Below are 57671 nucleotides of genomic sequence, written 5' to 3'. Positions count from 1 at the left end.
CGAAGTGGCCATGCGGGCCGGAAGCTATAACCTATACAAGCCCATGGCAGACGTGTACGGACCAATTACTCAGAACCTGGCGTTCAGGGTGGTAGGTGCTTTTGAGACGGCAGAAAGCTATCGCAACAGCGTAGAATCAAAGAAATACTACGTGAATCCATCTCTCCTGTATAAATTGGGTTCTAGAACTACCATCTTGGTACAAGGTGATTACCTGAGCCACGACTTTACCCCGGACTTTGGAATTGGATCCTTGGATGGTAAAATCCCGACGAATATTGACCGTTCTACCTTCTTTAATACTCCTTGGGCCTACAATGAGGTCCGCCAGAACACAGCCTCTGCCAGCGTTGACCATCAGTTGAATGATATCTGGAAGGTAAACTTCATTGGTTCTCAGCAGAAGTTCACCAGAGACTATTTCTCTACCGAGCGCATCCAGGCAGACGCTGACGGCGACTGGGGCCGCAAACTAACCCGTTCTGATATTTCTGAAGACTACTACACCGGGCAGGTAAACCTGAATGGGGAGTTTAAGACATTCGGTATTGGCCATACGCTGTTGGTGGGTGCTGACGCAGAACGTTATCTAAACACGTCACACACTTTTAAAATATCTTCATTGGGGAAAGGTGATGTGTATGACTCCATCAATCTCCTTACTCCTGCCAAGTTTGAGGCCAGAACCGACGAGCCATTGGCCACCGCCACCCTGCGCACTGAAACGCCTACTTACCGCTTTGGAACCTACTTCCAGGATTTGATCAGTATCTCAAATAAATTTAAAGTGTTGGCAGGTTTAAGATGGTCTTACCAGAAAGTAGAAGTGGCTAAACTCTATGACTTGGTAAAGAATGAAGTGAAGAACAGCACCACCGCCACTACCAAAGTGGATAAGGCATTCTCCCCGCGTTTGGGACTTGTTTACCAGCCTACGTCTACTACTTCTCTTTTTGCCAGCTACTCCAACAACTTTGTCCCCAATACAGGTAAAGACGTATTTCAACAAAACCTAAAGCCTTCTATTGTGGACCAATATGAAGTGGGCGTTAAGAATGACCTGGTAAAAGACATGCTTTCTGTGAACGTCACGTTCTACCGTATCATCAACAATGACCTGGCACTGCAAGCACAATTCTTAGCGGATGGCACTACCGTCAACACAGACGCCACCATCAAGGAGTTCACAGGACAGACCACCAGTGACGGAGCCGAAGTGGACCTGTCAGGAACGCTTTCCCCAGGGCTTACCTTTTTGGCCGGCTACAGTTACAACCACATGCGGTACACAGATACTCCGGGTTCTAAAGGAAGCTACATTGAAGGAGAGCGCTTAGTGAGCAACCCATCGCATACAGCTAATGCCTCTATCTTCTATACGCTACAGACGTCTGCTCTAAAAGGCTTGAAAGTTGGGGCCTCTGGTTTCTATACCGGAGAGCGCAACGCCGGCTGGAACAACCAGGTGGGCCAGGTTCAGCAGTTCAACCGCCTCATCCCGGTAGACGGGTTTACAACCTTCGATCTGTCCTTAGGCTATTCCATCAGCAAATTCTCCATCTTAGGTAAGCTTTCTAACATTACCAACGAGTTGAATTACCTGGTGCATGAGAACTATAGTGTGAACCCTATCCCACCTCGTCAGTTCGTGACGACTGTTTCTTACCGGTTTTAGTATCTGCCGATTAAGGACTGGGCAAATTAAACCCCTGGGATGGTTTTCATGAAAACCATCCCAGGGGTTTAATTTGCCCGAATGCAAGAATGAATTACTTTTGAGTTACTTTTCAGCAAAAGTCTTCACAGCATGGATTCTTTCGATAAAATCATCCGCCGCTTGCGAAAAGCGCAGAAGTTGACCCAGGCGGAACTGGCAAAAGAGGCAGGGCTAACTCCAAACCAATTAAGTAGATTGGAGGCGGGCGAGGCTTTACCCAAGGAGATTGACCTATTCCGGTTAGCTGAGGTTTTGGATACTGACTTGGAGGACCTGAAAAGACAGTATTTCAGTGATAAAATCTCCAAAGAAATGCACAGGAACGGGTGTTCCTTGGAAACATTTGATTTGGCCAGGGAGAAACTTCTCCGTATACGGAACTTCATCTAATCTACTAAGTGGAATTTTGACGCTGTTACAAAGCAGATTATTATAAGTAAGTGACTTAAAGAGGGAAGGGAATTTATTCTTTCGATTTCAAGTGTATAAAATTAGTTAAAATGTCACGAAAGCAAAGGAAGTCTAATCCTAAGATAGCTTTATTGATCCTGTACTATGTCTTGGCAGCCTTACTCCTCGCCGTTGCGGTCTTCCGTATATGGCACTTTTACTCATCCCACACAAAATAAACTCCTGAGACCATTTAATGGGCATTAAGCGTTTTTCTACGGCAGTAATCAAAGAAGGCTGAAATCATCTTTATCTCGGCCAACGTTCCATTACATGGATCCGGGAAACCACAAGACCTTTCTAACTGAAGCATGTTGTAAAGGTAAAAGCATTTCAAACCGACCATTGATAGTTTTTTGTTGCAACTGGCTGATTATACTATACCCACTTACACCTTAAATTTTATACCTAGGGCAACATTTGCGGAACGTTTTAGGATAAACACAGTATAAGCAAAAGTCTCCCTCAGAGTTTATTAACACTGAATGTTTTATTTGAGAAAGCATACCGTATTTTTGCCCCAATGAAGTGGACCAACCTTCTTCTTGCTGTCTTCATGACCTTTGTGGCCTGTATGCCGTGCAGCGACACGTATGGTTACTCTGAAACGGCGGTTAAGGCTTCTATGGCCTCGGCACCCACTGAAAACCATCAGGGGTCGGCTGACCTATGCACACCGCTCTGCATCTGCAGCTGCTGTGCGGGTTTCTCCCAGCCGATCCCAGCCCCACTTCAAATAGAGGCGAAGGCTGTCTTCCACAGGACGCCCCTTCTTTCCAGTTATCAGGAACGGCACCTGACCGTCCATGCCTCCATCTGGCAGCCCCCCAAAGTTTAAGCCTAATATGTTGACCGCTGGGAATAGGTGAAGCACCTGCTCCCGGCCATTTTCGCCTGGATTCATAGAGATCCCAGGCTGTCTATTTATTGGCTTAAACATAGTTTCATGATTGACAATCTGATAGCTTTTTCCATCCGGAACAAGCTGATCATCGGGCTATTTACCCTTGCCCTGGTGGTCTGGGGGCTTTTCTCCCTGAGTCGGCTTCCCATCGACGCCGTTCCGGACATCACCAACAACCAAGTGCAGATCATCACGACCTCACCCACCCTGGCGGCGCAGGAGGTCGAGCAGTTCATCACCTACCCCATAGAGATTGAGATGGCCAACGTGCCGGATCTGGTGGAGGTCCGCTCCATCTCCCGGTTCGGCCTTTCGGTGGTCACCGTGGTCTTTGAGGATGACGTGGACGTCTACCTTGCCCGCCAGATAGTGGGTGAGAAGCTCAAAAGCGCCCAGGAGCAGCTCCCTAACGGGCTGGGCACCCCTGAGATGGGCCCCGTCTCAACCGGTTTGGGCGAGATTTACCAGTATGTGCTGCACACCACCCCCAACTCCCCTAAGAAATACACACCCACGGAACTAAGGACGCTCCAGGACTGGATCGTGAAGAGGCAGTTGGCCGGCACGCCCGGGGTGGCAGAGGTCAGCAGCTTCGGCGGGATGTTGAAGCAGTACCAGGTTTCGGTGGACCCGGAGAGGCTCCGGGCGTTCGACCTTTCCATCTCGGATATCTTCGGGGCGCTGGAGAAAAACAACCAGAACACCGGTGGGGCCTTTATAGAGAAGGGACCGAACGCTTATTTCATACGGGGCATCGGCCTGCTGACGAACTTTGAGGACATCAGGCAGATTATTGTCAGGAACACAGACGGAGTCCCGTTGCTGATCCGGGACGTCGCCACCGTGGAGGAGGGAAGCGCCGTCCGTTACGGCGCTTTGACCCGAAACGGCGAGGGGGAGGTGGTAGGCGGCATCGTCATGATGCTCAAAGGCCAGAACTCCGCGCAAGTGATTGAACAGGTGAAGGCGAAGGTGGAGGGAATCCAGAAGACCCTGCCACCGGGGGTGGTACTGGAACCGTTCCTGGACCGCACCCGGCTGGTGGACCGCGCAATCAACACCGTCAGCACAAACCTCATAGAAGGGGGGCTTATCGTGGTATTCGTGCTGGTGCTCCTGTTGGGCAACCTGCGGGCCGGCCTGGTGGTTGCCTCGGTTATTCCCCTGGCCATGCTTTTCGCCGTTTCCATGATGCAACTCTTCGGCGTGTCGGGGAACCTGATGAGCCTGGGGGCGATCGATTTCGGTTTGATCGTGGACGGCGCGGTCATCATCGTGGAGAGTATCGTGCACCGGATAGGGACCAACCGGAAATTCGCAGACATTGACCGGCTCAACCAAGGGCAGATGGATGATATTGTCCTGGATGCCACCGTCAAAATCCGCCAGTCGGCCGCTTTCGGGGAGATCATCATCCTCATCGTCTACCTGCCCATACTGGCGCTGGTGGGAATCGAGGGTAAGATGTTCAGGCCGATGGCCCAGACCGTGGGGTTTGCCATCCTGGGCGCCCTGATCCTTTCCCTGACCTACGTGCCTATGGCCTCAGCCCTCTTCCTGAGCAAGAAAACCAAGCATAAAGTTAACTTCGCCGACAGGATAATGGGCAGGCTGGAAGTGTCTTACAGGAAGCTCTTAGAGAAGGCGTTTAAGGTACGGGGCCTTTTGGTGGTGGTGACCCTTGGGCTGTTTCTTTTCACACTCCTATTATTCTCCAGAATGGGAGGTGAGTTCATTCCTACGCTCGACGAGGGGGATTTTGCCATTGAGTCCTCTATCAGTTCTGGCTCCTCGCTGACCCAGAGCGTCAAGACATTCTCCCAGGCGGAGAAAATCCTGCTCACGCAATTCCCAGAGGTAAAGGAGGTGGTCAGCAAAATCGGGTCCTCAGAAATACCGACGGACCCCATGCCCGTGGAAGCGGCCGATATGACCGTTATCCTGAAGGATCGTGACGAGTGGGAGTCCGCCGACAGCAGGGAGGAGCTTATGGAGAAGATGGAAGAGGCGCTTTCCATCATTCCCGGTCTGAACGCAGAGTTCTCACAGCCTATTCAGTTGAGAAGCAACGAGCTGATGACCGGGGTGAAACAGGACATCGCGGTGAAGATCTACGGTGAGGACTTGGACGTTTTGGCCCAGAAAGCCGAGGAGGCGGCAAACCTTATCCGTCCAATAGCAGGGGTGGGGGATCTGAAAGTAGAGCAGACCAAGGGTTTGCCGCAGATCCTGGTGAAATACAACCGGGGCCAGATGGCCCAGATGGGATTGAACATAGAGGACGTGAACCAAGCTCTCCGCTCCGGTTTCGCCGGCGGCGAGGCTGGGGTTATCTTTGAGGGTGAGAAGCGGTTTGACCTGGTGGTTCGATTGGGCCTGGCGAACCGGCAGAATTTCTCTGACGTGGAGAACCTGCTCATCAACCTTCCTTCAGGAGCCCAGATTCCGCTTAGACAGGTGGCTCAGGTAACGCTGGAGCAAGGGCCAAGCCAAATATCGAGGGATGACACCAAACGCCGCATCACCATCGGCATCAATGCCCGGGAGCGTGACGTGGAGAACTTGGTCAATGAAATACAGTCAACATTAGAAGCCAAGTTTAAACTACCCGTAGGCTACTATATAAGCTACGGAGGACAGTTTGAGAACCTGCAGGCGGCTGAGGCGCGTCTTTCGGTGGCGGTGCCACTGTCACTGGCGATTATCCTGATACTGTTGTTTCTCACCTTCGGCTCCTTCAGGCAGAGCCTGCTCATCTTCACGGCCATTCCCCTGGCGGCCATAGGCGGGGTGTTCGCCCTGCTGTTGCGGGGCATGCCCTTCAGTATCTCCGCCGGTATCGGGTTCATCGCCCTTTTTGGGGTGGCGGTATTGAATGGGATCGTTCTGATCGGGTATTTCAATCAGTTGAAAAAGGAGGGATGGGATGACCCATATGCCCGCATCATGGAAGGGACGAAGGTGCGGCTGCGGCCGGTGATCATGACGGCGGCGGTCGCCTCCCTGGGATTCCTTCCCATGGCGCTTTCCGGCTCGGCCGGAGCCGAGGTGCAGAAACCGTTGGCCACCGTGGTGATCGGGGGCCTTATCACCTCCACACTGCTTACCCTTTTCCTGCTACCAATCCTTTACAGTTTCGTAGAAAAAATGAAAAAGCCAGGTCTACCCTCTAGTTTGGGTGGTAAAACACTGTTATTACTGTGCACTCTATTATTTGGAGGCGGTATTTTTTCTGCCAACGCCCAAACTACCCCTTCCATTGGAGGCACCACCACGGTGAACCAAGTGGTAGATCTAGCCCTTCGGAATAGTCCCGCAGTGAGGGCAGGCGCTTTGGCAGTTGAACGGCAGCAGGCGCTGCGTAATACAGGTTTTGATCTGCCCAAAACAGCCGTCACTGGCGGTTTTGGGCAGATGAACAGTGCCGCCAACGACAACTCACTGACGCTATCACAGGGCTTTTCCCTACCAGGGGTCTACCGAAGCCAGGCCCGACTGGCGGCGCAACAGGTCCTTAGCGCTGAGATGCAATTGAAACAGACCAGACGGGCGGTGGTACGGGATGTTAAACTGACCTTCAGTGATTGGGCCATCCTCACCCAAAGGCAGGTTTACCTGGCCTCGCAGGACACACTTGCCCGGCAGTTCGCCAGGGCCGCAGACGTGCGCTACCGCACCGGGGAGGCCAACTACCTGGAGAAGATCGCCGCCGAGGCCCAGGCCATGGAGGCGCGTACCGCCCTGGAGGCAACTCAAGCTGAAATAATAACTGTACGACAGCGGTTGGCACGTTTCCTATTCATTGATGACACGCTTCAAATCCAGCCAGAGCTGAGGCCGATAGAAGTCATTCTCCCCTCAGATACCTCGTGGGTAAGCCGCCATCCAGAGATAGGTTTTTTCCAAAATGAGGTAGCCCTAAGCGAGGCCCAGACTAGGGTAGAAAAAAACCGGCTGCTGCCTGAGTTTTCCATCGGGGTGACGAGCCAGACCATCCAGGGATTCCAGAACACCTCCGGCACGGAACAGTACTTCGGGCCGAGCAGGCGTTTCCAATCGGTGGAGGCGGGGGTGGGTATCCCTCTCGTTTCCCGAGCACAAAGGGCTCGAGTGCAGGCTTCGGCTCTGCAGACCCAGGTTGCAAACGCCCAACTTCAGAATCAGCGTTTGGTTTTGGAGACAGAGTTCCAGCGACTGAGCCAGGAATATAACCGCCATCGGCAAATGCTCCGGTACTATGAGGAGAAGGCCCTTCCCCAGGCAAACCTACTCATTGAATATGCGACCAAGGGCTTCCGGGCAGGGGAGACGGAGTATACTGAATATATCCAGAACATCGCCCAGGCCCAGCGGATCAGGCTGCAGTACCTGGACACGCTGTCACAGTTCAACCAAGCCGCAATTCAGCTTGAATATCACTTAAAGGACAATTAGAAATGTATAGATATATCAGATCAACCACTACCCTATTGCTGCTGGCCCTTTGCATTGGCGGCAGTGCCTGTCAGAAGGAAGCGAAACCGGCAGAAGAGCCTGAGGAAGCCCATGCCGAAGGCGGGGCAGAAGAGGCCGTTGGGCTCACCCAAGCGCAAATGAACGCGGTAGGCATCCAATTAGGAAAGTTAGAGAACCGCCCGCTGAAAAGCGGGATACAGGCCAACGGAATGCTGGACCTGCCCCCTCAGAACAAAGCCACCATCTCTAGCCTGACGGAGGGGATTGTGCGGGAGATTTTCGTCACCCAAGGCCAGTTCGTAAAGAAAGGACAGCGGCTGGTGAGCCTGGAGCACCCCAGTATCATCCAGTTGCAGGAAGAGTATCTGCAGGCCCGCAGCGCCCTGAACTATGCGCAGAAGGATTATGAGCGGCAGAAAGAACTGTTGCGGGAGAACGTCATTGCCGCCAAGAAATATCAACTTGCAGAGGCCGAATACCGAGCCAGACAAACAGAAGTAGCGTCTTTGGCCAGTCGTCTTAGTCAGATGGGCATCGCGCCCAGTCGGGTTAGGGTAGGATCACTTATCCGTTCAATCGCCGTAATATCGCCTATGCACGGCTATGTGCACCAGATCAAGGTAAACATCGGGGCTTTGGTGGAACCGGCCAGGGAATTGTTCCAAGTGGTGGACAACCACCATATCCAGATCGAACTGCAGGTTTTTGAAAAGGACATCACCCAAGTCAAGAACGGGCAGAAAGTTCTCTTCTCCCTGACCTCCAATCCCTCCAAGACATATGAAGCCACCATCTTCTCCGTGGGCAAGTCCTTCGAGAACGATACCAAATCAGTGGGGGTGCACGCCCAAATCGAGGATAACCAAGAGGCCAATCTGCTTCCCGGCATGTTTGTGAGCGGCCGCATCCTGACCACTGAAGAGGCAGTGCCGGCCCTTCCGGATGAGGCCATCATCACCGAGGGGGAGTTAAAGTTTGTCTTTATTGCCACGCGCGCCACCCACCCACCAGAGTCTAAAGCTGAAAGCGCAGAGGAAGGACACGAGGGAGAGCTCGCCCCGGACTGGGTCTTTACCAAGATTGGGGTTCAGACGGGGGCCTCAGATGCCGGCTACACGGAAGTGAAGCTCCTGGAACCTCTACCGTCCGGCGCGCAACTTGTCACGAAAGGAGCCTACTACGTCGCGGCGCAGGCCAACAAAGGAGAGGGCGGACATGACGAGTAAGGTATAGGGAAGTCTAAATCTACAGGTAATTGGTATGGTCCACGTTCTGCTGGATAGTTTTTTGATCAGCCTGATCCACGCCCTGATCCCCAGCCACTGGATGGCCCTGGTGGCCATAGGGCGCTCAGAGGGTTGGCCGCTGGCCACCACGCTCCGGGCCACCCTTTTGGCGGGCCTGGCCCACATCACGGGCACCCTCCTGTTGGGCGGCCTGGTCGGGTACCTCGGGATTAGGCTGTCGGAGAAGTTCACGTCCTTTGCCCAGAACTTCACCCCCTTGGGCCTGGTCCTGATAGGCATCTTTCTGCTGGGGATAGCCTACTCCCATTCCGACCGGGTACCGGGGGACCTGCCACCCGGCAGGAAAGCGCCCTCCGTCCGTAGCTGGTTCGCCACCATGACGGTGGCCCTGTTTTTTTCGCCCTGTTTTGAGATAAGCTCCTATTTCCTGACAGCCGCCACCCACGGGTGGCGGGGAATCCTCCTGGTGGCGATGGTTTTCGTTTTTGTGACGCTACCGTTGATGCTGGGGCTAGTCGCGTTGGGTTACCGGGGCATCGGCCGCCTCAAAGGAGTGGTGCTGGAGAGACACGGGCACGCTATCATGGGTGGCGTGCTGATCGTCTTGGGATTGGCCACCTTTTTTTATGAATAGATAACCTATAATCGAACTCACATGTCACAGGAATTTTCCAGCGGCGAAGACCGCAAATCAACTTATAATACAGTTCCCCCAACGACCCAGATTATACCAATGGAGGAAGACAGAGACCCCAAAGCAGTCAATCATGACAGCGTAGAAAAACACAGTGACCATGACGGCCATGACCATGGAGGGGAGGAATCCTCAGGGTGGAGAAGCCATTGGGCGCTTCTGCTGTCCCTGGCCGTCCTGGTGGCTATGCTCACGTTGGAATACGGCTTCGGCTATGTCCCATCCGCTCCGCTGGGCCTTGCCATTTACGGCGTCGCCTACCTGCTTGCGGGCTATAAAGTGCTGGACCTCGCCTTCCGCAAGGCTATTCGCTTCGACTTCTTCAATGAGTTCTTCCTGATGAGCGTTGCCACCTTGGGTGCCTTTGCCATCGGATCCTACAGTGAGGGTGTGGCCGTCATGGTGTTCTACTCCATAGGGGAGTGGTTTCAGGACGCTGCTGTGAACCGTGCGAAGCGCAGTATAAAGGCATTGCTGGATATCCGCCCCGATGAGGTTTCTGTCATCAGGAACGGAACTGCCATAGTGGTCGACCCCAAAGAGGTGCAGCTAGGGGAGACCATCCAGATGAAATCCGGGGAGAAAGTGGCCTTGGACGGCGACCTGCTCTCGGACAAAGCATCCTTCAACACCGCCGCCCTGACCGGTGAGAGCAAGCCCGACACAAAGGCGAGGGGAGAGAAAGTATACGCCGGGATGATCAACCTCAATACCGTGACCGAGGTCCAAGTAACTTCCCTGTTCCAGGACAGCAAGCTGAGCAGGATCTTGGAGATGGTACAGGATGCGACGGCCAGGAAGTCGCAGACCCAGCTCTTCATCTCCCGTTTCGCCAAAGTCTACACACCCATCGTCTTCTTTCTGGCCTTGGCCGTGTGCGCGTTGCCATATTTTATCATGGATGACTATAACTTCAATGTCTGGTTTTACCGCGCGCTCGTCTTCCTGGTGATAAGCTGCCCCTGCGCGCTGGTGGTATCCATTCCCCTGGGCTATTTCGGGGGAATCGGGCTGGCCTCACGGAACGGGATACTTTTCAAGGGGTCCAACTTCCTGGATGTGATGACCAGGGTAAACGCGGTGGTGATGGACAAGACAGGAACTTTGACGCACGGTGTTTTCAAGGTGCAGCAGGTGGTGGCCCACGGCCTGGAGGAGAAAGAGCTTATCAGTCTGACAGCCGCCATCGAGACCCAGTCCACTCACCCGATCGCCAAAGCCATAGCCGAATTCGCTGGGACCCAAGACAGCCAGGCGCCCAAAATCGAGCAGGTGGAGGAGATATCGGGCCACGGGCTCAAAGGCACGATTGATGGGAAGCAGGTCCTGGCGGGAAACACCAAACTCCTGAAGAAATTCAACATACCCTACCCAGCGGAGATCGAGGGCATCGTCAACACCATTGTGTTGGTGGCGGTGAATGGGCAGTACGCCGGGTATATCACCATTGCCGATGAGATAAAGGAGGACGCAGCGCAGGCCATCAGGGAGCTGCATGCCTTGGGCATCCAGACCGTGATGCTCTCCGGTGACAAACAGACGGTGGTGGATGAGGTGGCCAAGAAACTGGGCATTGACACTGCGTTCGGGAACCTCCTGCCGGAGGATAAAGTGGCCAAGGTGCAGGCGTTGAAGGACCAGGGCAGGCACATCGCCTTTGTGGGTGACGGCGTGAACGACGCGCCGGTGGTGGCCCTGGCTGATGCCGGGATCGCTATGGGGGGGCTGGGCAGTGATGCCACCATAGAGACCGCCGATGTGGTGATCCAGAACGATCAGCCGTCCAAGATCGTGTCAGCCATAAAGGTGGGGAAGATAACCCGCAGTATCGTCTGGCAGAACATCATCCTGGCGATGACTGTCAAGGTAATCGTGCTGGCCCTGGGTGCCGGGGGAATCGCCACCCTGTGGGAGGCCGTTATCGCCGATGTGGGCGTCGCCCTGCTAGCCATCTTGAATGCGGTGCGGATACAGCGCATGAAAGTATAGGATATCCAAAACATCTGTTTAGAATTTTAAGCCTTTCTGTACAGGGTCAAGGAGTCTATCAAGATTTTGTCATGGGATAATGGCTGTCGTTACTGTTTGGAGCGGCAGCCATTCTTGCGCTGATTCGAATAGAAACAACTTAAACAGAAAGGCGCCTAGGAATAGCATAGCCTTAACCAGATACATATTATTTATGGGTAAGACTATCTATGCTTTAGCAGGTGTTTTACCATACTAAAGCTTTTGACCTTGCAGAATAGCCCTGCTCTCATTGTGGAATATGTCCTAACAATGAAACTTACCAGCTAATAGACCATTAAAATGCTGATTACAAATAAAATCCCATTCGGCTTGCTGCTTAGCAAGATTAAGTTTGAGCTTGTCGCAATAATAGCCTATTCATCCGCAGTTGGCATCCTGGACCATCATTCTTATTTAGAGGAAACCATTGTCCCCTTGACAATCCCTACACTCTTAGGCACTTCTCTCTCTCTGCTGCTAGCTTTTAGAATCAATCAATCATACGACCGTTGGTGGGAGGCAAGGATTATATGGGGAGCGATTGTAAATGACTCAAGGTCCCTCATTAGACAGGTGAAGACCTTTGTAAGTGATCCTCAGGATGAGACCGCCATCTCTTTTGCCAGAAGACAGGCAGCCTGGTGCCATGCGCTTGGTGAAAGCCTAAGAAGACTCCCCCACTCGGCAAAGGTTAAAGAGTACTCAAGTGACTTTGAGCATCAATCGAACATTCCCAACGCCCTACTACTTAAACATTCTGAGGAAGTGAGGCAGCTTTATCAAACAGGATGGATCAACCCATTCCAGCAAATCCAAATAGACAGTACCATTACCAGACTTGTTGAGTCTATGGGAAAATGCGAACGGATAAAGAATACAATATTCCCGGGTAATTACAGCACACTGCTTCATTTCCTGATTCTGATTTTCGTCACTTTGCTACCCCTCGGCTTGACAGACTATTCTATCCTTATGGAGGTAGCCCTTACAACTCTCTTCGCAGGGATTTTCTTTTTGATTGAGAAAACCGCCATTTTCATGCAGGACCCCTTTGAGAATATGCCCACTGATACCCCAATGACTACGCTGGCTAACAACATAGAGGTTAACCTGATGCAAATGGTGTCTTGCCCGCCTCCCACCCTTACACCGCCTACCAGTTACTACCAGCTATAGCGTTGGCAAGGCTTGGGTTCCTTCATACTCTACAAGGTAGTATAAACTCTTAACGCTTTATTTGACATGGATAAATTTGATGTTACGATTATAGGCTCTGGCCCAGGTGGCTATGTGGCGGCTATACGCTGTGCCCAGCTTGGTTTCAAAACAGCCTTGGTCGAAAAGTATGACACCTTGGGCGGCACCTGCCTGAATGTGGGCTGTATCCCCTCTAAGGCCGTCCTGGACAGCTCTGAGCATTTTTATAATGCCAAGCATAAATTCCAAAGCCACGGCATCAGATTGGAAAACCTGCAACTGGATTTCCCGCAGATGCTAGCCCACAAAGATGACGTGGTGCAGAATACCGTGGCTGGGGTTGACTTCCTGATGAGGAAAAACAAGATAGAGGTAATCCAGGGCGTGGCCACCCTGCTGAGCCCAGGAAGCATCGGCGTCCATGGTACTGACGGAGTCTCCACTACCATTGAGACTAAGTATACTATCTTGGCCACAGGTTCAAAGCCCGGTTCTCTGCCCGATATTGTAATAGACAAGAAGAGAATCATCTCCTCGACCGAGGCGCTTGTCTTACCCGAAATCCCCAAACATCTTATTGTTATAGGGGGTGGGGTGATTGGCATGGAGATTGGGTCCGTGTATGCCCGCATTGGATCAAAGGTCAGCGTGATGGAATACACAGATGCCATCATCCCTAGCATGGACAGAACTATGGGCAAAGAGCTCCAAAAGTCACTGAAGAAGCTGGGCATGGACTTCTATCTCAGCCATAAGGTCACCGGTGCCCAAAGTACGGACGTAGGGGTGACCGTGACGGCCGAGGATACTGCCGGCAAAGTGACTGCTCTGGAAGGCGACTATTGCCTGATGGCCGTGGGCCGGAAGCCCTATACTGAGGGTTTGGGACTGGAAAATGTGGGTATAAAAACCGATAAAGGCGGGCGGATTGAGGTAAATGAGTTTTTGGAGACCAGTGTGCCCGGTATCTATGCGATTGGCGATGTGGTCAAGGGGGCAATGCTTGCGCACAAGGCCTCAGAGGAAGGGGTGTTTGTAGCCGAAGTCCTGGCCGGGCAAAAACCGCACATGGACTACATGCTCATCCCAGGCATCGTCTACACCTGGCCCGAAGTGGCCAGCGTAGGGTATACTGAAGAACAGCTAAAAGCCAGTGGAAGAGCATACCGCACGGGGTCTTTCCCATTCCGGGCCAATGCCCGCGCCCGGATGAACGATGACCTGGAGGGCCAGATAAAAGTGCTGGCCGATGACCAGACCGACGAAATCCTGGGCATTCACATGATCGGCCCTCGGGTAAGTGACATCATTGGGGAAGCGGTAACAGCCATGAGCTACCGAGCCTCGGCAGAGGATATATCCCGGATGTCCCATGGGCACCCCACCTTTTATGAATCTCTTAAAGAGGCTTGCCTTGCCGTGGCTAACCGCGCCATTCATATTTGATACGTATTGAAAATTTAAACCGAAAAACGTATAAATAACAGGTTTATAGTCGTGGTGCTTTCATGGTTAGAGGATGATCCACACATCTCAAAACTAATGAAAGCACCACTTTTGTTTTATTATAATAGCCTCATGTTTTTAGCATAGCCCTGCAAGAGTTGGACCTCCGTCGTGAGGATGAACTATCCCACTTTTATCAACTTAATATCAAAGGTGCGTTTCCTGCTCTTGGTAGTCCGGAGTTTCTAATTGAATAGTAGTATGGCTAATCTTAAAGGACTTCTTAACTTGATCGTCGATGGATTTTAATACTTCATTAGCCGCCGCTGTTTCCTGCAGAACCACATGTGCACTCATAGCATTCACGCCGGAAGTCAGCGACCAGACATGCAAGTCATGCACATCGGCTACCCCTGGCAACTTTACCATTGCTTCGCGCAAGGAGCCCAGGTTGACATCGGCCGGAGTTCCCTCCAGTAAAATGCTGACTGCGTCTTTCAGGAGAATCCAAGTGCGGGGTAGTATGAACAATCCAATTCCGGCAGATAGGATAGGATCAGCATAGTACCATCCGGTGGTCCACATTATCACCCCGGCTACAATGACGCCTATTGAAGTCAGCATGTCTGAGAGAACCTCAAAGTAGGCACCTTTCATGTTCAAGCTGTCATTGGAGCCTTTCCTGAGGATATACATGCCCACCAGATTAATCACCAGTCCTATGCTGGCAATGACCAGCATAGACTTGCTTTCCACTTCGGGTGGGTTCCTGAAGCGTAGGTATGCCTCATACAAAATGTAGAGCGAGATGCCAATCAATATCACCGCATTGGCCAAAGCCGCCAGGATTTCGGCCCGGTAGTACCCGAACGTTTTCTCCGGTGTTGCTTTACGCTCGGCTAGCTTTATGGCAATCAAGGCGAAAGCCAGGCCTCCCACATCCGTTAGCATGTGGCCGGCATCCGCCAGCAAGGCCAGGCTCTTGGTCCAGATACCGCCGATGACTTCAGCAATTAAGTATAGTAAGGTAAGACCCAAAACCCATTTTAGACGGGATTTATTCTGACTACCTGGGGAAACTGCGTGGCCTTTCGACATAGACGGAAGAAGATTCAATTTATAGCGTTGGCGGTGCCCTATATAAAATAAAGCACCGCCACCTCTCCCTGTTCCAGGGGAGTAGGTCAAAAGCGCAAGGATATTGGGTTTATTTCTGGGTTATCTGCTCATGATGCGCATGACAGGCCTCAGCGCATTCTCGGCAAGCCTGTGCACACCGTTGGCAATGCTCATCCTGGTGCTTGCCGCATTCCTCAGCGCACAGGCGACAGATTTCTTCGCACAAGACCAGGTACTGATGGCCGATTGCCGATTGGCTTTGCAACAGCGCTATGGCGTGGCGGCAAGAGTCTGCGCAAGCCCGGTCCAACTGGGCACACTGGGCCATCATCCCCCCCTCAGAAAGGCAATGGGAAAAGCACATCTCGCAGGTGCTGGCACAGGCTAATAATTTTTCGATGAGTTGCTGATGGTTGTGGTTTTCCATAGTTTTTAGAGCAATTAGAATAGTATGTAAATGATACGTCGGCAGGCGGTGTAGGTTTTTCCTAAGTCCTGGCTTGTGTCAGCCTTGATTTTTAAGCGAATAGCTCTCCTTTCCTTCTAGACGCTTAGGCATTCACCCGCTACCTTCTTACTAGGATGGATAGACTGGTCAAATTCCAATAGAGTTGTAGCAGAGCTTACCCTATTGACCTGACGGATAATTTCTGCAATGGAACAATCATTATGCGCTTGGATGTTCTACCGATAGCAAACAGAACCTGCCATGACAAGAAAAACCAGCATTAAATACTTTTCATTTTTCCTCTCTGCTGTGGTAATTGCCTTCTGCACGGGATTCGCCTTTCTACAGGTGACGACTCCTTCTGGCGAACCATTAAAAGTATCCGAGACGGAGCAGGCTAATAACCCAATTAAGCCCCTTCTCTCTGCGGACCAGGTGTTTGGCCAATATATTGAAAACACCTATGCGGCGGCAGGTTTGGCGGATCAGGGCCTTTCCCTTGAGACGTTTCGGAAAGCCGTGACAGGCTATCACAACTTGATGTCAGCAAATAGGTTATCTTCGGAAAAATCCCTGATCACAATTGTGGACTTCAACCAATCCAGCAGAAACCGGCGTTTATGGGTTATTGACTTGTCCACCAACCAAGTAGTCTATAACACATGGGTGGCACATGGGCAGGGCAGTGGATTGGAATATGCCTCGACTTTCTCCAATACCGTGAATTCCTTCCAGAGCAGCCTTGGCTTTTACTTGACTGAGGACACTTATATGGGTAAAAACGGCTACTCCCTGAAACTTCAAGGTTTGGATGCCGGCTTTAATACCAATGCCCTAGACCGTTCTGTGGTGGTCCATGGGGCTCCTTATGCTTCCGAAGGCTTTATAAAAGCTACTGGCCGGCTTGGCCGGAGCCAGGGATGCCCTGCGCTTCCTACGGAACTCAACAAGCCAATCATCAATACTATCAAAGGCCGTACCTTGCTGTTTGTGGACGGCCCCTCTGACAGCTACTCTTCTGCTTACCTGGACAGCGGTCAGGCCGCAACATGCTTCGTTAATGATGAGGCGGGTAAAAACCATATCAATGCATAGAACAATATATTTTGAAATAAGCGTGCTACGATTCAGCTAAATAGTATTCGGCTCGAACTTCTAGAAAAGCTTATTATTTTTTGATTACCTAGAAATTCTTTGTTTTTGGCAATATGGATCCTGCAACTTCACTGGGCCTAAATGCTTGATAGGACCGGGAATTCCTTGCTAACGCACTGCCTATCAGCCTGCTGATGCCAGAGCACTGTCACGGTCCAGCCCTAAATACCCTCTCATCTTTTACGTAGGAACCCGCTGGTTTTCAGGTCGTATACATGCCCAATGGGCATCTGGCATAGATAGCTCTTATCCACTGACACCATTTCCATAGAACATGAAAATAAACCTATTGAATAATAAGTGTGCAGTGCTGGCTTTCGGGATATCCCTGTCCCTCTTCGCATGCAGCGGGAACACTGAGAAAGCGGAATCGACATCCGCCGCCCAAACAGAGGAACACTCCGGTTCGGGGCATGGCATGCCGGCCTCCGGGTCCAACAGGATGATGGATCTCATGCATGGGAACATGGCGGCCATGCAGAAGATGGAGATGACGGGGGACCTTGACCATGACTTCGCCAGGATGATGGCCATCCACCACGCAGGGGCCCTCTCCATGGCCCAGGAGCAGGCCGATAACGGGCAAGACACGATGCTGGTAAACATGGCTAGGAAAACCCTGGCCTCCCAAAAAGAGGAACAGGACAAGCTTCATAAATTTGTGGACAGCCACAAGCCCGTGTCCGGGGACAAGGCGGGGTCCATGAGACTACTGGGCTCAATGGAGTCTTCTATGGCGGGTATGGAGCATGCCAAAGGAGGGACTACTGACCACGATTTCGCTGCCCTGATGGGAATACACCACCAGAGCGGCATTGACATGGCGAAAGCATACCTGCCGGGCGCGAAGTCACCGGAGCTGAGGGCGATGGCGCAGAAAATCATAGTCGACCAGCAAAGGGAAAAGCAACAGATGGACACCTGGCTGGAAGAGAACAAGCAATAGAAGGCTGGCCTCTAAACCTCGTCTGTTTGAAAAAGGAGAGCCTCATGCAGAAGCTCTCCTTTTTTGTCTAATCAAGTCCGATAGCGGGTTTTATGTAAACTAAGAATGCCAATAGCTTCCCTTATTTTACATAAGACCCGTTATGAGAATGGGTAAATTTTGCCAACAATAGCAACTCATATTAATTATCCATACTTATAATGCCTGAGTTGTATAACTTTTGACAAAGATTATATAACAGTGTATGACAGAATTGTTTATACTTTTGTGAAAAGAAGCTGACTAGATTGACAACCCTTCCAGGTAGTCAACGTTTTGGCACTGATACTTATCCAGCCGAATGACCTTACTGCAGAGATTCATACACCTAAGTCTGGTCGTCGCCATCTCAATGGCAACGATGGGGTTCCGCGTGGCCGGGTCTCAGTGCGCTGGGGGCAACAGTGTTGAGGTAGGCTTTTTCGCAGAGCCAAGCTGCTGCTGCAAAAAGGGTTCGAAAGGCCCGATGAAGTCTTGTGATGATTTCTCCTGTGTGATGCCCCGCGGGGCAATGGCCCAGAATAATTTCAACTCTCCCACCCAACAGATTGCCCAGGCAGCGAATGACCCGGCGGGCTTTCCAAGCTTTGCCGCAGCCATCCGTCCGGTCATCCTGGAATCCATCCCCCACGTTACCCTGCCCCCGCCCATCTCCGGGCGAGACATCGGCATCCTGTATCAGACTTTCCTTATTTGACTTCCTTTCTTTTTAGAAGCCGCGCCTAACCTTTCCATAGGGCTGCCTTCTATCTGTAAATTTCGATTCAGCGATCTAGACCAGAGCGATTGGCTTCCTTTGTCCAATATGCAATCTGGCGTTTAAAGGCGTTGCTTTTATCCTTGCCTCTAAGGTGCAATGCTGTCCTGGTTCCGGAATTTACCGCCTTGCCTTATCAACCTTTCCAGATAGAGTCCCTTCAGTTTAGAATAACTGAGGCTGGCCCCTGTCTTTGTTTGTTGTTTGCACGGCCCGCAGGGGTCCTGTAGGCTGAGTCCGTGTTTTTTAAATCTCCAACCATTCCATTTTATGAAAACTCTGAAAGTAACCATTGCAATGGCCTTCTTCGGCTTGACCTTGTTCTCATCATGCGACAGCTCCGGAACCGAGCAGAAAACAGCCGAGGGGACGACCTCAGAGGTACAGGTGGCGGGCGTTACCTACACCTGCCCTATGCACCCGGAAGTGGTGAGCGATGTGAAGGGAAAATGCCCTAAGTGCGGCATGTTCCTGGAAGAGGTGAAACCAGGCGAAAAGCTGGATTCTGCCGCTGCCGCCCAACAGCACCATGAGGGCGAAGAGCAACACTAATGGCTAATGGCTTCTCGGTTAAACCGCAAGGTGAGACCAAAGCGCTTATGCCGTTTTTGGGGTGTTTTCTGTAAAACACCCCAAAAACGCAAAACCGTCAATGCCAAATAACTTATCTATTTTATGATTGGCAAATTAATTTCCTTTTCCCTCCGCAACCGGATGATTGTGCTGCTCATTGCGGCAGGCATGTTCGGTTGGGGAGCTTATTCAGTCACCACCAGTAAGGTAGACGCCATCCCTGACCTCTCAGAGAACCAGGTGATTGTGTTCACAGAGTGGATGGGCCGCAGCCCGCAGATCATAGAGGACCAGGTGACCTACCCGCTGGTAACTAACCTACAGGGAATGCCCCAGGTCAAGTATGTGCGGGGCGTCTCCATGTTCGGGATGAGCTTCATTTACATCATCTTTGATGATAAAACAGATATCTACTGGGCGCGGGAACGGGTGCTGGAGCGGCTTAACTACGCTAACCGCCTTCTCCCAGAGGGGGCAATCCCTACCCTTGGTCCAGACGGTACCGGTGTGGGGCACATTCTCTGGTACACCCTGGACGCCTCAGGAATGGACCTAGGCGAGCAGCGGGCGGTACAGGACTGGTATGTGAAGTTCGCGTTGCAGAATGTGCCGGGCGTGAGTGAGATCGCCTCCTTCGGTGGTTTTCAGAAGCAGTACCAGATCACCGTTGACCCTACCAAGCTCACTTATTTCAACCTGTCAGTACCGCAGGTGATGGCCGCCGTGCGGGCCAATAATAATGAGAGCGGTGGCCGCAAGTTTGAGATGAGCGACATCGGCTACATCATCAAGACAACGGGCTATCTGCAGTCTATGGAAGAGATAGAAAGCATTCCCATCACCACCCAAAATACCATACCCGTGAGTGTGCGTGACGTGGCCACCGTTCAGATGACGGGGGAAAGCCGCCTGGGTATTTTCGACTTAAATGGCGAGGGTGAGGCTGTGGGCGGTATTGTGGTGATGCGCTACGGTGAGAATGCCGAAGAGGTGATCAGGAACGTAAAAGCCAAGATGGAAGAGGTCTCAGCGGGTCTGCCGAAGGGGGTCAAGTTCAACATCGTCTATGACCGCAGCGGGCTCATCAATGAATCTGTGGATTCTATCAAAACTACATTGATAGAAGAGATGCTGGTGGCCTCTGCCATTGTGTTCTTGTTCCTTTTCCATTGGCGCAGTGCCTTGATCATCATCATCCAGCTGCCGCTTTCCATTGCCATCGGCTTTATTCTGTTGAATGCCTTTGACATCACCTCCAACATTATGTCTCTGACTGGGATCGCCCTGTCTATCGGGGTGATTGTAGACGATGCCATTGTGATGGTAGAAAACGCATATCGGCACCTAGCCGATGCCCAAATAGAAGAAGAGAACCATGGATAATAAGAAACGACTGTCCATCATAGAGAAAGCCTCCAAGCAGGTAGGCCCCAGTGTGTTTTGGAGCACCATCATCATTATTACCTCCTTCTTGCCGGTGTTCCTTTTGACCGGGCAGGAGGGACGCCTTTTCAGCCCATTGGCCTGGACCAAGACATTTATCCTCATTGTAGATGCCTTTGTGGCCATCACAGTGACTCCTGTGCTGCTGTCACTCCTACTCAAAGGCAAGTTCAAGCCCGAGAGCGCCAACCCCGTTAACCGCGCCTTGGAACGGGTGTATTCACCAATTCTGCGCTGGTGCCTTAAATGGCGCAAAACCACCATTGGAGTAAATATTCTGGCTTTGGTGGTGAGTATTCCCATGCTGCTGAGTCTGGGGTCTGAGTTCATGCCGCCTCTGGATGAGAGTTCCATCCTGTTCATGCCGGTGACCCTGCCAGACATCTCCAACGCCGAGGCCAAGCGCGTTCTGCAGGTGCAGGACAAGATCATTAAATCTACGCCGGAGGTGGAGCAGGTGTTGGGCAAGGCAGGCCGGGCCAGCACCGCTACTGACAACTCGCCCATCAGCATGATTGAGACCATCATCCTGCTGAAGCCTCAGTCAGAGTGGCGGGAGGGGATGACCAAGGCGAAGATCATCGCCGAGCTGGACCAGAAACTGCAGATCCCCGGGGTCATCAACGGCTGGACCCAGCCCATCATCAACCGCATCAACATGCTGGCCACCGGCATTAGGACGGACGTGGGCGTGAAGGTGTACGGCCAGAGCTTGGACTCTATCGCCGTGGTGTCAGAGAAAGTGCGTAATGCATTGCAACAGGTAGAAGGAGTGAAAGACCTGTACATTGAGCCGGTGACCGGAGGCCGTTACCTTGAGATTCAGACCAGGCGCGAGGATCTGGGACGCTACGGCCTTTCCGTCAATGATGTGAACAGTGTGGTGGAGTCTGCCCTCGGTGGGGCCAGCATCGGCAATACCATTGAAGGACGGCGGCGATTCTCCATCAACGTGCGTTTGGCGCAGGAGTATCGCAATAGTCTGGACCGGATACGCCGCATCCCCATCCAGTCAAGTACCAGCGGAACGGTGCCGCTTTCAGCGGTGGCTGATGTGAAATTTGTGGACGGACCGCCTATGATTGCCTCAGAGAATGCCCAACTCCGGGGCGCTGTGCTATTCAATGTACGTGACCGCGATTTAGGCAGCACGGTGCAAGAGGCCATCAAAACCATTAACCAAGAAGTAACGGGAATACCCAATGGCTATCATTTGGAGTGGAGCGGCCAGTGGGAAAACCAGATCAGGGCGAACAAGACCCTAAAGATTATCATCCCGCTGGTGGTGCTCATCATTTTTTTTATTCTGTATTTCTCCTTCAAGTCTTTCAAAGAGGCGCTGCTCAACCTGGTCACCATCCCATTCGCTCTGGTGGGCGGGGTGTTCATTGTGTACTTCTACGGCATCAATCTGTCCGTGGCAGTAGCGGTGGGATTCATCGCCCTGTTTGGGATGGCCGTAGAGACCGGTATGCTCATGGTGGTGTACTTGAATGAGGCCATGAACGAACTGGTGGCCAAAAAGGGCAACTCCAGTGAGACTATCACCAAGCAGGATATAAGGGAGTATGTGTTCCAGGGGGCGGCCAAGCGCCTCCGGCCCAAGATAATGACGGTTTCTGTGTCGCTCTTTGGCCTGATTCCCATTCTGTGGGCTACCGGGGTAGGTACTGATGTGATGTTACCCATCGTGTTACCGCTTATCGGCGGGGTCTTCACTTCTTCCATACATATCCTGCTGGTAACCCCCGTGGTGTTTGAGATGACCAAGGAATATGAACTCAAGAAACACGGCAAACTAGAGATTTATGATGTCAAGCATTAAGTTATACATAGGCGCTTTGTTGGTTTTGCTGAGCACTTCTGCCCAGGCCCAAACCCCGGTGCTCTCCTTGGACACAGTCCTTAACCGGATTAGCCAGAACAATGGCATGCTCCAGGAGATTGAATTCAGGGCGAAGGCGCAAAATGCCATGGCCAAGGGAGCCAGGAGCCAGATGGCACCCATGGTGGGCGCCGGGGTCTTCATGTACCCGTACCCAGGCCAGATGAAAATGGAGGAAGATGACGCCATGTACATGACGGCCGTGGAGCAGGACATTACCAACCCTGCCAAACTGAAAGCCCGTGAGAAGTACCAGTTGTCCAGAGCTGCCATTGAAGAGGCCGGCCGCGACATGACTTTTAATCAATTAAGGGCGCAGGCCAAAACCGCCTATTACCAGTGGGTGGTGCTGGAAAAGAAGAAGGCCGTGTTGGCCGAGAGTCAGCGCATCATGCAGTTCATGCTCAAGCTGGGCAAGGTGCGTTATCCTTATAACCAAAGCTCGCTGGGCAGTATTTACAAAGCTGAAGGCCGGGTAGGCGAGGTGGAGAACATGCTCACCATGACCAACAGTGAGATTGAGATGAAGAACATCCAGTTGAACATGCTCATGAACCTGCCTCCTGAGAACAGGTTTAAGGTAGACACCACCGTGCAAGCACCTGTGCTGATCGTGCTCCCAGATACGGCTTCCCTGAGTGCCGCCCGCAGTGACGTGCGCCAAATAGACCGTACCATAGAGTCCATGCAGTTGAACCTGCGTCTGGAGAACATCCAGCGCAAACCGGATTTCGGGATACGGTTTGAGAACATGATGCCGCGTGACAGGATGATGCCCCAGTCGTTCACCCTCATGGGCATGGTCTCTATTCCCATCGCTCCCTGGTCCTCTAAAATGTACAAGGCTAATGCCACCGCCATGAATCTTGAAATACAGGGCATGCGGAAGGGAAGGGAGGCGCTGGTGAACGAAGCTCAAAACATGGTGGCCAGCATGGCCCTTGAGCTACAGGCAAAGCGAACGCAGGTGCAGAATTATGAGAAGAAGATCATCCCGGCCCTGCGCCGCAACTATGAAACTACGCTCCTTAGTTATGAGCAGAACACAGGCCAGTTGCCTTTGGTGATTGATGCCTGGGAAGCCCTGAACATGGCCCAGATGGAATACCTCAACAACCTGGAGCAACTCTACCTAATCGGTGTGAACTATGAGAAAGAACTGGAAAAATAGGCTGCTTGCGTTTATCCTCCTGCTGTTGCCCTTCTCCTTTACAGCCTGCCAGGACAAGGCCGAAAAAGGAGAGGAGGCGCATGCCATGGAGTACACCTGCCCCATGCACCCCCAGGTTGTGCAGGACAAGCCCGGTTCCTGCCCCATCTGCGGCATGGACCTGGTGGCCAAGCAACCCGCAGACGCACCTGCCGTGGCCGTGCCTGCAGACTTAAATTATCTATTGCAACCAGCCAACCAGACCGTGGTTTCCTCTGTGCAGACCACGCGCCCCGTGCAGAAGCCGCTGGAGCAGGAAATCACCATGTCTGGGGTGGTGACCTATGACACCCGTCGGCAGTACATAATCCCAGCCCGGTTCGCAGGGCGGATAGAGAAACTGTACGTGCAGTTCAACTACCAGCCAGTGCGCAAAGGCCAGAAGTTGTATGACATCTACAGTCCGGAACTGGTCACTGCGCAGAAGGAACTCCTTTACCTACTCAAGAATGACCCTGGCAATACATCCCTCATAGCCGGCGCGCGCCAAAAAATACGTCTTCTGGGTGCCACAGAGGGACAGATAAATCAGCTTGCACGCACGGGGAGAGAGTCCTATACCTTCTCAGTCTTTAGCCCTTACTCGGGGTATGTGTTGGATCCGTCGGTGACGGCAACCCCAACAGTAGCGCCAGCCGCCGCCTCTGCCGCAGGCGGTAGCGATGACGGTATGGGCGGCATGGGCGGTTCTAGCGGCGGTGCTTCAGGCACTATAACCACACCCGCCTCGGCCCCCCAAGGATTCGCCATTCGGGAAGGCATGTACGTGACCACGGGGCAGGCACTGCTAAAAGTAATTGACGCCTCCCAGGTTTGGGCGCAGTTCAACGTGGCCAGCAATGTGGCGGGCCAATTAAAGAAGGGGACTCCCATCAATATTTCCTTTAACCAGGTGGAGGGTAAGACCCTGCAGTCCTCTGTGCAATTGGTGGAGCCGGTGTATGAGGCGGGGGAGAACTTCGCGCAGGTCAGGGCCTTGCTTCCGGCGAAGGGGAATCCGGTTCTAATCGGCCAGGTCATCACCGGGAAAGTAACCTATAGCACTGGCTCCGCCCTTTGGGTTCCTAAAGATGCCGTGTTGGACCTTGGGGGCCAGTCGGTAGCATTCCTGAAAATGGACGGAGTGTTCAAACCCATTGGTGTGCGCGTGGGGCAGCGGTCAGGCGGTCAGGTAGAGATTGTGTCAGGGCTGAAAGCCAGTGACGTGATAGCGGCCAACGCACAGTTCCTGGTGGACAGTGAGAGTTTTATTAGGGTAGCAGACACAAGCAGATGAGACATATAAAAAACCTATTCACCTTTTTACTGGCAACGCTCTTTCTGATGGCCTGCGCCAAGACCGACGAGCATGCCCACGCAACGGAAGACGCCAGCTACACCTGCCCCATGCACCCCCAAATTGTGGAAGGCGAGCCTGGTTCTTGTCCCATTTGTGGCATGGACCTGGTTTTGGTCCAGAAACAGAAAAAGGAGCCAGAAACGGCCAGTGCCTTTACCTGCCCAATGCACCCACAGATAGTGGAGGACAAAGCCGGCTCATGCCCCATCTGCGGGATGGACCTGGTACCCGTGAAAAAACAAAGCGGCAAAGGTGAAGAAGTCAGTATCATGCTGAGCGGAAGTCAGATCCAACTGGGCAACATCACCACGCAAGCCGTCCGGCAGGGACAGGTGGGAAGTAGCACGGTGCTTACGGGCAGGCTGGTGGTGGACCAGACGCAGGCCGACCTTATCAGCAGCCGGGCCGCTGGCCGCATAGAGAGACTGTATGTGAAAGAAACCGGTCAGCCCATCCGTAAGGGGCAACCCCTCTATGACTTATACAGTGAGACCCTTCTCACATTGGAACAGGAATACCTGCTGGCCTTGGACCAGGTGAAGGCGTTTCCAGGTGAGAGGCAGTTTGCCTCCATTTTGGATGCGGCCAAAAGAAAGCTTCTCTTAACCGGGCTTACCAACGCCCAGGTCAATCGGATCGCCCGCACGCGAAAGTTGGACGCGCGTATCACCTTTGTCGCCCCGTCCGCCGGCACGGTCACAGAGATAGCTTCCGCCGAAGGTATTTATGTGGCTGAGGGAAGCCCGCTGTACAGGATCACCCGCTTCAGCTCCATCTGGGTAGAGGCGGAACTTTATGCGCAGGAGGCAGACCAGGTGAAGGTGGGAACGCCCGTTGAAGTCTCTGTCCCCGGAAATGCGGCACCTATCAAAACTAGAATCTCCTTTATCAACCCAGAGTTCAGGCAAAACAGCCAGGTGGTGGTTGCACGGGCCCCGATCCCCAATCCGCAGGGACGGTTGATTCCAGGCACGCAGGCCACCATGACCCTCGGGGCTCCCGTGAAGCAGGCTATGACCCTGCCGCTGGATGCCGTGATCCGGGATTCCAAAGGTGCGCATGTCTGGGTGAAGATTGGGGAGAATACCTTCAGCCCCAGAAGAGTGGAGCTAGGGGAGGAAAGCGCCAACCGGGTTGCCATTTCCAGTGGGCTACAACCCAGAGACACCGTGGTTGTGACGGGCGCCTATCTGCTGTACAGCGAATATGTACTAAAGCAGGGAGCAGACCCGATGGCGGGACATAACCACTAGTTACAGTGCAGTTCTTTGGAATGAATTAGCCGTTTTTGGCCCGCTTTCAAGAAGATAGGCCAAAAACAGAAAACAATTGACACACTATTTACCTAAGTACCCATGATAAGACACAATAGCGTTATTCGCATTCTTTTCCTTTCCTGCCTCCTTGGGTTGACAGCCTGTAATTTCCATACAGAGGCAGACATGGATGATATGGACGAGGACATGGAAAACATGGACTTGAACATTGGCTACCCCGCCGCTTTTGTGGTGAACGGAGAGTCTAATGATGTGGACGTCATCAACCTCAATGACCACACTCACAAGGACCACCTCAAATTGAACGGAGCCACGTTTCCGCACCATATCAACATGAGCCCAGATAGAACCAGGTTGGCCGTAGCCATTACCAGCACAGACCTGAGCGGGGGCCATGACGGCGGAGGCATGGACGGGATGAGCGGCCTGAAGGTTATTGTACTCAACAGCTACACTGGCAAGATTGAGAAGGAGATTGTGCTCCCTAAGATGCCGCATAACGCTGTCTTTAACGCTGACGGTTCTGAGCTGTGGGTTTCACAGGAAGATGACAACCGAAGCCAGGTGCTGGTGTACAATGTTGGGAGTTGGAGTTTGAAGAACACCATTCAGGTAGGGAAGGGACTGTCTGAAATCACCTTCTCCTCAGACGGGTCCAGAGCCTATGCCGCCAATACCATGGATGCCACCGTCTCGGTCATCCACCCGGAAACGAAATCCATTCTGGCCACCATCCCCGTAGGCAAAGACCCGGTGGGCGCCTGGCCGGCCGCGAACGGCTATATGTACGCAGACAATGAAACGGACCAGACCGTGTCTGAGATTCAGGTAAGCACCAACAAGGTCACAGAAACCATCAATTTAGGCTTTAAGCCTGGGTACGTGGCGTTCCACCCGGGCCAGCAGGAGCTATGGGTGAGCGATGCCACCAATGGCCAAGTGGTCTATTACAAGAAGGCAAATGGCCTGTGGGCCAGGCAGGGGACCATCACCACAGGCGCAGATGCCCACGCCATCGCCTTCAGCAAAGATGGCTCCACCGCCTATGTCACTAATCAGGGGGCAGGCACAGTTTCCGTTATTCAAGTTGCTAGTCATGCGGTGACCGCTACCATCCAGGTAGGTAAGAAACCAAATGGATTGGTCATTCGGCAGTAAAAAACAAACATCCATATCTAAACCCGATTATTTAAATGAAATCTTCTACCGCTATTCGTTGCCTTCTAGGCTTCTTGCTCGTTGCTATCTTCTTACTTCCCTTTGAAACGTTGGCCCATGGAGGGGAGAAGCATGGCAAGAAGGCACCATCAGCAAAGGCAGACTCCCTTAAAAAGACAGTAGTCAGCACTAAGGACACTATCACGTTCAGTAAGGTGACTCCGGCAGAGCATGCTGGCCACAAGTCCAACCCGGCCAAGGTGCATGCCTCCATTTCCGACTTTCCGCACATTCATCCTTTGATTGTGCATTTCCCCATCATGCTTCTCCTGATTGCGGCGGCCATTCAATTCGTGAATATCCTGTTCCGGAAAAAAGAGCTCAACTGGGCCGTAACCATCATGGTGTTGCTGGGATTTGTGACCGCCTACGCCTCCACCCACTGGTCACACCCCCATACCGATGGGCTTACCGAGCATGCGGAGCTGGTTCTGGAACAGCATGATAAATACGCTGATTACACAATCTACCTTTCAGGGCTTGGGTTACTGGCCCAATTGCTGAGCCTGTTTCTATTCAAAGGGAAACGCTGGAGTATTGCCGTGGCGGCTGTCATCCTAATTGGGGCTGGATATGCCGTGAGTATGGCGGGGCACTACGGTGCACAACTGGTGCATATAGAAGGAGTAGGTCCGCAGGGAAAATACCTGGAACAGCACCATTAATCCTAAACATTGAATTCTTAAGTATCTAAACAATATATAGCCATGTTTTCAAGAATAACCTCTACCGCCGGCATCTTGTGCCTCAGTCTTGTTTTCTTTTCATGTACCCAGAACGCGGAGGTACAGCAAGCACAGGAGAAGGATACTACTTCCTTTGTTTCTTCAACAGAGGAAGTTGAAGACGCGACCATCATCAAAGTGCAGTCAGAACCTGACACTGTAAAGGGAAGCCTCAAAGCAGTGGCAAAAGAAAATATAGCGGGTGTCAACATCACTGTCAGATACCACTCCCCCGCCGTGAGGAAGAGAGTGATATGGGGCGGTTTGGTTGCCTACAATCAAGTATGGGTGACTGGGGCCCACTCCGCCACCACTCTTGAATTAGATGGTCCTATCCGCCTAGGTGGAAAAGAAGTGCCTGCCGGTAAGTATGCCTTGTTCACTATTCCCGGGGAGAAGGAGTGGACCGTGATTCTCAACAGGAACTGGGAGCAACATCTGGCGGACGAATACTCTGAAGCGGAGGACATGATGCGTTTAACCGTAAAGCCTGAGCAGGCCTCACATCAGGAACGCCTCCGCTATGCCATCCAGCCGGCCGGTGCCGACAAAGGGACCCTGGTTATCCACTGGGACCGATTGCGGATTCCTATTTCTATCGGGCAGTGAGTGCTAGCCCGGTATTATCATCATTTTTATCTGGCTTATGGAACTTCAAGGTAGCGATAGCAAGGTAATATTAAGAATCAAAAATATGGTCTGTCCGCGTTGCATCCGGATTATCAAGGACCAGTTCGCGTTGCTCCATATACCCGTCAATGACGTGCGGCTGGGGCAGGTGGATTTAGACCGCCCCTTGAACCCGGAGGAGCTGGAGCGGGTGAAATCAGTTTTGGCAGAATATGGTTTCGAGTTGCTGGAGGATAGGAAAGGGAGGCTGGTGGAGCAGATAAAGACACTGCTCATTGAGGCGATCCATTATCAGGAGGGGAAAATCAGTGCCAACTACTCTACCTACCTGGCCCAAGCCATGGGAAAGGACTATAGTACTTTGAGCCACGCCTTCTCCTCCCTAGAGAATGTTACCATTGAGAGATACATCATCCTGCAAAAGGTGGAGTACGTGAAAGCGCAGATTGAATATGACGAGCTTTCTCTGGGTGAGATAGCAGCTAGACTGCATTACAGCAGCTTGAGCCATCTATCCAAGCAGTTCAAGGCGGTGACCGGGTATAGCCCCTCTGAATATAAGAAGCTAAAGTTAATGAACCGCTTGCCCCTTGACCAAGTCAGCTAAATGTTGGACCCGTAATTATGCAAGTCTAAACAAGGACTGTACAAAACAGAACTAGAAGGTTGGTGGTAAAATAATGCATTGGTATTATCTATTAACTTAAAATTTATCCAGCTATGCACAATTCAAACCAATATCAATCTGTAATTGCGGCCTTGAATGCCTGCGCCGCGGCCTGTGATCATTGTTATGATGCCTGCCTGCAGGAGGAGCACGTGAAAATGATGGCTCGCTGTATTCGCCTCGACCGTGACTGTGCAGAAATATGCAGGCTCACCGCCGGTGCGCTTGCAAGAAGCGCAGAGTCCGCAAAGGTTCTCTTGAAAGCCTGTGCCGAAATATGCCGTGAGTGCGGCATAGAGTGTGCCAGCCACAAAGAAATGCAGCACTGTCAGCAATGCGCAGAGGCCTGTAAAGCTTGTGAAGAGGCCTGTCGTAGCGCATTCTAGAAATAAGAAGACAATAGCAAGGGTTGAAACCGCGAACAGTCCTGCCTGCGTGGTTTCAACCCTTGATTATGATTTTGTTGATTTTGTTTCAACTTATTATTTGTCCTAACCAACTAAATTGAAAAGGATTTTGGCTGCAAGACTACTGTTGATGCTCCTGCAACCAGTCGTCTAACTTCTGCTTCTCCCTCTGTTGCTCGTCTATAATCTTCTGTGCCATCGCCTTGATTTCCGGTGATTTGGCTTGTGGCATATAAGCCTTGGCCATGTCAATTCCGCTTTGGTGGTGCATGCTCATGAGCGAGGCGAAGTGATGGTCTGTGCCTCCCTTCATGTCGTGGTTCATCTTCGCCATCATGTCTTTCATGGGGGCCATCATCTGCATTGTCTTGGAGGTGTCCCCTTTAGCGCTTTTCTGGGCGTCAGCGAACCGCTCCAACCTGTCCCTTTCATCCTGTTGCGTCTGTAAGGTCTTCCTCGCCATGTTCACCAGCATGGTGTCCTGCCCGCTTTCCGCCTCTTCCTTGGCCATGTCAAGTGCGCCCTTATGGTGAGTCGCCATCAATAGGGCAAAGTCGCGGTCTGGATCTCCCGTCATCTTTATTTTTTGCATATCGCTCATGTTGTCATGCATGAGGTCCATCATCTTGTTATTGGATCCGGATGCTGTCATATCATGCCCCGAACCAGAATGCTCCTCTGTTTGGTCTGTTGAAATAGATTCGGGTTTTTCTGAATTCCCGCCGCAAGCGTAAAAGAACAGTGAGATCCCAAAGGCCATAGCTGCCCACGAGTTATTCAATGGTTTGACTTTCATAGTTGATCGGAAATGGAGTGGAAAGAAGTTTTAATTGGTATCGGTAGCTGTTGCGCATTTATACGACTTGCAAATAGGCGGGTTCAATACAACCATGAGCCTTGAGAATGGACCTAACGAAGGTAAATGTGCAATAGAATGTATTTTGAAAGGATTTAAAGAGCAGACATGAAACCTGTTAAGTTTATTTGATGACATCATTATACAAACCTTTTCCGCAATTGTATAAAGTGGATGCTAATCATTCAGTCTTTATCGCTTCGTTAGTGAAGTCCTTTGAATTACTTGCACAATTTTGACAATCAAATCAAGGATTGTATAAAACATAGGTATGCCAGTAGAGTAAAACAGGGGTAGGTAACCTTTAAATTAATCTTATACCCATGCATACCTCTCAAAACCAGAATATCATCCAAGCGCTGATCGAATGCGCCTCGGCCTGTGACCATTGTTTCGATGCCTGCCTTCAGGAACAGGATGTGAAAATGATGGAAGGTTGTATCCGGCTGGACCGCGACTGCGCCGATATCTGCAGGCTGGCGGCTAGTGCGCTGACAGCCAACTCACCCTCTTCCCAAGCACTTCTAAGGGCCTGTGCTGAGATCTGCAGGGCCTGCGGGGATGAGTGCGAGAAGCACGGACACATGCAGCACTGCCAGGAGTGCGCAGAGTCTTGCCGCCGGTGCGAGGAGGCCTGCCGTTCAGCAGTCTAGCACGCGTTCCTACTTTTAAGTAACTCCTCGACGGAATAATTTTGCTTCATATCCTTTATCATGTACTGGTGCCAGGCCTTATCGCCTGGCTCTTTTACCGGAGTAATTGGAAGAGGGTGTGGCTTTTGATGGCCGCTGGCATCCTTGCGGACCTTGACCATCTGTTCGCCGTGCCTATGTATGACCCAGGAAGATGCAGTATCGGGTTTCACTTTCTTCACACCTATCCTGCTATCGCCCTTTATGCATTGCTTTTGTTCATTCCAAAGGTAAGGGTGCTTGCCATTGGATTATTGGTGCATATGGGCCTAGACTATATTGACTGCCTTGTTTAAGGGAGGATGATCAGATGTATAAATACCGGTACAGTAATAAACCTAAATAGAAACAACGATGAGACGACTAATAGACATAAACAAATGGATATTGTATTTATTCGCTCCAATCCTGTTGACGTCATGCGACAGTGAGGATGACGGCTTTGAGACCCAACCCCATGACCAGAACAGGATGATGGGCATCATGCATGATATGATGGATGATATGGAAATGATGCAGATGAACGGAGACCCAGACGTCGTTTTCGCCCAAATGATGATCATGCATCACCAGGGAGCCATCGACATGGCCAATGAGGAACTAAGCAGCGGGGATGATGCGGCCATCAAAGCGCTGGCTACGAAAATAAAAGAAGACCAGCAACAGGAGATCCAGGAATTGCAGGCTTTTATCGGCTCATATCAGCCTGATCAGGCGACCAGCGGCATGTTCAACATGGAGCTGATGGGTTCAATGGAGAAATCGGCCCGCCAGAGCGACCTGCAAGTGTTGACCGGGGACACGGACCAGGATTTTGCCCAGCTTATGATAGTGCACCACCAATCGGCGATTGAGAATGCCCGCGCTGTGCAGGAGCACGGCACAAGCGCTTTGATCAAGGAGATGGCGCACAGGATGATCGACGCCCAAATGGCGGAAATCGAAGAGCTTCAGGAATGGCTATTGGCCAATAAAACCTATTAGGGCGCTTTTCAGCCAGTTTAATTATTTTTCTCATGTTGATAAAAGCACCTCCTGCTGGGAGGTGCTTTTATCATTGCCATTGGCAAGGTCTCCCATCGATGGCAACCCTATGCGATTCTGCTGCTCTGCTTTAATCTGGCTCCTCATTCTCAGAACATAGAAAGACCACCACCGATCTGAGCTAAGGTGCCAAACCCATTCTAGCGTATATCACCTCTATTGCTAATTACAGATGGGGGCTTCTATACGATTCCTTCCAATGGCGTCGGCTAGCGGAGAAATCTTGTAAACCCTCGCTAAAATTGTATCACATAGAGCTCTGGGCTTCCTGGTATCTTTGCCAAGGAAAGGGAGGGGAGCCCCCTGAGTGTTTCATTTGTTGAACGTAGCATCTTAAAGGAAATGGAAAATTTGAAATTCAAAACCAATATCAAGTGCGGGGGATGCGTGGCAGCCGTCACCCCCTTTCTGGACAAGGAAACAAGCGTAGAGAAATGGCAGGTAGATACTCAACACCCAGATAAGATCCTGACTGTGGAGGGAAATGCCATCAATAGAACAGGGGTAATAGAGGCGATAGAACAGGCTGGGTTCAAAATTGAACAGCTTTCATAAACTATGTAAAAGGGGTAATCTGAATGATTACCCCTTTTTTTAAGTACTAATCTACATAAGGACCATGGACCATTCCCATCACAGCCACCAGCCTTCTAACTCTGTTAGAAACTCCATTGAAAGCAAAGAGGCGTTAACTGACAAAGCTCTACATGGCCATGACCAGGCCATGCCTCCACAGGGGCATGCGCACGATCACCATACTATGATGATTGATGACTTCAGGCGAAGGTTCTGGGTCTCCCTGCTGCTGTCATTGCCTGTAATCATCCTCAGCCCGATGGTGCAGCACATCCTAGGGTACCGCTTGGAAATACCATTCGGTATGTCCATCGCCTTTGCCCTTTCCTCTGTCATATTCTTATACGGGGGGTGGCCCTTCCTAACGGGTCTGTGGCAGGAGATGAAAAAGGGAGCCCCTGGGATGATGACCCTAATAGCGATAGCGATAACGGTGGCCTACCTTTACAGCACCGCCATAGTATTTGGCTTGGAAGGGATGGATTTCTTCTGGGAGCTGGCAACCCTTATCGTGATCATGCTCTTGGGTCATTGGATAGAGATGAAATCGGTTTTGGGTGCCTCACGCGCCTTAGAATTATTGGTTAGCCTTATGCCCTCTGAGGCCCATGTGATAAGAGAAGGCGAAACAGTGAACATTGCAGTGGACGCCTTGCAGAAGGGTGATCTGATTCTGATAAAGCCAGGCGAAAAAGTGCCGGCTGATGGGCTTGTCGAGGAGGGGGAAAGCTACTTGGATGAGAGTATGCTCACCGGCGAGAGCAAGCCGGTGCAAAAGAAGTGGGATGACAGGGTGATAGGCGGCTCCCTCAACGGCAATGGCTCATTGAAGGTAAGGGTGCAGGGTACTGGGGAGGAAAGCTACCTGAAGAAAGTAATAAACCTGGTGCAGGAAGCCCAGAAAACTAAGTCCGATACACAGCACTTGGCGGATAAGGCAGCCCGTTGGTTGACATATATCGCCCTCATTTCAGGTTTTGCAACGTTTGCGATTTGGCTAATGCTTGGAGAGGATTTGGCTTTCGCCTTAGAGCGGATGGTGACGGTGATGGTGATCTCATGTCCGCATGCCCTCGGCCTGGCGGTGCCGTTGGTCGTAGCCATCTCCACTGCCATCTCAGCTAAAAACGGGTTGTTGATCCGGAACCGTACCGCGTTTGAAAATTCAAGAAAGATCACCACCATCATATTTGACAAGACCGGTACTGTTACTCAAGGTTCCCACCAGTTGTCCAGAGTGGTTTCCTTAAATAATGCTTTCCCGGAAAAAGAATTGCTCCGGCTGGCGGCTGGAGTAGAGCAGAACTCTGAACACTATATCTCCCAGGGCATCCTGAAGCAGGTAAAGGCTGAACAAATTCCTATACCACACGCCGAAAACTTCAATTACCTTCCAGGTAAAGGTCTAGAGGGAACGGTAGAAGGCAAGTCTGTTAAAGTGGTAGGCCCAAGTTACCTGCAGGAGTTTAGTATCCAAGTACCCCAAAGCGATGCAGAGGAGGGAGTTGAAACGGTGGTCTATGTACTAATCGATGGCATAGTCGCTGGTTTTATCAGCCTTAGAGATCAGATACGCCCAGAATCTGCCGAGGCGATTAGGACCCTCAAAGCCAGTGGCATCAAGAACCTATTGCTCACCGGTGACAATGACCGGGTCGCGAAGAGCGTATGCGACACCCTGGGAATGGATGGGTTCCTTGCCAATGTCTTACCCCACCAAAAGCAGGAAAAGGTGAAAGAGCTGCAATCCAAAGGTGAGTTTGTGGCCATGACCGGCGATGGGGTGAATGATGCCCCAGCCCTAGCACAGGCTGATGTGGGCATAGCGGTCGGGTCTGGCACTGATGTAGCTGCCGAAACCGCTGACATTATTTTAGTGAACAGCAACCCACAAGATATAGCTTCCCTTATCCTTTTCGGGAAGGCCACTTACCGGAAGATGATTCAGAATATCATCTGGGCCACTGCCTACAATGTGGTGGCGTTGCCCTTGGCAGGAGGTATTTTGTATAAGCAAGGAATCATGGTATCCCCAGCGGTAGGTGCGGCCCTGATGAGTCTGAGCACGGTGATCGTCGCCATCAATGCACAGTTATTGAATAGGCAATTCAAAGAATAAGTTTATCTTCCGTAAGTAATGAATAATTGAGATGACCTTAAGGAAGAGAGATTCTCCCTAAGACTAGAATGAGCTTTCTCTTCGGTAAGCGCAATAGTGCGACTACTATGGGTAGAATTACAAATAATAAAGCAGATTATATGGGTACTTCGCTGCAACCAAGTTAGTTTCGCTAAGCTGGATACAGTCCCGGTAAATATTATCAATAGCAGGAAAAGTAATCTCTAACCTACCTCAAAACCTATGGCCGGAAGGGATCCATAAAGGGGACTTATTTGGGTAGCCACTGACAAAAATGCAACAAATGTGCTGCCGAAGTGCCTAAGCTTAATTATCGTTATTAGGACCGTTGTAGGACAGTATAAGTTCGGATAATACTTACATAAAGGCCCGTAATTAGCAACAACTTCTATTCTCCTGGATGGAAGGGCAGGCCACGGTTCCGTAGCTGCAGAAGACGCAGCAGTCACCCTGCAGGGGCTTCAAAACTGTTTTGCATTTCTCGCACTCATAAAAGTACTGGCATGCGTTGGTAGGCATCTCCTCCGTTTTGGAATGACCACACTCTGGGCAGGTGACAGTGGAAGCTGTGACAATCTCCATTATTTCATAATCTTTGTCCCGGTGACCTTGTATCCCGTCGCTCTGATAGCCTTCTGCACCTGCTCCACCGTGGTCTTGGACCTGTCGAACTCCACAATAGCGTTTGAGTTGGCATAGGAAACGGTCAGGCCGGTAATCCCAGGCACCTTGTTCACCTCGCTGGCCACGTGTCCCTCACAGGCCGCGCACGTCATGCCGGTGATGGTGAACTCCGCCACCATCTTGGCCTTTGGCTTGCCCTGTGCTTTCGCATCGGTGTCCTGTCGCACTGGTTCTCTGTTGAACACGCTGGCGTAGTTGGGGAAGGTGAGCATCAGTAGCGCGAACGCTGTCACCAGGGTGAGGAAGGTTTTTCTCTGCATAAATCTGGGTTTATCTTTTTCACAATTACAATAATCTAGGGGTTGCCGCTTCAGCAGTTGGTACCAGGCATACGCCAGCACCAATATTGTCAGTGCTATGAGCCAAGGGCGTAAGGGTCCCAACCAAGAGAGAGAGGAGGCTATACCGCTGGTTCCTGCCACAAGGGCCAGAAGGGGTGTGATACAGCACATGGAGGCCGCTAGCGCAGCCATAAGGCTGGTTACCGCTAATCTGCTTGCTGATCTCATACCGTCTCTGCTAATTCGCTTTCAGTGACTATCTGGAAGAAAGGCCTCAATACTTCCCCATACTCGGGAGATAGGGAATAGTAGATGGTCTGCCCTTCCTTCATGGACTGGATAAGGCTCCTGTCCTTCATCTTGCGCAGGTGCTGTGAGACCGCTGAGACGCTGACTCCCAGAATATCACTTAGGTCACACACGCAAAGTCCCTGCTCTTCGGAAAGAAGGAACAGAATTTTCAGCCTCACAGCATTCCCTGCCATCTCCAGGCCATTGGCAACGCGGGCAAAGGAGCCGTCCAAGGCACCGACCCTGTCTTTGCAGCGTTCTATCTGAGGGACATCCGTCGCCTGGCGGATACAAGTGGTATTTTCCATGCTGCAAAGTTAGGTTTACTTAAGTGTTTAAGCAAATGCTAAAACATGCAGTAATAGTGGTGAAATACCTATTCCAGCTTTGGAGGGATTTCAGAATTAGAATATTGTACAGGAAAGGGTTCGCAACCACTTGAGGGGTTGTATTCTTACATAGGAAGGACCTAAGGAACGAAAGTCTCATGACCAAAGCGGGCTGAAAAGTCGGGGGCTGCGCGGGCACTGGGCATATCAGGGAACCCACACCGGCACAGCCCCTGGTTGGCACCTGGTCTGTACTTAAGGACAATCAGTCGGTTCTGGAAGAGTATAATAAGGCTAAGTTGCAACTATATCCATCAGGAGACAACAAATATTCGGCGCATGGATTCTGGCATTTACAGGTGTCTCCTTATTTCCTTCCTGCCTATGTGGCTGATGCTATCTGCGGATATGGGCGTTAGTGTTTTAATTTCAGTAAATTGGGGCGGTGAAAGATATTGAAGGGCCTAGTCAACCCTGTTCATCTTACACAGCTTTTATTAAATATTGGGCGTTTGCTATCGCCCATCAGGGTGCTATTTCGGGGAGGTGGCACCCCTCTTTTTGCGTCTTCTAACCCAGAGTTCACCTGCTCCCTGTATCCCTTGCCTGTAAACTTTCCATATGTTTGATGCAATGGCTCTCAGCCCAAGGGTTAACTGCGAGTTTACCTGTAAATTTTGCTTCAAGCCTCACAAGTCCGCTAACCATTAACTTTTCCCTGTCTCAAAAAACGGCCGTATTACGGGAAAAGGAAGAGGTAGTATTTTACTTTCCCAATTCATCAGAATGTGTCTCTATTTGCCGTCTCAAAAACTAGTTAAGTGTTTTGATATGTGAGACGGCAAATAGAGACACAACACTTACTTGAATGCAACAATCACTCTTCAGTAAGAAACTTCTTCACCTTGGAGACGGTGTAGGGCCGCTCCCGTCACGTCAGCTTGGTGGTCTGCTGGTAGGTTAAGGTATTTGATGACCTCTTTGTGCTTACCTGGAACTCTCCATCGGCTTCGGCTCTTCCGTCGTCCACCTATTATAGTCACACGAAGGGTGCCTTCTGGTAAACCAATAAAACGTATATTACCCCATCGCACTTAGACCTATAAACCTATCATATCCAGTCACCTATGAAAAGAATGTATCGATTGCTCCTTCTCACGCTGTTGGCAACATCCTCCTTGGGCTGCGAGGAAGAGGAGGACTTGCCCAAACCGACCCAGACCGGGGCTGGAATCATGGCTGCCAGAATAGGCGGAAAGCTATGGGAGAGAAGTTCATCCTCGAATTCACTGATTGGAAGCGGTCTGCGAGTCCTATACACAGATGGGTATTTTAGTATAATTGGATCTGGCGATAAAAGGGAGATAGATGCATCTATACAATTTCAAATGACTGATGTGTATAGGCCGGGGGTCTACACCCTCAGGGAACGTTTACCTGGCATCTTCAGTGACGCTGGGAGTTATGGAAGGGTTAACGATCTTAGCGAAAGGAATAATGCTAGATCTTACGAGACCACCGCAGCCGGCACCGGCACCGTCACTATCACCAAGCTGGATACCCAAAACAAAATAATCTCCGGCACCTTCTTCTTCCGGGCCGCCAATTTGAATAACCCCTCTGAGTTCATGGAGGTGACCGATGGGCGATTTGACGTGAAGTACGATTAGGGGTAGGCTTCCTTCCACCATTGGGCCATGCCCTGCGCGTGGGCGAATGTCCTGGTGGCTTGACGCTAATTGCCAGGCCCGGGGAGGCGAGACCAAGGACCTGGGCTATGCGGTATTCACCCCTCTGCCAGCGCCTTCTTGACCTTGGAGATGGTAAAGGGTGCCGCCCCGGTTAGTTTGGTGATCTCCTGATAGGACCTGCCCAAATTGATGTACCTGATCACCTCTCTGTGCTTGCCCAGGAACTTCTCCCTGCTCTCCGTGGAGTTCACCTTCCTGCCCGTGTGTAGTCCCTGTGCCTTCCGGCTGCGGATGCCCGACTTGATCCTGAGGCTCAGTTGCTCGCTCTCCATCCTCGCCAGGTCCGCCATGATGGTGATGACCAGCTTCGTGAAGATGTGGTTTGAGTCCTTCTCCGCCGATAGGGTGATGCCCAGGTTGTGGATGTAGACCGACACACCCTTGGTCTCCAGTTCTTTCAGGAGGTTAAGCACCTCGGTGGTGTTCCTGCCGAGCCTTGAGATTTCATGTATGAGCAGATATTTCACATTCTCTTTGTCCATAAAGGCGAGGGCCTTCTGGAGTTCCTGCCGCTCCGTGATAGACTTGCTGAACCCGGAGATTTTCTCGGAGAACACCTTCATCACCTGGTAGCCTGTCTCCTGCAGGTCTTTCACCTGGCGTGCGGTGGTCTGCCCGCTGGTGGAGACCCTTGTGTAGATGATGGCTGGTATATTCTGCTTCATTTCTGGCATTTGCTAGACTTGAAGCAAATATAGGAGACTGAACCAGCTTTCAAAAGGAAATACCTAAATAATTGAAGCAGGGATTAAATTGAAGCGAAATACATGGCATAGGCGGGTGTTCACTTGACTACTTATAGTATATTCGGCAACGGTTCCGCTTACCTCGCTATCATCGGTGGGACTGACAGATGTTGGGCTCCGTACATAGTGCAGATAAGCCGAATAGTTCGGTTTATACAGTAGTTGGCAGAAATTATAAGAATGGAAGATTACTCTGAATTAGTCGGTGACAGCAGGATAGAAAAACTATGTCATGACTTTAAATTAAAAACCATCATCTTCAACTTGACTCGATACAGAGATGAATTAGAAGAAATAGAGGTAAGATTTGAAGGAGTAGTAAACCAAGATTTTCAATGCATCGACAGCGATAACATTATTTTCGGGATTGAAGAGACAGATTGGGACGGATTACAAATCCAGTTTCCTGATTTAATGAAATACTATAAGCATTACAAAAGCATTGACCCTGAAGACAGAAAAAGAATAGGTAATGGAACTGTAAAATGTTACCATATAAGAGGTTCTGTTGGGCTTGAAGGGTATGTAATTGCAGAAGCTATAAGAATTATAGAAAAATAACATCTGCCAACATTGTATAAACATCAAGCCGCGGCCGACGGCCTTGGTCGTTGTTTATACTAACCGTTGGTGATAATTATAAAAGAACAAAATGAAGATGTACATATACGAAGAAGAAACCTTCTTTCTAGGGACAGACACCTTCATTGACAGGGCCGCTGATAATGGGAACGCCGTTGTTTTTGAGGACAATGAAGAAACTGGGTACTTCTATGCCGTTGAAAGAAGGGACGGACTCAAAATCTTAGACGCGCTTCATATCTATAATGTAAAAGACATTGTTGACAAAGACACGCCCTCGACCTTGAAAATATTGTGGAGTGAAGATGAATCAATTGCTTTCTATCAATGACTACTATCATGCTCTCTTCGACTTTAAAAACAAGGCTGGGTATTGCAGGACAGGATTTCCAGGGAATGGTTCTTGGGCTGAAGTTAAAGACCGGAAACTTACCGACGAATTACTAGAAACGTTAAGCAAATGAAATATAACCCCCTACATATCATAAAGACTCCAATAATCTTATACACTTTATATTAATCATGGCTAATCCTGGCATAGTACAGAGAGCCTATCAAACTTACTTTAAAGCTCTTTCCCGCGCACAGCCTGTCTATGTTTATAGAATGCTCATTGCCAATAAGAGGCTCCCTCTTTCCAATTAATATTGATTACAATGGAGTACACCTTAGTTGAAGAGGAACTGGGCATGTCAATTCCAGAGGAGGTAACTGCCCTAGTTGCAAATGAGGCAATCCATCTGGGAAAATATAACCTTAGGTTGTTAGAGCCACAGGAGGTTATAGAAGAATACGCTTACCTACAGGAAGAAAGCACCCTAACTTTCGGTTTACCCCTTCTGCCATTCCTAACCGACGGTAACAGTAACTCCGTTGGTATTTACTGTTCCGGAGTCTTCCGGGGAATGCTCGTCTACCTTGACCATGAAGACCTGGATTTTACCCCCGCCTTTAAAAGCGTGGACTCATTTACCGAACATTTATGGCTTAACGAGCCAGAGAATATCGGAGAAGAAACAGAATACCCTAGGGCAAAGGGTGCGGAAGAGGACTACCCCCTTTTCTTATTGTCATTAACCAACTACAGAGAAACTGAGGACCGTGACACTAAAACGTACTGGGCCTTATGCGCACTGAACTTCGTTCCAGATGATGAGCCAGGTATATTAAGGGAGTTCCTGTTATCGGGGGACAAGTTGGTTCATGAGAAAGCATGTGCCGTTATTAGAGCAAGAAAAGACTGCCGATTTATTGAAGACCTGGGGAGCCTGGTTGATTTCAGCGCTGCCCAGACTAACAAGAACATTGCCGCGATAAATACCCTGGGAGAACTGGGGACTGCGGAGAGCAGACAGACTCTGCTGTCCTTGGTTGAAGGAAAAGAAACGGGGGGCTATGGTATTTACCTCTTGCATGCCCTTGGGCGATGCGGGGTCGAGACAAAGAAGGTGCCCAATCAAATGAAGGGTTGGGAGTTTTACTTCCTGGATGAGGAAAAAGGCGAATGGTTGCAATTAAAATAAAAGCAACTTCTAGCCTTAGCCTGTAAAGGCCCAGTTTCAGTGTTTAAGATAAGTACATTAAAGGCCTCTACGGTTCCTCTATCTATATTTCCCTTTTATTAAAAAGAGCTAATCGCAGCTTTAGCATAGAAAGCATCTTATAGTAAATTTAAACCCTATTTCCGGCGCAGAATCCCAGTACCTTGAAAATTGCGATTAATGACTTTTCAGCGGCACTCTCTTGCCCCATAAGCCCATTGTAGCAGAAAGCCTTTGAGTCCGCTCTTGAGGCTTATAATACTATCTTGCACACGTATCTGCACCAGCCACACTGTCCGTTACTATATCAGGTGATAACCCCTCCCAAGGTGTGACTAGTAGATTTGGGGGCCCTGATGCCCCTTAGCCAGAACGCAGTAGGTTGGATAGATGGCAGGGTGTAAATGGTGTCTGACTATTACGACTCAATCAAATGAAAAATACCTATGTGTTCTTAGCGGCCATCCTTTTGCTAAGCTGCAAAGCCCAGCAACCCGACAGTATTGCGGTGACCCGGTCCAGGAATGACTGTCGCATAGTTAGCGGGGAGTTTGACGAGAAGCCTTACGCCGTAGGCACGAAAGTGGAGCCTATGTTCAGGGCGTTTGAGGGTGAGGTTCAGGATGGGGTGTTTTTTGTAATGCGTAACTTCAGCAACCCTGGTGGGGACAGGGCTTTCACCATTGATACAGGGAAGGGAGAGAAGTGGGTCTACACGGCTAGCGGCACGGCTAAATCAATCTTGCGCAGCGATGAAGGGGCGAGGATCAGGTTCTTGGCCGCACAGGTGGAGAAGGGCTCCCACCGTCAAGTCTGCCTAGGGCTGGCGAGTGAGGGCTCAATGTCCGTCCTCCTGGTGAAATCCGACGGCAAGGTCGTATGCAAGTATGAGGCAGGCCAGTATGACTACAGGTACTTGAATGGACCGGAGAAGCCGAGAATCAAGAACGCCCTGGAACTCATCGGTTTCCTGATGGATAAGGGGTGACATCGCTCTGCCGCTGAACACCTAACATCACCTTGGCGCACGTAGCAGCACCAGCTACCCCGCTCATTCCCCATACACCATTTTACCCCACTAGCACCCCCTTGAGAACAGCCTTTGCGGCCTCCACGCGCGCATTTTAATTTGTTGTCACCTGCCCACACATTAAAGGGTATAGTATGTAATTTACACCATGGACTAAGGCCGGTATACAGTGTGAAAAGGAATGCGCAGAGAAGGGTCCGGCGACCGTGAACATATAGTGAAAGAAACCCATCCACCTTATGACACATATAGAAGAAATCCTCGCTAAGTACGAAGTTCCGAGGCGCACAGGACTAGCCAACTCAACAATTGAAGAGGTAGAGGTTAAAACAGGGATAAGCCTTCCAAAAGATTACACTGATTTTTTGACGAACTACCAAGGCTTTGAGAAACTAATTGGGGAGGAGTATGTCCAGCTGTGGGACTTAGAAGACTTGGTCGAACAGAACGAAGGGTATCTCATACTTGAGAATCTTCCTGCCACCATCGGGATAGGCTCTAACGGGGCAGGGGAACTGATCGCGCTGGAAAGAGTCAATGAGGAGGAGGTAAAGGTAGTTCTGACACCTTTTGTTGACTTAAGTCAAGATTATCATATTCCCATCGGGGATTCCTTTACGGATTTCCTGCAGCGGCTTGATAAAGGCCAGGAGTGGTTTGATGAGGCTGAAGGCTGATGCTCTGCAAGAGTTAAAAACTAACAATAAGGTACAATAGTCATGCATCAGTCAACGATGCAACTGCGCACTTTAAAGGGTTCTACAGCGTGAATTTACGGCGTTCAGGCGCGCAGGGAAGGCTCCGAATAGATGCTTTTCTGCATAGACGGGTTTAATGAGAAGAGGGCAGACACAGGCTTCTGAAAGCTTAGGTCCCTCGAGTAACGACAGAAAGCCCGGGTTTGCCAGAGCCTTTGACCAGAATAAACTTATCTAATATGGCCTACCCGTACCCAACTAAGGTGTCGAATCGACCAAATTAACATAATGTAATTTATAGAGCAGAGTTTAAACGCTTTAGAAAACTGCTCATACTGTATAAAATCGCATTGCCTCTGCCTAGCCCATAGCTACTGACTGCGTAACTCATATTAGACCCTTCCAGTCTTAAGAAGCCTTGCTGGTGGCTACCAATAGAACCAAGCATTGAAGATCCATCAACATGCACTCAACATTCCAAACAAATTAGTCACGTTACGATCACTGCGAAGGCGAAATACGGATCGGGTTAGCAACCTAAGCCTCCAAAGTATACCCCGCCCTGCTAGCGAGGGAATTAAGTCTGCCATTTTTAGCAAATGGCTAATATAAAAGGCATTTTTCTTAGAAATATGGGTTATTTTCCGGATATTAGAGTATCAAAATCCGATGCCATGGTTAGAATAGACTGACACGGTGGCTGATAACACTCCATTGCAAACTGTACAATGTCAGGCAAAGCATGACAAAACAGGTAAAGATGGAGAATGTTTATATTTTTTTGGACGGGCCTGGCGTTTGGCCCGCCATTTGCTAAAAAACTGAAAAAGGCCAACATCCCCATATTCTCTATGGTATGCCGGCCTTGAACGGGTCAGAATCTTGCAGGATTCTGCTTAGAATGGATGCACCTCCAATCGGAACGCAAAGGTACGCTAAAAGTTGCCTTATGCAACACCCCTCTGGAATCCCTTCTATGGCCTAGCCAGCCTGCCCTCCCGGCTAAACTAAACGTCCAAAGGTTGAGGCCCTCATCCCCTCAGGTAGAATATCTGCGCCTCTTTCAAGTCAGATACTGAACGAAAGTAAATGACTATGGCAGGATAGCTACGAACCCCCACCCACATCATAAGGGCACCTGCGCCCAAGTCGGCACAGGCCCCACCCCGAAAAGGAAGGATACCTCCCTTCAGGCACGCGTGTGCCTTTTGCCCGGCAACTTAGCCGGTGTAAAGGGAAAGGTACGCCTTTTCGGTAACCTCCTCGGCAGCGCATGCACCAGCGGTATTCCCCAGCCCCATTCTTGGCCAGGGGACGCATGCGCCAGGCATGGCCGTTTGATATAGCATTTTTAATCATTCAGAATCAAAAACCATATAGATATGGCTACTAACAAACCCGCCGGAGATGGCCACAGAAACGGGGCGGTGAGACAGCGCTCCCAAACCTTCAACCCGCAGAACGAGCGCTGGGTCAAGAGGGACACCAACACGGGTCAATTCATAGACCAGAAATCGGACGGTACCCCCTTTAAGGGGGTGAGGAAGGAGAAATAGTAGAGGCCTAAAAGGTTGTAAATGCCCTTAAAAGTCTTTATCCCTTACAATAATTCAAAACTAGGGCGGATGGGTCTTTCAAGGCACGTCCACCCTTAACCTTAATTAAATTTTTATGTCCACATATAAAAACGAACACCTTCAATTAGTGCTCGATACGCACAATATTAACCGCGATGAGGAGAAAGGCCTCCTGGATAAGTACAAAACTAAGCGGGACAAAGTAAAAGATGCCCTTTACGAAGAGTATGGCAGTGATATAGTAAAGATTATAAACTCAGGATCCTACAGCAAGTGCACTGCCATCAACACAAAGTTTGACCTTGACCTATGTGTTCACTTCAAAAGAGATAGGTTCAACACTCTAAAAGAAATGCATGACTCCGTTTACAATTTCTTGAACTCCAACTACAAAAAAGAAGACGATGACCTGGTGAAAGTCAGAAAGCAGAAAGTGTCTGTCGGATTGAAGTTCAGTGTGGACGGCGAAGACGTGCTTTTCGATGTGACACCCGGGCGCAAGCTGGCCTCAGAATCCACCTCTGACGAGAACGACATTAAGCTCTATCTGAACTTGGAAGATGATCCCAGTTCTAAGAAAACGAATATCCATAAGCAGCTTGACAAGATTACTGGGAGGACAAACGAGAGAGACACCATCAAATTAATCAAGGTGTGGAAGTTTAACCATGATTTCGATTTAAAATCATTCCTGGTTGAATTATTAACTATGGAGGCATTCGATAAGGCAGAAGAGGTACCGAGGGGTCTATGGGCTAGGCTGAAGATGGCTTTGGAATTCATCAGGGACAATATAAAGACGATCTCACTTAAGGATCCCGGGAACTCCAGCAACAATGTCTCAGACAGTTTAACCACAGAGGCGAAAGAAGAATTGAGGGAGGAATTGGAGGAAATGCTGGAGAAGATTGAGAAGGACGAGAAGAAGATAGAGTACTATTTCCCTGCTAACCCTAAGTATCCCAAAGAGGAGGTAAAAAAGAGCAACTCACAATACGAGAGAAAAAGCGAGGCTACCACGAAGCTTCCCCCCACATCTTATGCATAAGAATGACACAGATTTCTACAATGACTTTTTTGCAGGATTAGAAGGATGCCAGCTGGAGGAGAAATTCAAGTCCTTTGAAGGGGATCCATTTTACCATGGCCGTATCAATATTGGTACGGCCAAAGGCCCTTTAGTCTTCGAGGTTCTCCTTCCGGAGGACTATCCTTTCGGCGAGGCCCACTTCTACTGTAGGACGATCAAAGGGTATAGCCATCAAAGTCAGTCTATTGGAGAAACTCTGGGGGGAAGCGCTTGCCTAAACACGCCTTTCGTGGACCACCTGCACACTAGGCTCACTTTGGAGGTGAAAAAGCTGTACCGGTGGATAGAAGATTTCTATGTCAATGACACAGCGCAGGATTACGAGTACCCTGCCTTCCACGCACAGGGCAGGGCTCACCTGCTTTTCTCGGAGACGGCAGAGGATCTAACGGCTGGTAGATTCGGAGAAAGTCTGTTCGGAGCAATGACCTACACAGTTCTCAGTCAACAACCAGCACCTGGCGGCAGAGGCAAGAACTTCACGCTCCTTGCGCAAAGGCTGGGGGGAATCGAAACCCGTTGGTCAGAGACCTATAAGGCAGGTGAACGATATAAAGGGGTATGGGCTCTTCTTGAAAAGGAGCCGGTAGTGAGGCATCGGCTAAAGATGGATACCTGGGAACAGCTTCACGATCTGCTTCCGCATTCCTTCTCTGATTATTTTCTTGAGTTCTGCCAGAGGAATGCGAAATACACCTTTGGGCCTGATGGACTCAGGGACAACATACTTCTGGCCTTGGGGTACAAGATTCCCACCCTAGACGGCAAAGAGGAAGTGCATTGGGATCTTGTATTGGTTCCAGCTTCGGAATTCAGGCGAGCGGATTTAAGGCGGCGGCCAAGACATATCAGGAACCTTAAAGGGCCTGTATTATGGGATGAGTCAACTAACTCTAGCTACAATAGATTTTTCGGCCGCGGGATGCTAAACAGCTCCCTGATATCCAAAAATATTCTGGTCATAGGAACGGGGGCCATTGGGAGCTCATTGGCGGAGATGCTGGTTCGCGGGGGCGCCATCAGTATTACCCTGGCTGACAGCGACAAGACTGAGCCAGGCAATATCTGCAGGAGCAAATTGACTTTCCGCTGGACGAACATGCCAAAGACCTACAATTTAAGGGCAAGCCTCCTTGAGATCTCTCCATTCGTCGAATTAAAAACAATCGGGGCAATTTTCCCAACGGCGCCCAAAGGACGAAGCTACCAAAATACGGTAGCTGCTTTAAACCAGTATGACCTGATATTTGATTGCTCTGCCGATAACCAGGTGCTGCAGATGCTTTCCTATGGCAATGTCATTGCCCCTGTGATTAGCCTCTCTATCACAAACAGGGCCAAGCAATTGCTGTGTCTGTCATCGTGGGATAGCCCCCGCTTGATTGAGATGAAGTCAATGCTCATGAGCTGGCTACAGGCAGACCACTACCCTAATTTTAAACCTGGCACTGGTTGCTGGCACTTCACATTTGAGGCCAGTAACATTGAGGTAAATGCACTTCTCAACAAAGCCCTTGTGTCAATTAATGCATCAATGACTGATAGGCAGAAACCTGAAACCTTCGTTCTTTCCGCAGAAACAAATTCGCCCCATAGCAAGTTGTCCTTCAAAAAATATGTACAGGCGGAGACTGGCCTTAGGCTGAGGGTGTCTTCGAGAGCAGTTGAAACAATCTTATCCAGTTCCTATTCCCACTTCCCAAACGAGTACGGAGGGTTGCTGATGGGCACGTACTCAGAAGACCTTTCGGAGGCAATGGTGCTTGACGTGGTTCTTCCGTCCAAATTCAAAAGCACGCCCGTCTCCTTTACCCCTGACACAGACGACCTCAATGAGAGGCTGATTAGGTTTGTAAGGGATAATGGCAAGACCGCAGAGTACCTAGGAGAATGGCACTCCCACCCTAACGGTAGCGGCCAGTACTCGCCAAAGGACCTTGCGTCATTAAAAGATATCGCTGAGTCTGCGACTGTCGCATTAAAGAACCCTATCCTCTTGATTGCATCAGGGCAGAAAGGTAAAATGAAGCTAAATTTCTACTTGTTCATCGAGAACAAACTTTATAAATTCTCACCCTGTGACTGATGTGTTAATAGTTATTAAAGACTAAAATAAATTTAAATGAAGAATCTATTCCTTTTTATTACCCTAACCATGTTCAGTATCTCTGTTCACGCGAAGGAGCCCAATGTTCCTCTTAGTGATCGAGTACAGCAGTTAGAAATTTACAACCAAGAGATTCTCCAGAAGAAAGTGGAGAATTTAGAAAAAGAAATTAACCTAGGACTGCAGAAGAAGCAACAGGAACTTGATAAGAAATTTACGGAAAAGGAAAATGAAATAGATGATAAACTTGCGCTCCTTAATACTTTAGCGATAGTTTCAGGATTCTTATTAGCCGCTGGAATAATAAATTTGGTTTATCAGTTTGGCTGGGGCTTGAAGAAACTCGCAGAAAAAACATTGAAGGAAAAGCTTCAAACTCATCTGTTTGAGAATACACAGTCCCTGATGGATCTTGTGAACAATCAAAGAGCTGAAAGTAAAGTAAAGAAAGAAAAGCTGATTAGGGTGGTCAGTGGGTCTGAAGAGGAAACCGAGATCATGAGGTCCTTGCTCCAGCGCATGGGCTTCAAGAAGGTCGAGTGTGCTACTGTTGAAGTCTATATACCCTTCCCTACGTCCGACCTTCTCATATTCTGCAATTTCAAGAAGGGCTTAAGCGCTGAAATGATTATTAACTATTTAGAAGATAGCAATCAGGATGATGTGTTTGTCTACTACGGCGGGCGGATCGACCTTCCTGCAGACAGTATTCATTATCAAGAAAAGCTTAATTATGCCAATACCAGGTTTACAGTCTATCACCAGATAATCAACACATTGATTTTTAAGGATATTCTTAAGGAGCAGATGCAAGAGGTGTAATTTATAATTTAAGCCTTCCCTTATCTTCTCCTAGGGATGTAAAGTTCTCGGAGAAAATAAGGGTAAAACAGTTGTTCAAACAGAAAAGTATAGTTTAAAATCGCCTACTGATTTAGTCAATTGTGATAAGAATTGTGATGAGAGTGTGATTTAATCATCAAGCCATATGACATGGTCAATTAAAAGAAATGTACGCTTATGTGCGCAGTAAAGAAAAAAGGCCTGTAAGTTGTTGTATTACAGGTCTTTATAAATTTAACTGTGGTCGCGTAGGAACTGCCTTCTTTTAAAGAAAGGCACAGTGGCATTTACGGAGACTTTTGATTTGGTAACACAATGGTATGACTGCCCTGTCTTGACAGTTTATAATGCTAAATGATTCTCTTCTGGCATTTTTACGGGCAAAATGAATTTCGTATGAGATCCATTAAGGCCCAAGCTAAATGTTGCTTATAGCGATTATAGTTGCTAAAAAGATGGTCCCTGTGATATAAAAGCTGCAGCCTCCAGCATTCCGGTTCCCTCTAACTTACTACGCAGTTCCGCAGCCTTCAAAAGTCCAGCTACCTCAGCAGTGAAGAAGCGCTTTCTTTCCTCGGGAAAGGTATAATACGGGATTCCTACATGGGCCATCAGTCTTTTCCTATAGCTAAGCTCAACGGCCCATGCTTCCCGCTCATACTTGAAGGGATGGTCTATGACTGCTATCACATTGCTGCCGTGATCGGCAATCGCGAAAGAGAAACGAGTACGGTAAAAAAGCTCCAACTCTTTGGCGTCTATGGAGAAAGACTGTGAAGTCTCCTCGTCGATGAAGGCAGCCGGGCTTATAGAGGGGTACACATTTGGGAATATCGAGCTAAGTTTCTCGTAGATCTCTTCTCTTCCTATAGGGACAATAGGTCTGAGGTAGTGCTGACTTCTGTTGTAAAGTGCCCTTATGATGGGGGCGTTCTCCATTACCTCTCGGCTACATCCCGTGCACATTACGTGATATCCGTTATAGGTATACTGAAGTCGCTCCAGCTCCTCCCTATCTTTTAGTGGGAAGGAGGTCTGGCAAACGGCGCATCTGGCGGATGCGGCGCTGGAGCTCCTAACTGCCTCCAAGACCTGATCGGTTGTCTTCCCGCTTATCTCGGCTATCTGCTCGATTGGGTATATGGGCCCTAGGCTCCTGCTGCCCTCGGGCCAGAAGGTCCAGTATAATAGGCTCAGGGCATTGTGCCCGGTCTCAGAGAAATAGTGGATGTCGCAGTTAGGGTTCATGTGAGGAGTGGTTTCTGACTCAGGCAAATCTACCCTTCATACCCTTTAATGACAAGTATGTCATTAAAATAAAACTGCGGTTTCGCCAGCTTGCCGCAAGGAATGGCAAGACTGAGAAACCAACGGCTTATGGACGCGGCGGCGGCGCGGGTAAAGCAGCTGCGCGAGGCGAAGGGCGTGACCTTGGAGGTGGTCTTCCACGACACAGGCATCCACCTGGCTCGACTAGAGGCTGGCAGGGCTAACGTGACGCTCAGCACCCTTGAGGCGGTCTGCCAATATCTAGGTGTTAGCCTTGCCGAGTTCTTCTCGCAGGGCTTTGAAGATCTGCGAGAAGAACTCGGGTGACTATAAAAACCAGGGGTAAAAAGTTGCTTAAAGGAAGAATATTAGACTCCTGAATCGAAACTACTACTATTGAAGAATTTCTCTAAAGAGTCTAAATCTTGAAGCAGAAAGTTCGATATTTCGACCTCTGAGTCTACCTACAAGAGGCAAACTAGAGAAATCTGGTTTGCCTCTTTTCTTTTCCACCATCTCAAGTGTATAAGTTTAAAGGTGTGCAGAGTCCTTCATGCTTTTGGCCTTTTTTACAGTGAATCGTTTTCGACCTTTTTCTTTGAATTTAGGCCAAAAGCGGAGGCTAAGGCATTGTCTTAATGGGAATCAAAGAAGAGAGTGCAGGTAGGCAAGCACGACTGCATACACAATGTCATAGCTCCTGAACTTCTCACGCAAAAGTTTCAAAGCCTTGTTGATGTGGTTCTCAATATTACTATTGCTGGTGTTGAGAACCGTGGCTATTTCATGGTTAGATAGTCCTTCGGTGCGGCTCATGGCAAAGACCTGCCGCCTCACGGGTGGCATAGAAGCACAAATCTCCTCAAACAGTTCTACCAGCTCCTGGTGCTCAAGGGTGGTTTGGGTAGAGTCCTCTGCCACAATTCCATAATCTGCCAGATACTTACTGAATGCAAACTCATAGACGTGGCGTCTGGATTTGTTGTACACTAAGTGTTTGGCTATTTTAAAAAGGTAACCTTCCAAGCCCTGGGCAGGATCTAAGGAGGCTCTTCGCTCCCAAGTCTTCAAGAAAACCTCCTGTACAATCTCCTCGGCATCTTCTCTGTTGCGGACCAACTTGTAAGCAAAGGCATATAGCTTGGGCTCCAAGCATTTGAACAGGCGCTCAAAAGCAGATACATCACCTCTAGTGAGTGCTTCAATGTCTGCCTTGTTGCTGTTTTTTTCTTCTGCCTGCATGATTGTCTGCCTGAAAAAGCTGAGCTATACCATCCAACACCGTCGGTTAGGAGCATATTTTCCTTTGAGGAATGGTTTAGGAAAACCATAAAATATACCCGTTAAATATAGACCTAATTAGATAAAAAACAAAAATGGACGGTTCTGTTAAAAAATCTGAAATCTAGAGGTGGTGCTAGGTCTGGTTCATGTGTATAGATAGAAACCGCACATTACATCTGTTACATGAATCAAGAGTTAATTGATAAATACTATAAGGGTGCCTGTACTCCAGAAGAAGTGACTGTTGTCTTGGAATGGTTTAAGAGCCAAGAACTTACTCCAGGTCAGGAAGAAGAGTTAAAGGGCATTTGGGCCAAAACCTCTCTGGGTACAACGGACACGGGGCATGACCAAGACAAGGCTTGGCGTACCCTTGAAGCCAAAATCCAAAACACTGCGGTGGAGCAGGAGTCTGATGTGATCTCCATTCAAAGAGGGATGGGTAAGACTTGGTGGCAGGTGGCAGCGGCCATCTTGTTGCCAATAGGCTTTATCTGGTTCTTAGCCTCCTATTTTAATAAGCCTGAAGTGGTTGAGATGGTAGCGGTGCAGGCCAAAGCCGGAGAGCAAAAGACAATCAACCTGGAGGACGGATCTACTGTGGTACTGCGCTCTGGGAGTAAAATCACCTATCCCAAGTCATTCTCCTCAAATAAAAGGGACATTGCCTTAGAGGGCGAGGCTTTCTTTCAAGTGGCAAAAGACAAAAGCCGCCCATTTGTGGTAACGTCTGGCGTGCTTCTTACTCAAGCGCTGGGCACTTCCTTCAACATACTCTACCAGCCTAAAGACACTTCCATCTCTGTATCCCTGGCCACTGGTCTGGTAAGGATCAGTAAACAGATGGGAGATAAAGAATCGAAAATCACGAACCTCTCCCCAGGGCAACAGATTTTATTCAACAGCAAGAACGGCCAATATGCGGTCTCAGACTTTAATAGCAGAGAAACCTTGGGCTGGAAAGACGGGGTGTTGTATTTCAACCATGCCAGCTTAGATGAAGTGGTGACCAGGATTGAGAATTGGTACGGGGTGGATGTAGAGGTGACGGGCGTAGTGCCTGGCAAAGGAAAAAGCTGGAGCTACACCGGTGAATATATTGACCAGAGTTTACCTAAAGTACTGGAGGGAATTGGGTTTGTGAAGAACTTCACTTATGAGGTGAGCGGTGAAAAAGTAAATATCACATTCAATTAATCTGGAGGGGCATGGCATAATACCTAGGCATTTAACAGGCAGGCCACTGGGTGGCCCACCTGTCCACTCCTCTTCAAGTCTCGTGTTGGCGCATCTGGCTTGAAAAGAGGCAATCCATCTAACCTAAATTAAATGAAACCCAATTTATGGAAAAAAACCTTTACTGTTCATTAAAAGAGCGTGCCAAGAGAATGGTGGCTGTTCTTTTACTGCTTACGGTCACCTTTTCCTCGGCGGTGGCCGCGGCAAAAGGCAATGAACCTACGGCTCTTCAAAAAGCCCGCATTACCATCTCTCTTACCAATGGCACTTTGCAGGACTTCATCAAGAAAGTAGAGGCTGAAACGTCTTTCAAGTTCACCTTTGATGAAAATGAAATCCCGCAGAAGACCTCCATTTCTGTAAAAGCAATAGATGAGCCCCTAGACAAAGTGTTGGACAAGGTAAGCTCAACGTCAGACTTGGAGTTCAAGCAAATCAGCAACAACATACACGTACGGTCCAAGAAAAGACCCGTTTCTCAGCCAAAAGCCTATGCCGTACAGCAAAACGTATTTCAGGTAACCGGTAAGGTCTCTGATGAGAACGGAGCCGGTCTACCAGGGGTAACCGTATTGGCGAAAGGAACCACCAATGCTACCTCCACAGACGTGAACGGTAATTACGCCATTACCCTTCCCAACGGGTCAGGGGCCCTCACGTTTTCCTACATTGGCTACTTGACCAAAGAAGTAGCGGTAGAGAACCGCACAGTCATTAGCACCAGCCTTGCCCCAGACGCCAAAACCCTGCAAGAAGTAGTGGTTATTGGGTATGGTACCCAAGAGAAGCAAGACATTACCGGTGCAGTAGCAGTTGTTTCTGAGGAGGCCTTTGTGTCTAGACCTAATACCCAGGTAGGGCAATTGATTCAAGGCAAAGCCGCTGGGGTGCAGGTATTAACCAACTCTGGAAAGCCTTCGGCGGGGTTCAGCATCAGGGTTAGGGGAACAGGTTCTTTGAATGCCAGCAGTGAACCCTTGTATGTGGTGGACGGCGTACCAGCCTCAGATACCAGATCTATCAACCCGGCAGACATAGAAAGCATTTCTGTCTTGAAAGATGCGGCTTCTGCTGCTATTTATGGAGCGCAGGGAGCCAACGGGGTAGTCCTCATCACCACTAAAAAGGGCAAGTCAGAAAAGCCCACCTTTGAGTTTGGTACCTATACCGGCTTCTCTCAGGTGTGGAATACCCTGGATGTATTAAACGGCGAGCAGTACCGCGACTTGATGACTGAGCTAGGACAGAACACGGACTGGGCGCGTTACACAGAAAATACAGACTGGCAGAAAGAGGTCTTTCAAAATGGCCGTTCCGTTAATTACCAGTTAGCGGTGTCTGGAAAGTCAGAGAAGACCAATTACTACATTTCTGGCGGTTGGATGGAGCAGAATGGCGCCGTGCGCAGCTCTACCATGGATAGAGGAAGTTTCAAGGTGAACCTGGACCAGAAGCTTAACAATTGGTTGAACGTGGGCACCAACTTGAGCTATGTGCGCTACCATGACGTAGACGTGGCAGACAACCAGGCCGTCAACCAGGGCGGGGTTATTTTGGGCGTGTTGTCAACGCCTCCGGTAATTGGTGTGTACAACCCTAACGGTACGTTTACCAGCAACCCCTTCCAAGACTGGGAGAACCCTATTTCTTCAACAGACGGCTCTGACCGCAACTACAAAAACCAGCGTGTCTTAGGAAATGTGTATGGGGAGGTTAACATCCTGGATGGCCTTAAATACCGCTCTAGCTTAGGTATTGACTATATCAATGCTACCAATGACTATTTCCTAGATCCGTTCAGAACCAGCTATGGCCGCGCCAGACAAGGCATTGGCCGGTACGGCACCAACCTCACCAACTACTGGATTCTGGACAATACCTTGTCCTATACCAAGACCCTAGACAAACACAATTTTAGTGTAATGGTGGGCGGCGTATTGCAGAAATACAGATGGGAAAACGCCTCTATTGAACGGACAGGCTTTGCAGGTTCTTCTGTGACTACCCCGGGCGCGGGAGCTACCATTCAGTCTGCCAGCGCAGATAAAAGTGAAGAAGCCAACAGTTCTTTCATTAGCCGGGTTACCTATGACTTTGCCAGTAAGTACTTGCTGACTGCCAATTTCAGGGCAGATGCTTCTTCCTCTTTTGGGCCAGGAAACAGGATTGGGTACTTCCCTTCTTTCTCTTTGGGCTGGAGACTTTCTGAGGAGAACTTTATTCCTCTGCCAGATTTCGTGAATGATTTAAAACTGCGTCTAGGTTGGGGCATGGTGGGCAATGACAACATTGGCAGCAACGCGTACCGCGGCTTGGTGGGCGTGGGAGCCAACTATCCAATTGGCGGCGTCATCCTGCCCGGCACGTATCCTTCTACCATTGAGAACCGGGACCTGAAGTGGGAGGCCTCTAACCAAACCAACATTGGGGTAGACCTTGCGGTGTTAAATTCAAGGATCATGCTTTCAGCTGATGCTTACCTCAAAAAAACCACCGATCTTCTGTTCAGAGCACCTATTCCGCACTCAACTGGCTTGGACAACGGCTTGACCAACATTGCCAGGCTAGAGAACAAAGGGCTTGAGTTTCAATTAACCACGCACAACCTGGTGAATGATTTTGTATGGGACACAGATTTCAACATTTCCTTCAACCGTAATGAGATCATTGACATCCTTGGTGAGACCTTGATCAACGGTGGCGTGGCCAGCAGAGGCGACATCAGTTACACCAAAGCCGGTGGGCCCATTGCCTTGATGTATGGTTACCGGTATGGCGGGGTAGATCCAGCCACCGGTATGGCATATTACCTGGATAAAAACGGGGAGAGCACGTTCACGCCTGCCACAGATGACAGAGCGGTCATTGGTAACCCCAACCCAGATTTCATTTATGGCATGACCAACTCTTTCTCCTTCAAGAACTTTGGGTTGAGCGTATTCTTGCAAGGCTCACAGGGCAATGACATTTTCAACGCCACCCGCATTGAGATGGAGAGCATGTCTGACCCTAAAAACCAGTCTGTGGATGTGGTCAACCGCTGGAGAAAACCCGGAGACATCACCAACATCCCTAAAGCAGTTTGGGCCAATACTGACAACACCCGTCTGTCTGACAGATTTGTGGAGGACGGTTCCTACCTGCGGGTAAAGACCCTCACCTTAAGCTATGACTTGCCAGGTACCTTGCTCTCTAAGGTCAAGATGAGTTCTGTGCGGTTGTACGCCACCGGTGAGAACCTCTTGACGCTTACCAACTACAGCGGTTTTGACCCAGAGGTGAACGCCTTCGGCGGAAGCAACCTGGTGCAGGGCATTGATTTTGGTACGTACCCGCAGACGCGCAATTTGATTATTGGTCTCAACATTTCATTTTAATCAGGAGCCATTATGAAACTTAATAAAGTAGGATTTTATATAATGACAGGCATCCTTTTAGGAGGAGCCCCGGCCTGTGAGAGCTTTGTAGACTTAGACCCCATCTCTGACCTCACCGCAGACAATGCATACAAATCTGCGAATGATGCAGAAGCGGCATTGGTAGGAGTGTATGAGTCTTTCCAAGCAGAATATTATATCTGGGACAACCTGGTGTTCAGTGAGATTCTCTCTGACAACTACTACGCCGGCGGTGACAACGCAGAGATTTTTGCGGTGGACAACATCAACATTACGCCCACCAATAGCCGTCTTTGGAACAACTGGAGCCAGATCTACAACGCCATCTCTAAGGCCAATGTAGTGTTGCAGAAGGTGCCATTGATCACAGACCCTAAGTTGACAGATGCCAGAAAGGCGCAGATTCTAGGCGAGGCGGCTTTCTTGCGCGCCTACCACTACTACCAATTAGTGAAGCTTTGGGGCGGTGTGCCTTTGGTGTTAGAACCCGTGAACTCCCTTGATCCTGCCACCACCCAAAAACCGAAGGCAACCGAGGTAGAGGTGTATAACCAGATTGTGACAGATCTGATGTTTGCCCTGGACAACCGTTTGCCAGACACCTACGGCGGAGACGCCAGCGTCAACAAAGCGCGTGCTACCAAAGGAGCAGCCAATGCGTTGTTGGCAAAGGCCTGGGCCCAGCGCCCAGACCGCGACTACAACAAAGTGTTGCAGTACGCAGATGCCGTGATCAGTAGCCCAGCCAGCTACTCGCTACTACCTACCTTCACGCACTTGTTTGACGGCACGCACTACAACAATGCAGAATCTATCCTAGAAGTGCAGTTCACAGGAGGCACAGAAGCCAACTGGGGTCCGCAGATGCTGTTGCCACCTTCTTTAAGCGGTGACACCTGGCGCAAATTCATGACGCCTTCGCATGATTTGGTGAATGCATATGACGCTGAAAAGGACAACGTGCGGAAAAATACCACCATCTTGTTTGAGAATGCGCCTTGGGCAGATGAGTTCTGGTCTGTGAGTACGGGCGGCAGTGTTCCCTTCGCCTACCGCTGGAAAAGCGCCAACGGTTGGGCCAGCACCAACCGTCAGTACATCTTCAGGTTGGCAGACATCATTCTTTTAAAAGCCGAGGCCTTGAATGAGCTAGGACGCTTAGAGGATGCCAAAACCGCTTTGAACCTTGTCCGGAAGAGAGTTAACCTGGCCAACACCACGGCCAATTCTAAGGAAAGCATGAGAACGGCCATCTTGAACGAGCGCCGCTTAGAACTGGCCCAGGAGGGGCAGCGCTGGGACGACCTCAGAAGGTTTGGCGTGACGGCGCAGGTCATGGGCAACCTCAACGAGATTGACCTTAGAACCAATACCCGCAAGGATTACAGCGTGAAGGCGCATGAACTGTTCCTGCCTATTCCGCAGTCAGAGATTAACCGCAACCCTAACTTGGTCCAGAACCCAGGATACAACTAAGACCAGCTTTTTGCATTCATGTTTCTGTTTTTCGGTCTTCCGTTTTTGGCCTGTTTTCATGAAAACAGGCCAAAAACGGAAGACCGGCAGGAGCTGTATTTTCAAGTCATTCATGTACCATACTTCTATATCATGAAAAAGATAAACGCATTCTTTCATCTGGTGGCCTTGCTCTTTGTGATGAGCGCC

Annotated in this window: 50 protein-coding genes and 1 pseudogene (2 of these 51 only partly in view); 42 read left to right on the top strand and 9 right to left on the bottom strand. The window is 50.0% G+C overall.

Annotation, left to right across the window (positions count from 1 at the left end; all coding sequences use genetic code 11):
- The 8 genes from TH61_RS05505 to lpdA all read left to right on the top strand — a co-directional run.
- A protein-coding gene (locus TH61_RS05505; RefSeq protein ID WP_066506925.1) for a TonB-dependent receptor crosses the window boundary here: on the top strand, window positions 1-1675 show its 3' portion. The gene continues 737 nt to the left of window position 1, outside the view; 1675 of the gene's 2412 nt are visible here — the last part of the coding sequence; its start codon lies off the left edge, out of view; its stop codon occupies window positions 1673-1675.
- Window positions 1676-1807: 132 nt separating this feature from the next.
- Window positions 1808-2107 carry a helix-turn-helix domain-containing protein gene (locus TH61_RS18480; protein ID WP_066506922.1) on the top strand — a complete coding sequence of 100 codons (300 nt, stop codon included), beginning with the start codon at window positions 1808-1810 and terminating at the stop codon, window positions 2105-2107.
- A 1006-nt stretch (window positions 2108-3113) separates the two neighbouring features.
- Window positions 3114-7505, top strand: a complete 4392-nt coding sequence (locus TH61_RS05490; protein ID WP_066506916.1) for a CusA/CzcA family heavy metal efflux RND transporter — start codon at window positions 3114-3116, stop codon at window positions 7503-7505.
- A 2-nt stretch (window positions 7506-7507) separates the two neighbouring features.
- Window positions 7508-8752 (top strand): efflux RND transporter periplasmic adaptor subunit, encoded by a 1245-nt coding sequence (locus TH61_RS05485; protein ID WP_071887792.1) that lies wholly within the window; start codon window positions 7508-7510, stop codon window positions 8750-8752.
- Window positions 8753-8786: 34 nt separating this feature from the next.
- Window positions 8787-9407, top strand: a complete 621-nt coding sequence (locus TH61_RS05480; RefSeq protein ID WP_066506910.1) for a hypothetical protein — start codon at window positions 8787-8789, stop codon at window positions 9405-9407.
- Between the two features lie 99 nt (window positions 9408-9506).
- Window positions 9507-11456 carry a heavy metal translocating P-type ATPase gene (locus TH61_RS05475; RefSeq protein WP_066506909.1) on the top strand — a complete coding sequence of 650 codons (1950 nt, stop codon included), beginning with the start codon at window positions 9507-9509 and terminating at the stop codon, window positions 11454-11456.
- A gap of 321 nt (window positions 11457-11777) precedes the next feature.
- Window positions 11778-12653 carry a bestrophin family protein gene (locus TH61_RS05470; protein WP_066506907.1) on the top strand — a complete coding sequence of 292 codons (876 nt, stop codon included), beginning with the start codon at window positions 11778-11780 and terminating at the stop codon, window positions 12651-12653.
- Window positions 12654-12719: 66 nt separating this feature from the next.
- A complete protein-coding gene (gene lpdA / locus TH61_RS05465; RefSeq protein WP_066506904.1) occupies window positions 12720-14120 on the top strand; it encodes a dihydrolipoyl dehydrogenase in 1401 nt (466 codons plus the stop codon).
- Window positions 14121-14327: 207 nt separating this feature from the next.
- Here the strand turns inward: lpdA and TH61_RS05460 are convergent, their stop codons facing one another.
- Window positions 14328-15158 (bottom strand): cation diffusion facilitator family transporter, encoded by an 831-nt coding sequence (locus tag TH61_RS05460; protein ID WP_231862308.1) that lies wholly within the window; start codon window positions 15156-15158, stop codon window positions 14328-14330.
- A 169-nt stretch (window positions 15159-15327) separates the two neighbouring features.
- Entirely contained in the window at window positions 15328-15567 is a 240-nt protein-coding gene (locus TH61_RS17795) for a four-helix bundle copper-binding protein (RefSeq protein ID WP_231862338.1), read from the bottom strand.
- A 381-nt stretch (window positions 15568-15948) separates the two neighbouring features.
- Here TH61_RS17795 and TH61_RS05450 point away from each other — a divergent pair, with 381 nt between their 5' ends.
- The 14 genes from TH61_RS05450 (at window position 15949) to TH61_RS17790 (ending at window position 29937) form a co-directional block, all read left to right on the top strand.
- Window positions 15949-16782: a murein L,D-transpeptidase catalytic domain family protein gene (locus TH61_RS05450; protein WP_066506896.1), complete on the top strand. Its 834-nt coding sequence runs from the start codon at window positions 15949-15951 to the stop codon at window positions 16780-16782.
- 334 nt (window positions 16783-17116) lie between these two features.
- On the top strand, window positions 17117-17788 hold the full coding sequence (locus tag TH61_RS05445) for a DUF305 domain-containing protein (RefSeq protein WP_066506893.1): 672 nt from the start codon (window positions 17117-17119) through the stop codon (window positions 17786-17788).
- 535 nt (window positions 17789-18323) lie between these two features.
- The gene (locus tag TH61_RS18090) at window positions 18324-18524 is read left to right on the top strand and encodes a hypothetical protein (RefSeq protein ID WP_157600564.1); all 201 of its coding nucleotides are present in this window, start codon (window positions 18324-18326) and stop codon (window positions 18522-18524) included.
- Window positions 18525-18854: 330 nt separating this feature from the next.
- The gene (locus TH61_RS05430; RefSeq protein ID WP_071887790.1) at window positions 18855-19136 is read left to right on the top strand and encodes a heavy metal-binding domain-containing protein; all 282 of its coding nucleotides are present in this window, start codon (window positions 18855-18857) and stop codon (window positions 19134-19136) included.
- 123 nt (window positions 19137-19259) lie between these two features.
- On the top strand, window positions 19260-20540 hold the full coding sequence (locus tag TH61_RS05425; RefSeq protein ID WP_066506881.1) for an efflux RND transporter permease subunit: 1281 nt from the start codon (window positions 19260-19262) through the stop codon (window positions 20538-20540).
- A complete protein-coding gene (locus tag TH61_RS05420; RefSeq protein WP_066506880.1) occupies window positions 20533-22425 on the top strand; it encodes an efflux RND transporter permease subunit in 1893 nt (630 codons plus the stop codon). The genes TH61_RS05425 and TH61_RS05420 overlap by 8 nt, the downstream gene beginning before the upstream one ends.
- Window positions 22409-23656: a TolC family protein gene (locus TH61_RS05415; RefSeq protein WP_066506878.1), complete on the top strand. Its 1248-nt coding sequence runs from the start codon at window positions 22409-22411 to the stop codon at window positions 23654-23656. The genes TH61_RS05420 and TH61_RS05415 overlap by 17 nt, the downstream gene beginning before the upstream one ends.
- Window positions 23634-24971, top strand: a complete 1338-nt coding sequence (locus tag TH61_RS05410) for an efflux RND transporter periplasmic adaptor subunit (protein ID WP_066506877.1) — start codon at window positions 23634-23636, stop codon at window positions 24969-24971. The genes TH61_RS05415 and TH61_RS05410 overlap by 23 nt, the downstream gene beginning before the upstream one ends.
- A complete protein-coding gene (locus TH61_RS05405; protein ID WP_066506873.1) occupies window positions 24968-26287 on the top strand; it encodes an efflux RND transporter periplasmic adaptor subunit in 1320 nt (439 codons plus the stop codon). The genes TH61_RS05410 and TH61_RS05405 overlap by 4 nt, the downstream gene beginning before the upstream one ends.
- Before the next feature lie 102 nt (window positions 26288-26389).
- Entirely contained in the window at window positions 26390-27469 is a 1080-nt protein-coding gene (locus tag TH61_RS05400; RefSeq protein ID WP_071887788.1) for a YncE family protein, read from the top strand.
- 35 nt (window positions 27470-27504) lie between these two features.
- Window positions 27505-28194, top strand: coding sequence for a hypothetical protein (locus TH61_RS05395; RefSeq protein ID WP_066506868.1), 690 nt, complete (start codon window positions 27505-27507; stop codon window positions 28192-28194).
- Window positions 28195-28236: 42 nt separating this feature from the next.
- Window positions 28237-28863: a DUF2911 domain-containing protein gene (locus tag TH61_RS05390; protein ID WP_066506865.1), complete on the top strand. Its 627-nt coding sequence runs from the start codon at window positions 28237-28239 to the stop codon at window positions 28861-28863.
- Between the two features lie 85 nt (window positions 28864-28948).
- Window positions 28949-29491, top strand: coding sequence for an AraC family transcriptional regulator (locus TH61_RS05385; protein ID WP_231862307.1), 543 nt, complete (start codon window positions 28949-28951; stop codon window positions 29489-29491).
- 113 nt (window positions 29492-29604) lie between these two features.
- Window positions 29605-29937, top strand: a complete 333-nt coding sequence (locus tag TH61_RS17790) for a four-helix bundle copper-binding protein (RefSeq protein ID WP_071887787.1) — start codon at window positions 29605-29607, stop codon at window positions 29935-29937.
- 142 nt (window positions 29938-30079) lie between these two features.
- Here the strand turns inward: TH61_RS17790 and TH61_RS05380 are convergent, their stop codons facing one another.
- On the bottom strand, window positions 30080-30610 hold the full coding sequence (locus tag TH61_RS05380; RefSeq protein ID WP_197464100.1) for a DUF305 domain-containing protein: 531 nt from the start codon (window positions 30608-30610) through the stop codon (window positions 30080-30082).
- 527 nt (window positions 30611-31137) lie between these two features.
- On the opposite strand from TH61_RS05380, the gene TH61_RS05375 reads away from it, so the two are divergent.
- The 5 genes from TH61_RS05375 (at window position 31138) to TH61_RS05355 (ending at window position 35245) form a co-directional block, all read left to right on the top strand.
- Window positions 31138-31467, top strand: coding sequence for a four-helix bundle copper-binding protein (locus TH61_RS05375; protein ID WP_066506861.1), 330 nt, complete (start codon window positions 31138-31140; stop codon window positions 31465-31467).
- A gap of 41 nt (window positions 31468-31508) precedes the next feature.
- Window positions 31509-31802, top strand: coding sequence for a DUF6122 family protein (locus tag TH61_RS18325; protein WP_082780304.1), 294 nt, complete (start codon window positions 31509-31511; stop codon window positions 31800-31802).
- Window positions 31803-31977: 175 nt separating this feature from the next.
- Window positions 31978-32490, top strand: a complete 513-nt coding sequence (locus TH61_RS05365; protein ID WP_197464099.1) for a DUF305 domain-containing protein — start codon at window positions 31978-31980, stop codon at window positions 32488-32490.
- 402 nt (window positions 32491-32892) lie between these two features.
- Window positions 32893-33105 (top strand): heavy-metal-associated domain-containing protein, encoded by a 213-nt coding sequence (locus tag TH61_RS05360; RefSeq protein WP_066506854.1) that lies wholly within the window; start codon window positions 32893-32895, stop codon window positions 33103-33105.
- 64 nt (window positions 33106-33169) lie between these two features.
- Window positions 33170-35245: a copper-translocating P-type ATPase gene (locus TH61_RS05355; RefSeq protein WP_066506850.1), complete on the top strand. Its 2076-nt coding sequence runs from the start codon at window positions 33170-33172 to the stop codon at window positions 35243-35245.
- 396 nt (window positions 35246-35641) lie between these two features.
- Here the strand turns inward: TH61_RS05355 and TH61_RS18320 are convergent, their stop codons facing one another.
- The 3 genes from TH61_RS18320 to TH61_RS05345 are packed head-to-tail and all read right to left on the bottom strand — an operon-like array spanning window position 35642 to window position 36755.
- Window positions 35642-35848: a GDCCVxC domain-containing (seleno)protein gene (locus TH61_RS18320; protein WP_071887785.1), complete on the bottom strand. Its 207-nt coding sequence runs from the start codon at window positions 35846-35848 to the stop codon at window positions 35642-35644.
- On the bottom strand, window positions 35848-36459 hold the full coding sequence (merTP, locus tag TH61_RS05350; RefSeq protein ID WP_066506847.1) for a mercuric transport protein MerTP: 612 nt from the start codon (window positions 36457-36459) through the stop codon (window positions 35848-35850). The genes TH61_RS18320 and merTP overlap by 1 nt, the downstream gene beginning before the upstream one ends.
- Window positions 36456-36755: an ArsR/SmtB family transcription factor gene (locus tag TH61_RS05345; protein WP_369796927.1), complete on the bottom strand. Its 300-nt coding sequence runs from the start codon at window positions 36753-36755 to the stop codon at window positions 36456-36458. The genes merTP and TH61_RS05345 overlap by 4 nt, the downstream gene beginning before the upstream one ends.
- Before the next feature lie 1223 nt (window positions 36756-37978).
- Here TH61_RS05345 and TH61_RS05340 point away from each other — a divergent pair.
- Window positions 37979-38521: a DUF6252 family protein gene (locus TH61_RS05340; RefSeq protein ID WP_157600562.1), complete on the top strand. Its 543-nt coding sequence runs from the start codon at window positions 37979-37981 to the stop codon at window positions 38519-38521.
- 116 nt (window positions 38522-38637) lie between these two features.
- Here TH61_RS05340 and TH61_RS05335 read toward each other — a convergent pair whose 3' ends face one another.
- Window positions 38638-39267: a recombinase family protein gene (locus TH61_RS05335; protein WP_197464098.1), complete on the bottom strand. Its 630-nt coding sequence runs from the start codon at window positions 39265-39267 to the stop codon at window positions 38638-38640.
- Window positions 39268-39528: 261 nt separating this feature from the next.
- Between TH61_RS05335 and TH61_RS05330 the strand changes: the two genes are divergently transcribed.
- The 9 genes and pseudogenes from TH61_RS05330 to TH61_RS05295 all read left to right on the top strand — a co-directional run bounded on the left by TH61_RS05330 (window position 39529) and on the right by TH61_RS05295 (window position 48795).
- Window positions 39529-39909 carry a hypothetical protein gene (locus tag TH61_RS05330; RefSeq protein WP_066506839.1) on the top strand — a complete coding sequence of 127 codons (381 nt, stop codon included), beginning with the start codon at window positions 39529-39531 and terminating at the stop codon, window positions 39907-39909.
- A 91-nt stretch (window positions 39910-40000) separates the two neighbouring features.
- Window positions 40001-40394 (top strand): annotated as a pseudogene (locus TH61_RS05325) (DUF2251 domain-containing protein).
- A gap of 192 nt (window positions 40395-40586) precedes the next feature.
- Window positions 40587-41453: an SMI1/KNR4 family protein gene (locus TH61_RS05320; protein ID WP_066506831.1), complete on the top strand. Its 867-nt coding sequence runs from the start codon at window positions 40587-40589 to the stop codon at window positions 41451-41453.
- A 451-nt stretch (window positions 41454-41904) separates the two neighbouring features.
- Window positions 41905-42459: a hypothetical protein gene (locus tag TH61_RS05315; RefSeq protein WP_066506830.1), complete on the top strand. Its 555-nt coding sequence runs from the start codon at window positions 41905-41907 to the stop codon at window positions 42457-42459.
- Window positions 42460-42740: 281 nt separating this feature from the next.
- Window positions 42741-43178 carry an SMI1/KNR4 family protein gene (locus TH61_RS05310; protein ID WP_066506822.1) on the top strand — a complete coding sequence of 146 codons (438 nt, stop codon included), beginning with the start codon at window positions 42741-42743 and terminating at the stop codon, window positions 43176-43178.
- A 1403-nt stretch (window positions 43179-44581) separates the two neighbouring features.
- Window positions 44582-44755: a hypothetical protein gene (locus TH61_RS18215; RefSeq protein ID WP_197464097.1), complete on the top strand. Its 174-nt coding sequence runs from the start codon at window positions 44582-44584 to the stop codon at window positions 44753-44755.
- A 115-nt stretch (window positions 44756-44870) separates the two neighbouring features.
- The gene (locus tag TH61_RS05305; protein ID WP_066506816.1) at window positions 44871-45824 is read left to right on the top strand and encodes a hypothetical protein; all 954 of its coding nucleotides are present in this window, start codon (window positions 44871-44873) and stop codon (window positions 45822-45824) included.
- Window positions 45817-47952: a ThiF family adenylyltransferase gene (locus TH61_RS05300; protein WP_066506809.1), complete on the top strand. Its 2136-nt coding sequence runs from the start codon at window positions 45817-45819 to the stop codon at window positions 47950-47952. The genes TH61_RS05305 and TH61_RS05300 overlap by 8 nt, the downstream gene beginning before the upstream one ends.
- A gap of 69 nt (window positions 47953-48021) precedes the next feature.
- Window positions 48022-48795, top strand: a complete 774-nt coding sequence (locus tag TH61_RS05295; protein WP_157600560.1) for an NARF domain-containing protein — start codon at window positions 48022-48024, stop codon at window positions 48793-48795.
- Between the two features lie 468 nt (window positions 48796-49263).
- Here the strand turns inward: TH61_RS05295 and TH61_RS05290 are convergent, their stop codons facing one another.
- Complete coding sequence (locus tag TH61_RS05290) at window positions 49264-50064, bottom strand: hypothetical protein (RefSeq protein WP_066506802.1); 801 nt, start codon at window positions 50062-50064, stop codon at window positions 49264-49266.
- A gap of 129 nt (window positions 50065-50193) precedes the next feature.
- Between TH61_RS05290 and TH61_RS05285 the strand changes: the two genes are divergently transcribed.
- A complete protein-coding gene (locus tag TH61_RS05285) occupies window positions 50194-50412 on the top strand; it encodes a helix-turn-helix domain-containing protein (RefSeq protein ID WP_231862306.1) in 219 nt (72 codons plus the stop codon).
- A 318-nt stretch (window positions 50413-50730) separates the two neighbouring features.
- Here the strand turns inward: TH61_RS05285 and TH61_RS05280 are convergent, their stop codons facing one another.
- Window positions 50731-51327, bottom strand: coding sequence for an RNA polymerase sigma-70 factor (locus tag TH61_RS05280; RefSeq protein ID WP_066506800.1), 597 nt, complete (start codon window positions 51325-51327; stop codon window positions 50731-50733).
- A gap of 225 nt (window positions 51328-51552) precedes the next feature.
- On the opposite strand from TH61_RS05280, the gene TH61_RS05275 reads away from it, so the two are divergent.
- The 4 genes from TH61_RS05275 to TH61_RS05260 all read left to right on the top strand — a co-directional run.
- Window positions 51553-52566 (top strand): FecR family protein, encoded by a 1014-nt coding sequence (locus TH61_RS05275; RefSeq protein ID WP_066506792.1) that lies wholly within the window; start codon window positions 51553-51555, stop codon window positions 52564-52566.
- Between the two features lie 146 nt (window positions 52567-52712).
- Window positions 52713-55985 carry a TonB-dependent receptor gene (locus tag TH61_RS05270; protein WP_066506789.1) on the top strand — a complete coding sequence of 1091 codons (3273 nt, stop codon included), beginning with the start codon at window positions 52713-52715 and terminating at the stop codon, window positions 55983-55985.
- 42 nt (window positions 55986-56027) lie between these two features.
- Window positions 56028-57482: a RagB/SusD family nutrient uptake outer membrane protein gene (locus tag TH61_RS05265; protein WP_231862305.1), complete on the top strand. Its 1455-nt coding sequence runs from the start codon at window positions 56028-56030 to the stop codon at window positions 57480-57482.
- Window positions 57483-57614: 132 nt separating this feature from the next.
- On the top strand, window positions 57615-57671 hold the beginning of the coding sequence (locus tag TH61_RS05260) for a SusE domain-containing protein (protein ID WP_197464096.1). Its footprint extends 1671 nt past the window's final position; only the first 57 of its 1728 coding nucleotides appear in the window; the start codon lies at window positions 57615-57617; its stop codon lies beyond the right edge, outside the window.

Source organism: Rufibacter sp. DG15C, assembly GCF_001577755.1.
In the GTDB taxonomy this organism is placed as follows: domain Bacteria; phylum Bacteroidota; class Bacteroidia; order Cytophagales; family Hymenobacteraceae; genus Nibribacter.
The sequence above is the reverse complement of the archived record's forward strand: the minus strand, read 5'-3'. Positions and strand labels throughout refer to the sequence as shown.

What these genes read in the sequence shown, in the direction of transcription:
- TH61_RS05405 (WP_066506873.1), top strand. Translation starts at nt 24,968, where the DNA reads ATGAGACATATAAAAAACCTATTCACCTTTTTACTGGCAACGCTCTTT.
- TH61_RS05340 (WP_157600562.1), top strand. Translation starts at nt 37,979, where the DNA reads ATGAAAAGAATGTATCGATTGCTCCTTCTCACGCTGTTGGCAACATCC.
- TH61_RS05385 (WP_231862307.1), top strand. Translation starts at nt 28,949, where the DNA reads ATGGTCTGTCCGCGTTGCATCCGGATTATCAAGGACCAGTTCGCGTTG.
- TH61_RS05450 (WP_066506896.1), top strand. Translation starts at nt 15,949, where the DNA reads ATGACAAGAAAAACCAGCATTAAATACTTTTCATTTTTCCTCTCTGCT.
- TH61_RS05395 (WP_066506868.1), top strand. Translation starts at nt 27,505, where the DNA reads ATGAAATCTTCTACCGCTATTCGTTGCCTTCTAGGCTTCTTGCTCGTT.
- TH61_RS17790 (WP_071887787.1), top strand. Translation starts at nt 29,605, where the DNA reads ATGCACAATTCAAACCAATATCAATCTGTAATTGCGGCCTTGAATGCC.
- TH61_RS18090 (WP_157600564.1), top strand. Translation starts at nt 18,324, where the DNA reads ATGCCCCGCGGGGCAATGGCCCAGAATAATTTCAACTCTCCCACCCAA.
- TH61_RS05375 (WP_066506861.1), top strand. Translation starts at nt 31,138, where the DNA reads ATGCATACCTCTCAAAACCAGAATATCATCCAAGCGCTGATCGAATGC.
- TH61_RS05300 (WP_066506809.1), top strand. Translation starts at nt 45,817, where the DNA reads ATGCATAAGAATGACACAGATTTCTACAATGACTTTTTTGCAGGATTA.
- TH61_RS05280 (WP_066506800.1), bottom strand. Translation starts at nt 51,327, where the DNA reads ATGCAGGCAGAAGAAAAAAACAGCAACAAGGCAGACATTGAAGCACTC.
- TH61_RS05415 (WP_066506878.1), top strand. Translation starts at nt 22,409, where the DNA reads ATGATGTCAAGCATTAAGTTATACATAGGCGCTTTGTTGGTTTTGCTG.
- TH61_RS05430 (WP_071887790.1), top strand. Translation starts at nt 18,855, where the DNA reads ATGAAAACTCTGAAAGTAACCATTGCAATGGCCTTCTTCGGCTTGACC.
- TH61_RS05480 (WP_066506910.1), top strand. Translation starts at nt 8,787, where the DNA reads ATGGTCCACGTTCTGCTGGATAGTTTTTTGATCAGCCTGATCCACGCC.
- TH61_RS05290 (WP_066506802.1), bottom strand. Translation starts at nt 50,064, where the DNA reads ATGAACCCTAACTGCGACATCCACTATTTCTCTGAGACCGGGCACAAT.
- TH61_RS05305 (WP_066506816.1), top strand. Translation starts at nt 44,871, where the DNA reads ATGTCCACATATAAAAACGAACACCTTCAATTAGTGCTCGATACGCAC.
- TH61_RS05470 (WP_066506907.1), top strand. Translation starts at nt 11,778, where the DNA reads ATGCTGATTACAAATAAAATCCCATTCGGCTTGCTGCTTAGCAAGATT.
- TH61_RS05275 (WP_066506792.1), top strand. Translation starts at nt 51,553, where the DNA reads ATGAATCAAGAGTTAATTGATAAATACTATAAGGGTGCCTGTACTCCA.
- merTP (WP_066506847.1), bottom strand. Translation starts at nt 36,459, where the DNA reads ATGAGATCAGCAAGCAGATTAGCGGTAACCAGCCTTATGGCTGCGCTA.
- lpdA (WP_066506904.1), top strand. Translation starts at nt 12,720, where the DNA reads ATGGATAAATTTGATGTTACGATTATAGGCTCTGGCCCAGGTGGCTAT.
- TH61_RS05355 (WP_066506850.1), top strand. Translation starts at nt 33,170, where the DNA reads ATGGACCATTCCCATCACAGCCACCAGCCTTCTAACTCTGTTAGAAAC.
- TH61_RS05330 (WP_066506839.1), top strand. Translation starts at nt 39,529, where the DNA reads ATGGAAGATTACTCTGAATTAGTCGGTGACAGCAGGATAGAAAAACTA.
- TH61_RS05285 (WP_231862306.1), top strand. Translation starts at nt 50,194, where the DNA reads ATGGACGCGGCGGCGGCGCGGGTAAAGCAGCTGCGCGAGGCGAAGGGC.
- TH61_RS05410 (WP_066506877.1), top strand. Translation starts at nt 23,634, where the DNA reads ATGAGAAAGAACTGGAAAAATAGGCTGCTTGCGTTTATCCTCCTGCTG.
- TH61_RS18320 (WP_071887785.1), bottom strand. Translation starts at nt 35,848, where the DNA reads ATGGAGATTGTCACAGCTTCCACTGTCACCTGCCCAGAGTGTGGTCAT.
- TH61_RS05380 (WP_197464100.1), bottom strand. Translation starts at nt 30,610, where the DNA reads ATGACAGCATCCGGATCCAATAACAAGATGATGGACCTCATGCATGAC.
- TH61_RS05360 (WP_066506854.1), top strand. Translation starts at nt 32,893, where the DNA reads ATGGAAAATTTGAAATTCAAAACCAATATCAAGTGCGGGGGATGCGTG.
- TH61_RS18215 (WP_197464097.1), top strand. Translation starts at nt 44,582, where the DNA reads ATGGCTACTAACAAACCCGCCGGAGATGGCCACAGAAACGGGGCGGTG.
- TH61_RS05485 (WP_071887792.1), top strand. Translation starts at nt 7,508, where the DNA reads ATGTATAGATATATCAGATCAACCACTACCCTATTGCTGCTGGCCCTT.
- TH61_RS05265 (WP_231862305.1), top strand. Translation starts at nt 56,028, where the DNA reads ATGACAGGCATCCTTTTAGGAGGAGCCCCGGCCTGTGAGAGCTTTGTA.
- TH61_RS05420 (WP_066506880.1), top strand. Translation starts at nt 20,533, where the DNA reads ATGGATAATAAGAAACGACTGTCCATCATAGAGAAAGCCTCCAAGCAG.
- TH61_RS05390 (WP_066506865.1), top strand. Translation starts at nt 28,237, where the DNA reads ATGTTTTCAAGAATAACCTCTACCGCCGGCATCTTGTGCCTCAGTCTT.
- TH61_RS05445 (WP_066506893.1), top strand. Translation starts at nt 17,117, where the DNA reads ATGAAAATAAACCTATTGAATAATAAGTGTGCAGTGCTGGCTTTCGGG.
- TH61_RS05365 (WP_197464099.1), top strand. Translation starts at nt 31,978, where the DNA reads ATGATGGGCATCATGCATGATATGATGGATGATATGGAAATGATGCAG.
- TH61_RS17795 (WP_231862338.1), bottom strand. Translation starts at nt 15,567, where the DNA reads ATGGCCCAGTGTGCCCAGTTGGACCGGGCTTGCGCAGACTCTTGCCGC.
- TH61_RS05475 (WP_066506909.1), top strand. Translation starts at nt 9,507, where the DNA reads ATGGAGGAAGACAGAGACCCCAAAGCAGTCAATCATGACAGCGTAGAA.
- TH61_RS05295 (WP_157600560.1), top strand. Translation starts at nt 48,022, where the DNA reads ATGTTCAGTATCTCTGTTCACGCGAAGGAGCCCAATGTTCCTCTTAGT.
- TH61_RS05310 (WP_066506822.1), top strand. Translation starts at nt 42,741, where the DNA reads ATGACACATATAGAAGAAATCCTCGCTAAGTACGAAGTTCCGAGGCGC.
- TH61_RS05315 (WP_066506830.1), top strand. Translation starts at nt 41,905, where the DNA reads ATGAAAAATACCTATGTGTTCTTAGCGGCCATCCTTTTGCTAAGCTGC.
- TH61_RS05400 (WP_071887788.1), top strand. Translation starts at nt 26,390, where the DNA reads ATGATAAGACACAATAGCGTTATTCGCATTCTTTTCCTTTCCTGCCTC.
- TH61_RS05335 (WP_197464098.1), bottom strand. Translation starts at nt 39,267, where the DNA reads ATGAAGCAGAATATACCAGCCATCATCTACACAAGGGTCTCCACCAGC.
- TH61_RS05270 (WP_066506789.1), top strand. Translation starts at nt 52,713, where the DNA reads ATGGAAAAAAACCTTTACTGTTCATTAAAAGAGCGTGCCAAGAGAATG.
- TH61_RS05490 (WP_066506916.1), top strand. Translation starts at nt 3,114, where the DNA reads ATGATTGACAATCTGATAGCTTTTTCCATCCGGAACAAGCTGATCATC.
- TH61_RS18480 (WP_066506922.1), top strand. Translation starts at nt 1,808, where the DNA reads ATGGATTCTTTCGATAAAATCATCCGCCGCTTGCGAAAAGCGCAGAAG.
- TH61_RS05425 (WP_066506881.1), top strand. Translation starts at nt 19,260, where the DNA reads ATGATTGGCAAATTAATTTCCTTTTCCCTCCGCAACCGGATGATTGTG.
- TH61_RS05320 (WP_066506831.1), top strand. Translation starts at nt 40,587, where the DNA reads ATGGAGTACACCTTAGTTGAAGAGGAACTGGGCATGTCAATTCCAGAG.